Origin of the sequence: Mesorhizobium sp. ESP7-2, assembly GCF_020164715.1 — a bacterium.
Lineage (GTDB): Bacteria > Pseudomonadota > Alphaproteobacteria > Rhizobiales > Rhizobiaceae > Mesorhizobium.
Genome location: NZ_JAIUGQ010000003.1, coordinates 222,716 through 280,386 on the forward strand (window position 1 = coordinate 222,716; position 57,671 = coordinate 280,386).

Consider the following 57,671-nt stretch of genomic DNA (forward strand, 5'->3'; position numbering starts at 1 on the left):
TTGCCCCCGAAGCCTATTACCAAAGAAGAATTTGGCCGACGCTTATACAAGCTGATGTCGGCGAAAGGCTGGCGCCAGGCCGAGCTCGCCCGCCGCGCCGGCATCGGTCGCGACAGCGTTTCCAACTATGTGGCCGGCAAGTCGTTCCCGACGGCCCTCAATCTGGAGAAGCTGGCGAAAGCGCTCGGCGCCGACGCCGACGAGATCCTGCCGAACCACGCAGCGAGCGCTATCCTGTCCGAGCGGCCCGACTTTGAAATCAAGGTCAACCAGGGCGACCCGACCCGCGCGTGGGTCAGCCTCAACCGGGAAGTGCTGTTCACGACGGCAACCAAGATCGGCGATCTGCTGGCGCTCGACAATGCTGCTAACTCAAGATGAAGTCGCCGAACGGCTTCGGTGCTCGACGTCCAAGGTGAAGCGTCTTCGCATCTCCGGGTCGCTGGCCTATATCCCCGGCCGCCCCGTGATGATCGAAGAAACCGACCTGGACGCGTATAAGGAACGTGTGAAATGTCAGGCTCTGCCCCGTACCTCAAAAAAGATGGCAAAGGAACGTGGTATGTCCACTGGACGAAAGACCGAGTTGGAAGACGTGTCAGTGCTCGCACAACGGATATTTCTCGCGCGACAAAATTCCTCGCGGCGTGGATTGTAGCGGCGGACCAGGCGCTCGGGCAGACGAGCAACGATCTGACACTGGCCGACGTGTGGGACGCCTACTTGAAGAAGCACGTCCGCGTCAAACTCGCCAGTGACAAGACGGCCTGCGACGTCTGGAAGAACCTCGAGCCGTATTTCGGCGGCCTCGCTGCCGACAAGCTCACGCAGAACGAAGTCGACGACTATGTCGCTCGACGCACGTCCGGCAAGCTCGGGCGCAAGGTGTTGCCGCAGACCGCCCGCAAGGAAATCGCCTACATCGGCGCCGCGGTGAAGTTCTGCGCCGACCCGCGGCGAAAGATCATCCCGCCAGAATTCGCCCACAAGCTGACGCTGCCGGAGCCAGGCGAGGCCCGTGACCGCTGGCTTCGCACCGACGAGATCCAGAAGCTGCTCGACGCAGCCGCGCGCCTGCGCGAAGGCCCTCGCCTGTCGCGCGGCGAGCGCTTCCTGTGGCTGGCGCTGGAGACGGCCGCTCGCGAGCAGGCCATTCTCGATCTCACATGGGACCGGGTCGATTTCGAGACGAACACGATTCGCTACGACGTCCCCGGTCGGAAGAAGACGAAGAAGCGCCGGGCAACCGTGCCGATCTCGAAAGCGTTGCTGCCGGTCCTGCAGCGGATGCACGACGAGCGCACCGACGATGGCCGTGTGCTCGACAATGGAAGCACGATGTGGGTTATCATCCAGCGCATCGCGATCGAGGCCGGCCTGGTCGCCGTTCCGAAGAAATCCGGGCGTGGCCGACCGCGCGCCACTGGCATCTCGCCGCACGTCATGCGCCACACCGCCGCCACTCACATGGTTCGTCGAGGCGTGCCGATCTACATCGTGGCGGCCATCCTGGGCAACAGCGTCAAGATGATCGCGGAGGTCTATGGGCACCACGCAAAAGAGGATCTGCAGGCTGCCGTCGACACGATTTCCGGCTCGACTTTGGCGCCAGCCGAGTGACTACCATCGGGTAGCCGCTAGTCGATTTTGTCGGTTTTCAATCAACAAATGACCTACAAAACGCCGCAACGATCCGGTCCAAAGCCTTGCACAGTAAAGAAACCGTTCAAAATCAACAATCAACAGACTAATCGGCGATCGTATGACGGTTGCGATTGGTCCAGCGCTGGCGCTAGCCTGCCGGGCAAATCAAAGGAGAAATCGTCATGGATCTCGGTATCCGCGGAAAGAAGGCCATCGTCTGCGCTTCGAGCAAGGGGCTCGGTCGTGGCTGCGCCATGGCGCTGGCCGAAGCAGGCTGCGACATCGTCGTCAATGGGCGCAATGCCGAACTGGTCGCCAAAACCGCCGCGGAGCTGCGCCAGCGCCATGGCGTGACGGTGACGGAAGTCGTCGGCGACGTTTCGAAGCCGGAGGTACAGAAGGCGTTGCTCGCCGCCTGTCCGGAACCCGACATCCTCGTCAACAACAATGGCGGGCCGCCGCTTCGCGATTTCCGCGAGCTCGATCGTGGAAAAATCCTCGAAGGTGTTACCCAGAACATGGTGACGCCAATCGAATTGGTGCAGGCGGTCATCGACGGCATGGCGACGCGCGGCTTCGGGCGCATCGTCAACATCACCTCGCTGTCGGTCTATGTCCCGATTCCCGGCCTTGACCTCTCATCGGGCGCGCGCGCCGGTCTGACATCGTTCCTTGCCGGCGTGGCGCGCACGGTGATCGAGCGCAACGTGACCATCAACAGCCTGCTGCCGGGCAAGCTCGACACCGACCGGCTGCGCGGCCCGCATGAGGCCGGTACGCCAGAGGATCCGAAGGCGTCCACGGCGCGCAAGACCCGCATCAGTGCCGACGTACCGGCCAAGCGGCTCGGCACGCCCGAGGAATTCGGCCAGATCTGCGCCTTCCTGTGCTCTGTCCACGCCGGCTATCTGACCGGACAGAACATACCCGTCGATGGCGGTCTCTACGTCAGCGCCTTTTGACCGGCGTGCCTGCGAAGGCGCGCACCTGATTTCGCATGAAACAACCATAACGACCTGATAAATATTCGATTTTGGCGTGCCGGCATTTAAAGCTGCCGGCGCGTCAATTAGCGTCGCGAAAAACCTTGGCCTCATGCTAAAAGGACTCCCGAAGCAGGTTTCGAGGAGCGGCCGCATGGAAGGCGAGAACAAGAAAACGGCACGTTCGGACCTCGACGAAGCCGCCCTCTACTTCCACAAACACCCGACGCCGGGAAAGCTCGAGATCCAGGCGACCAAGCCGCTCGGCAACCAGCGCGACCTGGCGCTCGCCTATTCGCCCGGCGTCGCCGCCCCTTGCCTCGAGATCCGCGACAATCCGGCGACTGCCGCCGACTACACGGCGCGCGCCAACCTGGTCGGCGTCGTGTCGAACGGCTCGGCCGTGCTCGGCCTCGGCAATATCGGGCCGCTGGCCTCCAAACCGGTGATGGAGGGCAAGGCGGTCCTGTTCAAGAAGTTCGCCGGCATCGACGTCTTCGACATCGAGATCGACGCGCCGGAAATAGAGCGCATGGTCGAAACGGTTGCCGCACTGGAACCGACCTTCGGCGGCATCAACCTCGAGGACATCAAGGCGCCGGAGTGTTTTGAAGTCGAAGAACGCCTCAAGGCTCGCATGAGCATACCGGTGTTCCATGACGACCAGCACGGCACCGCCATCATCGTCGCCGCCGCCGTGCTCAACGGGCTGGAATTCGCCGGCAAGACCATTTCGGACATCAAGGTCGTCACCTCCGGCGCAGGTGCCGCCGCCCTTGCCTGCCTCAACCTGCTCGTTTCGCTCGGAGTGCGCGTCGAGAACATCTGGGTCACCGACCGTTTCGGCGTCGCCTACAAGGGCCGTGTCGACGAGATGGACCGCTGGAAAGACCCTTATGTAAAGGACACCGAGGCGCGCACGCTGGCTGATGTCCTCCCGGGCGCCGATGTCTTTCTCGGCCTCTCGGCCGCCGGCGTTCTGAAGCCGGAGCTGCTGCAACACATGGCGCCGAAGCCGTTGATCCTGGCGCTGGCCAATCCCAATCCGGAGATCATGCCGGAAGTGGCGCGCGCGGCTCGTCCTGATGCCATGATCTGCACCGGCCGCTCCGATTTTCCCAATCAGGTCAACAACGTCCTTTGCTTCCCTTACATCTTCCGTGGCGCGCTCGACTGCGGCGCCAGCGCCATCAATGAGGAGATGAAGATGGCGGCGGTGCGGGCGATTGCCGCCCTTGCCCGCGAAGAACCTTCCGATGTCGCTGCGCGCGCCTATTCGGGCGAGACACCGATCTTCGGACCCGAATTCCTGATCCCCTCGCCCTTCGACCCGCGCCTCATCCTGCGCATCGCGCCGGCCGTCGCCAGGGCAGCCTGCGAGACCGGTGTGGCGACGCGGCCGATCACCGACTTCGCCGCCTATATCGACAAGCTCAACCGCTTCGTCTTCCGCTCCGGCCTGGTGATGAAGCCGGTGTTCTCCTCCGCCAAGGCTTCCAGTGCCAAACGCGTCATCTACGCCGACGGCGAGGACGAGCGTGTCCTGCGTGCCGCCCAGGTTGTGCTTGAGGAAGGCATCGCCGAGCCGATCCTGATCGGCCGTCCGCATGTCATCGAGGTCAGGCTGAAGCGTTATGGCTTGCGCATCAAGCCTGGTGTCGACTTCGGCCTGATCAACCCGGAGGACGATCCGCGCTACCGCCACTATGTCGATCTTCTGATCGAACTCGCCGGCCGCCGCGGCGTGACGACGGAGGCCGCGCGTACCATGGTGCGCACCGACAACACGGTGATCGCGGCGCTGGCGCTGAAGCGCGGCGATGCCGACGCCATGGTCTGCGGCCTCGAAGGCCGTTTCGAGCGGCATCTGCGCAACGTGACGCTGATCATCGGGCCGCGCACCGGCATCAAGGATCGGGACCTGTCGACGCTTTCCATGCTGATCTCGCAACGCGGCATCATTTTCCTCACCGATACCCACGTCTCCGTCGACCCGACGGCCGACGAAATCGCCGAGATGACCGTGCTGGCGGCGGAAGAAATCCAGCGCTTCGGGATCGAGCCGAAGGCAGCACTGCTGTCACATTCGGATTTCGGCTCGCGCGATTCGCCGAGCGCTCTGAAGATGCGTCAGGCCGCGGCCATTCTGGCGCGAATCGCGCCGGAGCTGCAGTGCGACGGCGAAATGCATGCCGATTCCGCTTTGTCGGAGCATCTGCGCCAGCGCGTCTATCCGCATTCGCGTCTGAAGGGCGAAGCCAATCTCCTGGTGTTCCCGAACCTCGATTCGGCCAACATCACGCTGACGGCGCTGCGAGCCATGATGGATGCCCTGCATGTCGGCCCCATCCTTCTCGGCACCGACAAGCCGGCCCACATATTGACGCCCTCGGTAACCTCGCGCGGCGTCGTCAACATGACGGCGCTGGCAGTGGTCGAAGCCGCACACAAGGCGCAGGCCATCGCCAATCTGGAGTGAACCGGCTCTCGCGACCGGATTGGTCCAGCCCCAGTTGATCAAGGCTAGGTAGCGACGCGCCGCGGACCGCGTTGGCCGGATCGAGTGTTGCGAACCAACAACTCTTAACCGTGAAGTCCGGCATCGAACGAATGCGGATTTCACGGAAAGGAGCAATTTGATATGGTCACGCCGTCTGATTAGGCGGTGAGAGTGTCATGAGAGCCCTGTTGCTCGCTTCGGCAATGCTGACTGTGACTGGCGTAGAGGCGTTCGCCGCCGACGCCATCGGGTTGGAGCCGGCCGTGCATGACTGGTCCGGCGTCTATGTCGGCGGGCATCTTGGCTATGGTTTTGGCGGCACCGACGCGACCTACAACCTGCCAAACACGCCAACGATTCGGGGCACGCAGGATTACGACATCGACGGCTTTCTGGGCGGTGTCCAGATCGGCTACAATTACCAGGTCAACTCCGCGGTTCTGGGGATCGAGGCCGATATTTCGGGCGCCGATATCAAGGGACATTCCGACGAGGTCAATGTAGGCGGAGGCGATGTCTACGACACCAAGGTGGATTGGTTCGGAACGATCCGCGCCAGGGCGGGCTATGCGTTCGACAGCACCCTTGTTTACGGGACCGGCGGCCTTGCTTTCGGAGGTGTCGAGACCCAATATCTCGATGGGCCCGCCAACAGCTATTCCGAAAAGAACACCAAGGTTGGCTGGACGATTGGCGCGGGGCTGGAGCAGGCAATCACCGATCATTGGTCGGCAAATGCCGAATATCGATATGTCGATCTGCGGGACCAGACCATCAACTACGGACCCAACTCCAATACGACCTTCGACAACACGTTCAGTACCGTCAGGATCGGGATGAACTACAAGTTCTGACGGCCCGCCCGGCCATTGCCGGGACTGATGGGCGCCATCCAATGCGCGCCGCTTCTCAGCCGGCGACAAGGCGACTTCCGAAATGGACGATTAACCGCGAACGGGTTAGCCTTGGCGACCAGAACACAAGCGGGATCGAGACGGATGGCAAGCGGAGGTTTGAAGCAGGCGCATGCTGCCGTGCTGCTTGGCATCCTGCTGTCCGGCGCAGCGGTCAGCGAGCCGCAGGCCGCTTCACGGATCTGCCGGCAACTGGAGGCCGACCTCGCCGCGGCCTCACGCGGCGGTGGCGGTGGCCCGGCACTGGTCCGGAAATATGACGCCGCGATCGAAAGGCAGCGCAAACAGATCTCGAAGGCTCGCGGTCAGGCGAACAATTCCGGCTGCGGGTTCTCGTTGTTTTCGCGCAACATCGACCAGTGTGCCGGGCTGAACGCCACCATCGAGCGCATGAACGCCAATCTCGACAGTTTGCAAACCAAGCGTGCCCAACTCGCTGGCGGCGGTTCACGCCGCGACCGGGGCCGTATCCTGGCGGCGCTCGATGCCAATGACTGCCGTGACGACGCGGTGGCACCCCGCCGCGCGCCTCCGCAGGAAGCCAATCGTGAAGAAGGGGGTAATGCCAACCTCTTCGACCAGCTTTTCGGCGGCAACCGGCAGATCGATACGCTGGACCAGCCTGACGATTCCGCCGAGGAACGCGATGTCAGCCGCGTCCTCAACCAGCCCCGCATTCCGGACGTTGCGAGCAACGGCGGCGAATTCCACACCAGTTGCGTGCGCACTTGCGACGGCTATTTCTTCCCCATGTCGAACGCCGCCTCGGCCGGCGATTTCGAGCGCGACCAGAAGAATTGCGAATCGGCCTGCCCCGGCACGGAGATGCAGGTCTTCTATTCGCGCGGCATGGACGACGATTCGGCATCGATGACGTCATCGGTCACCGGCAGGCCCTATGGCGAACTGCCGACCGCCTATCTCTACAAACAGGCCAACACGTCGCGGCCACCCGCCTGCGGCTGCAATGCCGCGCAGAATTTCCAGATCATAGGCGGCAACCCGCCAAGCCAGCAACAATCACCGCCCGAACCGGATGCGGCGCCGATTGTTCCGGTGCCGGCCTCGAAGCCTGATCCGGGTGCCGACCCCGAGACCTTGGCCAATATGGATGGCGGGCTCGATCGTGAAGCCATCAAGCGCCTTTCGGCCAAGCCGGTGGCATCGCCCGTTTCGGCCGTGCCCCCGGAACAGCGCAAGGTCAGGGTCGTCGGGCCAACGTTCCTTCCCGATCCATCAGCGGCAATAGATCTGCAAGCTCTGGCCCCGAAGGCAGTCCGGTAAGGGCAAGCCTGAGCGGCATGAACAGCGATTTGCCCTTGCGGCCGGTCGCTTCCCTGATCTTGCCGGTCCAATCCTTCCAGACCGTCCCGTTCCATGGCTCCTCAGGCAGGAGATCGAGCGCATGGTGCAGAAAATCGCGGTCGTCATCGGAAAATTCGGGCTTCTCCTGCGGCCCTTCGCGCAGGACACGCCACCAGGCAACCGCATCGGCCAGCCGGTCGAGATTGCCGCGCACCGCCAGCCAGAACGGTTCGGCGCGTTCGCCGGAAATACCCAGCACCATCAGCCGGTCCCGCGCCTCGTCGAACGGCATACGGTGGAGCAGCACCCGGTTGAGCACGAACAATTCGGCCGGATCGAACTTGGACGACGATTTCGAGGTCGCGGCCGGGTCGAAATGGCCGGCGAGTTCGGCCAAGTCATTCGCGGCCGCGACATTCTCCGACGTGCCGACCAGCACGGCCAGCGAAGCGACGGCCATCGGCTCGATGCCGTCCTCGCGCAGGCTCTCGATGGAAAGCGCGCCGGTGCGCTTCGACAGCCCCTCGCCCGAGACGGTGGTCAGGAGATTGTGGTGGCCGAAGACCGGCGGCTCGGCACCCAGCGCCTTGAGCAGGGCGATCTGCACGCCGGTGTTCGTGACATGATCGTCGCCGCGGATGACGTGGCTGACGCCCATCTCGATGTCGTCGACGACGGAGGGTAGCGTGTAGAGATAGGTGCCGTCCTCACGCACCAGAACCGGATCGGACAGCGAAGCCAGATCCACCGTCTCCTCGCCACGCACCAGATCGTGCCAGTGGATCTCGGTACGCTCCGGCTGCAGCGGATCGCTGGAGAAATTGGGCAGCAGGAAACGCCAGTGGGGCCGGCGCCCGTCGGCCTGATATTCGGCCACCTGCTCTGTCGTCAGCGCCAATGCCTCGCGGCCATAGACCGGCGGCAGGCCTCGCGTGCGGCGCACCTTGCGCCTGAGATCGAGTTCTTCCGGCGTTTCGTAGCAGGCGTAGAGGACACCCGCCGCCTTCAGCCGCTCGACCGCCGCGTCATAGATTTCGAAGCGCCGCGACTGATACTCGGTGGCATCCGGGAAAATCCCCAGCCAGTGCAGGTCGTAAAGGATGGCGTCGGCGAATTCCTGCTTCGAGCGGGCGATGTCGGTGTCGTCGAAGCGCTGGATGAAGCGGCCCTTGTTGTTGAGGGCAAACAACCAGTTGAACAGAGCGGTGCGCGCATTGCCGATATGGATGCGGCCGGTCGGTGACGGGGCGAAACGAACGGTAACTGTCATGAGCGGGGCGTACCGGATGCCTTTGTGATTGACAAGATGCGCCCCCGCGCCGTGCCGCAGACATAGAACATGGCGGCTGGAATGAAAAGACCGGCCGGATGCGTCTCTGGCGGCGCATGGGCGGCGGTCGGCCGACTGAGCCGACGAAGAGATGGTTGAAGCGATCAGCGGCCGATGTCGTCGGAGCTGAGGCGGGTCAGCGGTCGCCCATCAAGCCGCCGATAGCGATGTCGCCAGAGCGAACCGCTTCGGTGACCTCGGGGATTCGCGAGCGGACCATCGTTCCCCCGGCATAACGGAAGAAGAGATTCCTGTAGCCGAAGAGGTGAGGCATGAATCGGCTCTGGGTCTGCCCGGTGATGCCCACGCAGCCCATATCCCGCGCAGCCGCGACAAGGCCATCCCGCGTCGCGCGCCAGTGAGGTCCGGAAGCCTGGATTTGCAACAGGCTCGCCATGTCGCCGGCTTGACCATAGAAGGCATAGCAACCGAGCATTTTGCCCGTCTCGTCGTAAGTTCCGCCGAAATGAAGTGGGCCGTCGGCCCGCTTCTCGGCCGCCAGTGCGAGCAGCCGCGGCAACTCGCCGTCCCTCCAGCTCGGCCGAAGAGCCTAATCGGACAGGAGGGTCGGCAGCCGCTCGGCAAATTGCGCGGCATTGATCGCCTCGGCATGGACCCGTTGCGATGATGAAGGCTGGATAGGCGGTTCGAACCTTCCCTTCGCGAGAGCGTCGAATGCCCTCGCGAAGGGATCGAGTGCCAGGCGAGGCAGGCGGGGCCATTTGCGATGCAATGCGGCGGCGGCCATCGCGGCCGGCCGGAAAATATAGGTCCATCCCAGACAATGGACCGGCAGGAGCTGGTATTTCATCGGACGCGCGAAGGCCAGAGATACGCGGTTGGCCGAATCGGTCAGCTGCAGATCGAATTCACCTCGATGCAAGGCACGCAGCAGTTGCGGTCCTGCCGAGCCGTGATCGGCGCCAGGGTCGGCCATGAACGGACCGATGATCGCCGCATTCAATGCCGCACCGTTGAACTCGTAACGGGCCTTCAGGACACCAAGGAACCCACCTAGATCGCCCTGCCGCTTGATCTGGACAAGAGCGTTGCTCTCACCGGACTGGCGGGCAGGGTCGAGATAGATCCTTCTCATATACTCGGCCGTCTCCACGATCGCGCGATCGAGGAGGTGGCGCCGCCGCCGGCGAAACTTCGTCAGGAAGAGTGCGGCGACGCGCTCGAGATCTTCGGCGGCGAGCGGCCGAACCGAGCCGTGCCGAGATTCCAGCACCGATGGCGCAGCCACCTTTTCCATGCCGGTAGTTTCGGAAACAAGATGCATTGTGAAAGCCGCTTAGGTTGCCATTTTTAGCATACGGCAACCAAAAGTAGAGACAACGAATCTCGGTCGGTAGCGTAAACAGACGTCTCGAACTCGATATCTGGAAAAGGACTCCACTGGCGGATTTGCCCAGCCGGCATACGCCAGGCGACTGGGGGGACGTCTCGCAGCGCGTGATGGAGATGGCCCCCGGCCGAAGCCGGAGGCCATGTCAGGTCAGCTGACCAGGCCTTTGGTCAGCTCCAGCGCCTGGCGCTCGAACAGGCGGCGGTAGATGCCGCCCTTCAGGCGGATCAAATCGTCATGCGAGCCTTCCTCGACGATCTTGCCGCGATCGAAGACCAGCAGCCTGTCGAGCGCCCTCACGGTCGAAAGCCGATGCGCTATGACCAGCGTCGTGCGGCCGACCATCAGCCGTTCCATCGCCTGCTGGATCAGCACCTCGGATTCCGAATCGAGGCTCGACGTCGCCTCGTCCAGGATCAGGATGCGCGCATCGGCCAGGAAAGCGCGGGCGATCGCCACACGCTGGCGCTCGCCGCCCGACAGTTTCACGCCACGCTCGCCGACCAGCGTGCCATAGCCCTTCGGCAGGTTGGCGATGAAGTCGTGCGCGCTCGCCAGTCTGGCGGCATGCTCGATCTCGTCCTGCGTTGCGCCTGGCCTGCCATAGGCGATGTTTTCCGCCAGGGAACGGTGGAGCAGGATCGGTTCCTGCTGGACGATCGCGATCTGGCCGCGCAGCGACGCCTGGGCGACCTGCGAGATATCCTGGCCGTCGATCACGATCTTGCCCGCGCCGACGTCATAGAGCCGCTGGATGAGCTTGACGAATGTCGTCTTGCCCGAACCCGAGTGACCGACCAGCCCGACACGCTCACCCGGCGCGATGTCGACCGAAAAGTCGCGGTAGAGCGGCGACCGGTGATTACCGTAGTGAAAGGTGACGTCGTCGAAGGCGATGTGGCCCTGCGTGATGGCAATCGGTCCGGCGCCGGCCTCATCCTCGATGCCCAGCGGTTCCGACTGGAAATCGACCAGTTCCTCCATGTCGTTGATCGAACGCTGCAAATTGCGGATATGCGTGCCGATATCCCTGAGATAGCCTTGCAGCACGAAGAACGAGGTCAATACGAAAGCGACATCGCCGGCGCTCGCCTGCCCCCATGACCACAGCATCAGCGCCAGGCCGATCACCGCGGCCCGCATGACCAGCAGCAGCGCCCCTTGCGTGGTGCCGTTGATGGTGCCGCGCACCCAGGTCCGCCGTGTGCGGGCACGCCATTTGGCGACCACCCTAGCGAGGCGGCGCTCCTCGCGTTCCTCGGCGCCAAAGCCCTTGACCACCGCGTTGCAGCTCACCGCGTCGGCCAGCGAGCCACCGAGGCGCGTGTCCCAGGTGTTGGCAAGCCTTGCCGCCGGCGCGACATAGCCGAGCGACAGCATCCCCGGGTAGTGTCTCAGTTTGAAATTTGAACGGGCGCAACTTCGGGCGGTGCATATTGCGGTGGCCGCTTAGCCACCCTCTCGCCATTCACGACTATGACCGCGCCTTCAAACTGGCAAGCCTCGATAGTCGCCCGCTCAATCGACCGGATATCGTGAACGTGAGGCAAAATCTCTTTGCTGTGAGATCGGCCCGGAGGGGCAACGCTAATGATCTGCTTATCGGGGAACCGTTCCCTAAACATCTTGGCCGTTGCGACTTGGTCTGAGTCTGCCGTGACCAGATAGGCGACATCGAAGCGATCCAAGTGCGCATCGCTTATGAGATGAATAGCCAGGTTCACGTCGCCAGCTTTTTCGGTGGGGTGTAGGTAGTCGTGTCCGTCATGACAACGGCGCGGCTCCTCAACGAAATGCCCCTCTGCGCAGACAACACCGACGCTTAATTGAGCTTTGCGAAATTCGCGCCAACGCAACATCTTCGCTACGTTTTTCGTATTGACGGCGGTACACCAAACGACGCGAACAAGTGTCTCGTCCCTGCGAATTATTCGCTTCGATAAAGCGTCATAGTTCACCCATTTAAGATGGGGAACGCCAAGATTGTCTACCGCGTGATAAAGGTTGAACCCATCTATGTAGACGGCAGATCTCAAAGAAACGGCGGCACCGAGGCCGCCGTGGGCTGCCGGTAAACCGACAGCGTTGATGTCGTCACACATAGAGCGTTCGCCTTAACAGATCAAGAAGATTTACACGAAGTTTGTGCATTTCATACGGTCTCCGCACGTTTTTGGTACGGCCCGCGCTTGCCCGGCTTAGGTGCAATGGCGTCCATCTTCTCGCAAAGATTGTCCATTGACCAGAGCGTATTCGACACGCCGGCGGCCATTGCCGGCGACATTTTCAGCGTCTTGTGAATGCGGATGAAGTTGTACCAGACCGTGTACAGAGCGACCATGTGCACGTGGTTTTCGAACTTCTTTGAGAACCCGTTGGTCAAGCGCGTGAAGCGGCGCATTTGCATACGCATGGTGAGGTTCTGCCGCTCGACATGCGACGTGCTGACATGCGCCAGATCGGGCTCCCCTTCGATGCGGGTCTTCTTTGCGCCAGTGCAGACGGCGGGGCTGTAGCGGCGTTCCTGTGGCGCCGCCTTGCCTTCCGGCTCGCCATACATCTTGACCAGCATGGCGTAATCGATGTCGGCTCCAAAGGCTTCCTCGACCGCGTTCAGATAGGCTTTATGGCCATCGGTCGTAAGCTGGACGCGATTGGCGAGACGTTCCTTCACATCGTCCATAAAGGCCAGCGCATATTCGCCATCGCGACCGCCGACCAGCCACGAAATGATAAGCTTGCTGTCGCTGTCCAGAGCGGTCCAGGTCCATGTGTCGCCAGCGCCATCGACGGGCTTTTTCATGCCCGCGACGTTCTTCTGCTTTGCGCCTGTAAAACTCCAAATTTCGTCGCACTGAACGCGCTTGGACTTCACGTTGCGGACTTCGCGGTCATGCAGGTCGGCGCAAAATTTACCGGCATCGACAAGCAACTTACTCACGGTGTTGATGCTCACGTCGGCAACGCGGGAGATCGACCGCATGGACGATCCCTCGCAAAACATGGTGAGGATTTGGACGCGGGTTTTCAGGGGCAGCTTGTTCATGCCCCTAATATATGAACTTTTATGCTTAGCGTCAAGCATCCTCGAACAGATCTCGGATAGCTTCGGGCCGGGGATCTCTGGCCTCGGGAAACGACTCATAGAATCGGGTCGCCAACTGGGCCTTATTCCTAGAGCCCTTGCCTATACCGACAACCTGCCAAATTTGTGCACGAACAGCCGGCAGGCCAATTTCTTCCGTGAGGAACTGCCATAACTTGAAACGCCTGCCTCCATTCGCATAGACGACAGGGTTCTTCTCATCCAGAAGTTCGAGGATGGCGCCGTTTGAATTGAGTAACGGCTGATAAATATATTTTCGAATGAGCTTCGCAAAGAACTTTGGATGCTTTGTCGAATCGGGGTTTATCCGTTTCAGACCGTAAGTCTTATAAAATATTTCGAAAAGCGCATCAGGAAATTCAGGCTCTTCCCACTTCTTCGCCTCTTCGCGAATGAACTGTTGCCAAATCTCGCGATATTCCTCGCGCCGCTTGTCCTCAATGAATCCAGTCGCCTCATCAATTAGGGCGACGATACCCACCTTAGCGGCCGCGCGGATAATGATCTCGGCCTGTTTCGCAAGGAACTTTTGATTTGGCAAAAGATCGGGCTCGGCATCAATGAGCGCGCCGCAGAGGTCGATCAGAACGCTTGCTTCGTAGCCGTGGGCTGGATCCCCACTTAACGGCTTGAAAACAATATGGTTTTCAATCTTTTTACGCAATTCAACGGGGATCTTGGATCCTAACGTTTTGCCGTTTAGCGTCTTCATGAAGGCGTTGCCGCCATCCGATTTCAGGCCGAGAGCGCGGGCCATGGCCCGTTTATGGATTAGTCGCCGACGATCTTTGAGGACATAGCAGTCAATCGTGACATCACCGATGGGCAAGACGCCCTGTGAAGACGCCTCTGGCAAGATGCCGCGTTCCTCGGGCAACGCCCACCGTGCCCTGGCAGCTGTTCTTGCTATCTCGCTCTTTACCTCGGCAGTCAGATTTTCCGCGCGGGCTACCCCGCCAAGGCTCTGCTTCGACTGAACTGGCATAGAATCGCTCCTTGCTTGCTTGCAAAGAGCGCTAACATGCTTGCTAGGCCTTCAGCAAGCATCCTTTGGAACAAAAGTGAACGTGCTTGCTATTTTCCCCAGCGTTTCGCCGCCGCCTTCTTGGCGATCTCGGCGCGCCGCTCTGGCGTCATGTTGGCGGCGCGCTTCTTGCCGCCCTTGGAACCAAGCTCTTTGGCAGCGGCATTCTTGCCGTCGTCCTGCGCGTCGTCGGCTTCCTCGCCCGTGGCAATGCGCATGACGCGGACGGCGTTGCCGATCACGTCGGCGGGGCGCTTCTGGCCTTTAGGTCCGGTGGGCATCGGCACCAACCTCCTTTAGCCCGGCCCCAGCGATAAGCGACGATAACGTGTGCTTGAACATTGTGCGGGCTCGCACATTGCCGGATTTGAGAAATTTGCCGGGTGTCAACTCATCATTCCTCCAATCGGCCTTTGAGGAACGCGTTACAAGCACACGCAATGCGCCGGTGTCACTGTCAAATCGTAGCGTCCAAACTACATGGTTCCCCCAAGCCAGGCCCCTCCGGTAGAACTCTTTTTCGTAGATTGGCATTGTCCTCGCTCCCATGCTTTCCGGTAAGCATATAGGCGTTTTCGCCTACGCCATCAAACTGGATATGCGGGAGGGAAAATTTCAAACTGAGACACTACCCATCCCCGTCACCATGATGAACAGCACCGAGCCGGCAGCAACGACCGCGCCCATCAGCGGCCAGAACCAGCCGAGCAGCAGCGTCGAACCGGCAAGCATCACCACCGACGGCAACAGCGCGATCAGGATGGTGTCGTTGAGCAGGTCGAGCGCCCACATGCCGCGCGTCACCTTGCGCACCGTCGAGCCGGCAAACGAGTTGGCGTGCCAGTCGGTCGAAAAGCGCTGAACGCGATGGAAGGCGTCCGCCGCGATTTCGGCCATCATCTTGAGTGTCAACTCAACGATGCCCATGAAGGCAAGATTGCGCAACACGACACCAGTCAGCGCCAGTGCCATCAAGATGAAAAATGCCGTCATCGCGGCGTTCCAGGCAATGGTATCCGCTCCGGCGCTGCTGGCGACGGCGTCGACCAGCCGGCCGGAATAGAGCGGTGTCAGCACGTCGGCCAGTGTCGACAGCAGGAACCCGCCCATGATCAGCGAAAGCCGCCACGGCTGGCGCCGCCAATGGGTTAGTGTGAAGCCAAGAACGCTGCGAAAGGCGCTCGCGCGCAAATCGATCTTGAAACGAGCCATGATGTCATCCGGGCGCAAACGAGCCCGATCCCAGTAAGGTCGAAAGTTGAAAACCGCGCGGGGCTAATTGCCCGTGAATGCGGAGGTTCGGCTATGGTAGGTTGCCTGCCCATGGGCGGCGACCGGCAGCGGCAAATGCCTTTTCTGCGTCCGGTATGGTTCCGACACTTCGGAACACCGGCGCAGACCTAGGCCTCGCGGCCTCGCATAACGATGTCAAATCCTGGCATTCGGTCCTCCCTGAAGGGAATCGCGGAAAAGCCGTTATAGGGATGCTTCGATCGCTCGCCAAGGCAAGCCACGGCCAAAAGCACTTCTGGCCCAGCCGATGAGGCGACTTTGCAACAGTCGAGGCTTGTGCCTATCGTCGTTGCAGGGTGTTCACCCCGCACGCCATCAGCAGGTCGGAGGTCGCTCGGAAATCGATCCGCGACAGTCGGCATGGTTGCACACTCGCCCGCAGCATCGCGCAATCCCGCTCAGCAAGCGAAAGGACGCCTATCCACGATCCCTGAAACGGTTGGTGATGGGATAGCGGCGGTCGCGGCCAAAATTCTTCCTGGTGATCTTCACACCCGGCGCCGCCTGCCGGCGCTTGTATTCGGCGATGTAGAGCAAGTGCTCGATGCGCGTCACCGTCGCCCGGTCATGGCCGCGTGCGACGATGTCGTCGACGCCCATCTCGTTCTCGACCAGACATTCCAGAATATCGTCCAGCACCGGATAGGGCGGCAGCGAATCCTGGTCGGTCTGGTTCTCGCGCAGTTCGGCCGACGGCGCCTTGTCGATGATGTTCTTCGGGATCACCTCGCCCGAAGGCCCGAGCGCGCCCGGCGGCACATGGCTGTTGCGCCAGCGCGACAGCGCATAGACCTGCATCTTGTAAAGGTCCTTGATCGGATTGAAGCCGCCATTCATGTCGCCGTAGAGCGTGGCGTAACCGACCGACATCTCGCTCTTGTTGCCCGTGGTGACCACCATCGAGCCGAACTTGTTGGAGATCGCCATCAGGATGGTGCCGCGCGCGCGGCTCTGCAAATTCTCCTCGGTGATGCCTTCCTTGGTGCCTTCGAACAACTGCGTCAGCGTATGCAGAAATCCTTCGACCGGCTCGAAGATCGGCACAATGTCATAGCGGCAGCCGAGCGCACGGGCGCAGTCCTCGGCATCCCTCAGCGAGTCCTTCGAGGTGTAGCGATAAGGCATCATGATGGCACGCAGCCGCTCCTCGCCGAGCGCGTCGACCGCAAGGGCGGCACAGATCGCCGAATCGATGCCGCCGGACAGGCCAAGCACCACATTCTTGAAGCCGTTCTTGTTGACGTAGTCGCGCAGGCCGAGCATGCAGGCGCGATAGTCGGCCTCTTCCTTGTCCGGGATTTTCGACATCGGTCCTTGCGAACAGACCCAGCCATTATCAGTACGTTTCCAGGTGGTGACGTCGACCGCGTCCTCGAACTGGCTCATCTGGAAGGCGAGCGTCTTGTCCGCCCCGATAGCGAAGGAGGCGCCGTCGAAGATCAGCTCGTCCTGGCCGCCGAGCTGGTTGGCATAGATCATCGGCAAGCCGCATTCGATGACTTGCTTGATGACGACTTGGTGACGAACGTCGATCTTGGCGCGGTAGTAGGGCGAACCGTTCGGCACCAGCAGGATTTCCGCGCCGCTTTCGGCCAGCGTTTCGCAAATGCCCGCCTCGCCCCAGATGTCCTCGCAGATCGGTATGCCGATGCGCACGCCACGGAAGTTGACCGGCCCCTGTATCTCCGGCCCAGCCTGGAAGACGCGCTTCTCATCGAACTCACCGTAGTTCGGCAGGTCGAGCTTGTAGCGTTCGGCGATGATCTTGCCGCCATCGGCGAAGACGATGGAATTATGCGTGCCGCTCTTGCGCTTCAGCGGCGTGCCGATGATGACGCCAGGACCGCCATCGGCGGTATCGGCGGCAAAGTCCTCGGCGGCGCGCTCGCATGCCCTGAGGAAGGCCGGCTTCAGCACCAGATCCTCCGGCGGATAGCCTGCAAGGAAAAGCTCGGTGTAGAGCACGAGATCGGCGCCCTGGCGGGCGGCATCCACCCTCGCCTCGCGCGCCTTGGCGAGGTTGCCGGCGACGTCACCGACGGTCGGGTTGAGCTGGGCAATGGCGATACGCAGTATGTCGAGCTTCTTGGTCATGCCTGCTGACTTAGCGCGGCAAAATCCGCCCCGCAATGGCCGTTCGCTTGGACCAATTCAGGCCGTCAATCGTCGCCCATATAGTCGCGCAACGATTCCGGAGAGTGGTTTTCGCCGATCGACATCGCCAGGATACGCGAGATGTGCCGGCGCGGCAGGCCCGTGTCTGCCACCCATCGGTTGATCTGGACCTGGATCTTGTCGAGGTCCTTCTTCGATGTCGGATTTTCGGCGATGTCGAGGTCCGCGTCGCGAAGGGCGGCCGCCATGTCGGCCGAAATGACGAAAGCATCCCAGCCCAGCCAACGCAGGAAATACTGGCCGGTGTTGCCGCCGAGCCGGCTGCCATGCTTGCCCAGATAGGCCATCAGCCCGACCTGATCATCGGCGGGCCATTCGGCGAGAAAATTGCCGAAGCCGCCATGTTCCCTGGACACGCGTTCGACGAAAGCGGCGTTGTCGCGAACGGATTTGATCTTTTGCGGATTGCGCACGATGCGTTGATCCGACGCCAGGTCGTGCCAGAAATCGTCAGGCTGGAACAACAGCCGCTTTGGCTCGAAGCGCAGGAACGCCTCTTCGAATCCCGGCCATTTCTGCTCGACGACCCGCCAGACGAAGCCGGCCGCGAAGACGCGCTCGGCCATCGTCGAGAGGATACGGTCATCGGTGATGTCGGCCACCGCCGCATTGTCGGGCATCGGCCCCAACAGGGAGGTCAGTTCCGCCTCACCGCCCTTGCGATTTGCCGCGCGAGCGCGAATTTTCTTGAAGTCGGCCATCGGTCCCCTCGGTTCGCCTCAATCTAGCACTTCCCGCCCGGGCCGGCAGCCTCTACCTCTAGCGCAGCAAAGCGCTTGGAGACGGCCATGAACAAGACGATCGACGATCTGGCGAACCGCTGGCTGAGGCGAAAGCCGGATGGGCTGAGCCAGCTCGAAAGCCGGGTGCTGCAAAGCACCATCGAGCGTACCACCATCACCAGGGACACCAACAAGGCCGTCGCCTTCCACCAGACCTTTGGTGACCGCCTTGCCGATACGATCGCCCGCATCGGCGGCTCCTGGTCCTTCATCCTGACCTTTGTCGCCTTCCTGATCGTGTGGACATCAGGCAATGTCTGGCTGTTGTCGCGCGATGCGTTCGACCCCTACCCCTTCATCTTCCTCAACCTGGTTCTCTCTATGGTCGCCGCCTTGCAGGCGCCGGTGATCATGATGGCGCAGAACCGGCAGACCGAGCGCGACCGCATCGATGCCGCCCACGACTACGAGGTCAATCTGAAGGCGGAGATCGAGATCATGGCGCTGCATGAGAAAATGGATGAGCTGCGCCACAGCCAGATCATCGGCATGCGCGACGAGATCGTGCGGCTGGCGGAAGTGGTCAAGCGGATCGATGAAAGACTGTCGCAACAGTCGGCGTCATGACCGAGACGATCCACCATTTCATCGAACAATACGGGTTGCTGGCAGTCTTTCTAGGTTGCGTGGCCGAAGGCGAAAGTGCCGCGATCCTGGGCGGCTTCTTCGCTCACCAGCATGTCTTCGTGCTGTGGCATGCCTTTGTCGCGGCGGCGCTGGGCGCCTTCGCCGGCGACACCTTCTTCTTCATCCTCGGCAGGAGTTTCGCCGACAATCGCCATGTCGTCAGGCTGCGCCGGCGGCCCGGCTTTCGTCGCGCCTACCGCCTGCTCAACACCCATCCCAACATCTTCGTGCTGTCGAACCGCTACATCTACGGCATGCGCCTGGTCGGCGGCGTCGCGGCCGGCCTTTCGACCATAGCGGCGCCGCGCTTCGTCATTCTCAACGCCATCTCATCGGTGATCTGGGCGGTGCTGTTCAGCTCGATCGGCTATGTCTTCGGATTGGGAGCCGAACAGTTGATTGGCCAGACGCTGCTGCGCCACGAGCGGCTGTTCGTCGGGCTTGGCATCGGCCTTGCCGTGGCCGTGCTTGCCTGGCTTGTCGCCCGCCACATCGCCAAGCGGGAGCGCGACCGGGAGCAGTGAACCGCTTCTCTCCTCGCGAGGAAAATCAGATGGAAGCGCCGGTGATCCGCTCGATGAGAGCGATACTCCAGACGCCGGCAACGATCACGACCGAAATCAGCACCGCCAGCGAGCCGCAGTCCTTGGCCAGCTGGATATCGACATTGAATTCGCGGCTGAACGCATCGCAGGCCGCCTCGATGCCGGTGTTCAGCACCTCCACCATGATCAGCATCAGCACCGCACCGATGAGCAAGGCGTAACCGCGCCAGGAGACCGAGACGAACCAGCCAGCAGGCAAGGCCAGCACCAGCAGCATCAGTTCCTGCTGGAAAGCCTTCTCGCTGACCGCAAGCTTGCGAAATGCCCGCACCGAATTGATAAAAGCATCGATCAGCCGCTGCATGCCAAGGCCCCTCTCGGAATCACCGGCCCGGGATAAAGCAATGCCCCGATCAATGGAATAAGGCTGATCGCCCAAATTTCATTTGCCCGACAGTACCTTGATCGACGGTGTCGACATTTCAAACTGGGGTAGCCCGTCGTCGATCGAATAGTAGTCGCCTTTGTCGCCGACGAAGATATGGCATTCGCCCTTGAGCTCCGTCGGCGTGTCGAACGATCCCGCCAGGACCGAGATATAAGCGTCGTCCCGCGGCTTCCAGAACAGCAGCGAGCCGCATGTCTTGCAAAAGCCGCGCTTGGCAAAGGAAGAAGCCTCGTACCAGGTGATGCTTTCCGTGCCGTCGATCATGATGTCGGGGTCGGCGACATTGGTCGCGGCATAGAAATGCCCGCTCTGTTTGCGACATTGCGAACAATGGCAGTAGACAACCCCACGCAGCGCGCCACTCGTGCGGAAGCGGACCGCTCCGCACAGACATGATCCCTGGTGGTTGTCGCTCATTTCGGCACTCCTCGAAGAAAACTCGTCCAGCATCATTGTCAGGATTCCAGCTTCGCGGTGGTTACGCGCAAGCAAATACGACATCGATTGGCGTGACAAATTCGAAATTCAGTTTCATTTGCGGCAGGCACACCGCGGAATTTCGAATTCAAGACCGCCAAACTGAGTGCTGTCGCGCGATGGCAATGCAAAACTTTACGCGCGTACAGCCACAGGTAGAGAAAACCTGTGGAAGTCGTGCGAATTAAGGAAACTTTAGCGATGACGCAACTATGATCTCACAAGCGAAGGGTGCGGATGGGGCCGCGCCTCTTCGCAAGTTGTTCTGGAGCATTGGGTAGCGCTCCCCAGGTCGGCGATCAATGGACCCGCGAATTCTGCGTCGGGATCCGAGGGGAAGAGTGAATCAGACATGCAGCCGGCAGCAGCCCCGACCGAACGAAGCACCGATATCGCAACCACCGTTGTCGCCACCATGCGCCAACTTGGCGTACTCGGTGTGCCACGCAACTACGAGATTTTCTATGAGGCCTTGAGCGGCACCAACCGCGAGCTCAGCCTCGCCGTCGTATCGCTGAGCAACCGGCCGACGCAGGACGAGATCGACCAGATCGGGCGCACCTTCTTCGCCCATAACCATGGCCCTGGCATCGTCGAGCATGCCAGAGACATCATCGCCCGAGAACTCGAGGAGGTCGCGTCGCTCCTGCGCAGCGAGCGCAGCCACATCGAAAAATACGGCAGAATCCTCGATGAGACATCGAGCGGCCTGAGCAACCGCAGCCTTCTCTCCCAGGATCTTCTGCAAAAGATCGCCAACGCAATGACGATCGCGACCAATTCGACGATCGATCACGGCCGGCAGATCGCCTCGACGCTCGGCGACAAGACGGCGGAGCTCGAGAGCGTCAAGTCGAAGCTCGAGGAATACAAGCGGCTGGCCGACACGGATCCTTTGACCCATATCTGGAACCGCCGCGCCTTCGACAAGGAAATCACCAGGATCTACAACAGCACCAAGGGTATCCTGTTCAATGCCCTGGTTCTTGTCGACATCGATCGGTTCAAGGACATCAACGACCGCTACGGCCATCCTGTCGGCGACAAGATCATCCAGATCATCGCCGAGATTTTCCAGACCAGCATTCGCAGCGACATGTTCGTCGCCCGCACCGGCGGCGAGGAGTTCGCGCTGATCATCGAGGGCGCCAGCGAGGACGCAACCTACGAGATCGCGGAACGCATTCGTGCCCTGATCGAGCAGACGCCGTTCACCAGCAGCCAGACCGGGATGAACTACGGCACGGTGACGGTGTCGATGGGCATCTGCATGGCGTCCGAGGCCGAAGGCCCCGAAGACCTCTACACCAAGGCGGATCGCGCGCTCTATCGCTCGAAAGTCGGTGGCCGCAACCGCATTACCAGGCATTCGGCCATGGCAGGGCGCACCGGCAAGAGCTGGCTGCTCTACAAGCAAGACTGAAGCCTTTGCTTTTTTCCGGTCGCGCTAGCGCGGTCGAAGGAACAAACAAAAAAGCTGAAAATGGAAAAGGCGCCGGGTTTCTCAGACGCCTTTCCTTTATCGATCCAATTGGCCAGGCTCAGCCGTTCGCGACTTGCCTGTGCTGCACCGGGTGGCTCTTCTTCAACAAGTCTGAGACCAGGAAGGCCAGTTCGATCGCCTGGTCGGCGTTGAGGCGCGGATCGCAATGGGTGTGGTAGCGGTCCTGCAACTCCTCGGCGGTGATGGCACGCGCGCCACCGGTGCATTCGGTGACGTTCTTGCCGGTCATCTCGACATGGATGCCGCCCGGATGGGTGCCTTCGGCGCGGTGCACCTCGAAAAAGGTCTGCACCTCCTTCAGGATGCGGTCGAAGGGCCGTGTCTTGTAGCCGGCCGCTTCGATCGTGTTGCCATGCATCGGATCCGACGACCAGACCACGCTGCGGCCTTCCTTCTGCACCGCGCGCACCAGCTTCGGCAGATGGTCGGCAACCTTGTCCGAACCGAAGCGGGCGATCAGTGTCAGCCGCCCCGGCTCGTTCTCGGGGTTCAACAGGTCGATCAGTTCCAGCAGGCCGTCCGGCGTCAGCGACGGACCGCATTTCAGGCCGAGCGGGTTCTTGATGCCGCGGCAATATTCGACATGCGCGTGGTCGGGCTGGCGCGTGCGGTCGCCGATCCAGATCATATGGCCCGACGTGGCGTACCAGTCGCCGGAGGTCGAATCGACACGGGTCAGCGCCTCCTCGTAGCCGAGCAGTAGCGCCTCGTGGCTGGTGTAGAAGTCGGTTTCGCGCAGCGCGAAATTGGTTTCGGACGTAATGCCGACCGCGCGCATGAAATCCATCGTCTCGGTGATGCGGTTGGCGAGCGACTCGTATTTTTCGCCCTGCGGGCTATCGGAGACGAAACCGAGCATCCAGCTATGCACATTCTCCAGGTTGGCATAGCCGCCTTGCGCGAAGGCGCGCAAAAGGTTGAGCGTCGCCGCCGACTGGCGGTAGGCCATTTCCTGGCGCGCCGGATCGGGAATACGCGACTTGGCGTCGAACTCGATGCCGTTGATGATGTCGCCGCGGTAGCTCGGCAGCGTCACGCCGCCCTTGGTCTCGTTGTCGGACGAGCGCGGCTTGGCGAATTGGCCGGCGACGCGGCCAACCTTCACCACCGGCTGGGCACCGGCAAAGGTCAGCACGACCGACATCTGCAGGAAGACGCGGAAGAAGTCGCGGATGTTGTCCGCGCCATGTTCGGCAAAACTCTCGGCGCAGTCGCCGCCCTGGAGCAGGAAGGCGTCACCGGCAGCGACAGCCGCGAGTTGCTTCTTCAGCTTGCGCGCCTCGCCGGCGAAGACCAGCGGCGGAAAGGTGGCGAGTTGGGCTTCCGTATTCTTCAGCGCGGCAAGGTCCGGATAAGCGGGAACCTGCTTGATCGGCTTTGCTCTCCACGAATTCGGCGACCATTTCGTCATCGCTGCACCCAACGCTCTTTCCGGCGAACACCCTTGCCCGCCATTTCAGCCCCTAAATGGGGTGGCGGCTCCATACACGAAGCCGATTTCCTATTCTAGACTGGAATTTCGGTGGTGGCGAATGGCTTGACGCCCCCAGCACGGCCCGAAAGGCGAGATCAGGCCGCCTTCTCCGCCAACTTCGCCAGTTGCGTCATGACGACAGCCGAGCCCGCCAGGCGCTTCTCCGCCGTCGGCCAGTCGCGGATGAAGACCACGCTATGGTCGGCCCGGATCTTGGCCAGCGAACCCTGTTCGCCAATATACTTGACCAGTCCGACCGGGTTCGAAAACTCGCGCATGCGGAAATGGATGACGACGCCCTTCGGCCCGGCGTCGAGCTTCTCGACATTGGCCTTGCGGCAGAGCGCTTTGATGAAGACGATCTTGAGGAGATGCTTCACCTCGTCCGGCAGCGGCCCGAAACGGTCGATTAGCTCGGCGCCGAAGGCGTCGATCTCCTCGGTGGTTTCGAGATCGCCGAGACGGCGATAAAGTGCCAGCCTGAGCTGCAGGTCCGGCACGTAGCCTTCCGGGATCATCACGGCGGTGCCGACAGCAATCTGCGGCGACCAGCCGCCATCCTGGACCTCGCCGGTGTCCTTCACCTCGGCGACCGCTTCCTCCAGCATCTGCTGGTAGAGCTCGAAGCCGACCTCCTTGATGTGCCCGGACTGTTCTTCGCCGAGAAGATTGCCGGCGCCCCTGATGTCGAGGTCATGGCTGGCGAGTTGGAAGCCGGCGCCGAGCGTATCGAGCGATTGCAGCACCTTCAGCCGGCGCTCGGCCGTGTCGGTCAGCTTGCGGTTGGCCGGCAGGGTGAACAGCGCATAGGCGCGCACCTTCGAGCGCCCGACGCGGCCGCGCAGCTGGTAGAGCTGCGACAGGCCGAACATGTCGGCGCGGTGGATGATCAGCGTGTTGGCGGTCGGGATGTCGAGACCGGATTCGACGATGGTGGTCGACAGAAGCACATCGTACTGGCCGTCGTAGAAGGCGTTCATGATGTCGTCGAGTTCGCCCGGCGGCATCTGGCCGTGGGCCACCGCGACTTTCAGTTCAGGCACGGATTCCTTCAGGAAATCATGGATTTCCGAGAGATCGCTGATACGCGGAACCACATAGAAGGAATGGCCGCCGCGGTAGCGCTCGCGCAGCAGCGTCTCGCGAATGACCAACGGATCGAACGGTGAGATGAAGGTCCGCACCGCCATGCGGTCAACCGGTGGCGTGGCGATCAGCGACAGTTCGCGCACGCCGGTCAGGGCCAGTTGCAGCGTGCGCGGAATTGGCGTCGCCGACAGCGTCAGCACGTGGACGTCGGTCTTCAGGTCCTTCAGCCGCTCCTTGTGCTTGACGCCAAAATGCTGCTCCTCGTCGATGATCAGCAGGCCGAGATTCTTGAACGAGATCGCCGAGCCGAGCAGCGCATGGGTACCGACGACGATGTCGACCTGGCCTTCGGCAATGCCCTTCTTGGTCTCGGCCAGGTCCTTGGCACCGACCAGCCGCGAGGCCTGGGCGACACGGATGGGAAGCCCTGAGAAACGCTGCGAGAATGTCTTGAAATGCTGGCGCGACAACAGTGTCGTGGGCACCACCACCGCGACCTGAAACCCTTCCATCGCCGCGATGAAGGCGGCGCGCAGCGCCACTTCGGTCTTGCCGAAGCCGACGTCCCCACAGATCAGCCGGTCCATCGGCTTGCCCGCGCCAAGGTCGTCGCGCACCGAGTCGATCGCCGTCTGCTGGTCGTCGGTTTCCTCGTAAGGGAAGCGGGCAGCAAACTCGTCATAGAGGCCTTCGGCTGGCACCAGCGGCGGTGCGGCGCGCATCTGCCGCTCGGCGGCGATGCGGATCAGCTGTCCGGCCATGTCGAGAAGGCGCCGTTTCAGCTTGGCTTTGCGCGACTGCCAGGCGCCGCCGCCGAGCTTGTCCAGCGTTGCCTCGGCTGTGTCGGAGCCATAGCGCGACAGCAGCTCGATGTTTTCCACCGGCAGGAACAGCCGGTCGTCGCCGGCATAGTGGATTTCCAGGCAGTCATGGGGCGCGCCGACCGCTTCGATGGTGCGCAGGCCGATAAAACGGCCAATGCCATGGTCGGTATGGACGACAATGTCACCAGCCGACAGCGCCGAGGCCTCCGCAATGAAATCGGAAGCACGCTTCTTGCGCTTCGAGCGGCGGATCAGCCGGTCGCCCAGAATGTCCTGTTCGGCGACAATGACCAGCTTTTCGGTCTCAAAGCCGGATTCCAGTGGCAAAACCGCCAATGCCGCCTGTCCCGGCTCGAGCTGTTCCGCCTGCGCCAGCGTCTCGACCTGTTTGAGATTGCCGAGATGGTGCTCGGCCAGGATCTGGCCAAGCCGGTCGAGCGAGCCTTCGGTCCAGCCGGCAATGACGACCCGGCGGCGCGCCGCGCGCTCGTCGGCTATGTGCCGGACGACGACATCGAAGACATTGACGTTCGGATCGGCTCGCTCCTCGACGAAGCTGCGACCATGGCGCGAGCCGGCGTGGAAGACTTTCTTACCCCCAACGTCGGGCGCATCGAACACGGTAAAGTCGATGTCCTCGCGCTCGCCAAGCGAAGCCTTGAGATTCTCCGGCGAGAGATAGAGCAGGTCCGGCGCAACAGGCTTGTAGGGCACCGCATCCCTAAGCGCCCCTTCAGCCTGCTTTTTGCGCGCCTCGTAGTGGTCGAGGATCAGCGTATGGCGTTCGGCAAGCGCCTCATGCGCCAGATGGTCGAAAACCACAGGTGCGTCGGGCAGGTAGTCGAAAACCGTCTCCAGCCGCTCGTAGAAGAACGGCAGCCAATGCTCCATGCCGGCGAAGCGCCGCCCTTCGCTGACCGCCGCGTAGAGCCCGTCGTCACGCGATGGCGCACCAAAGGCTTCGATATAGGCGCGGCGGAAGCGGCTGATGGTTTCGGGCGTCAGCGCCACTTCGCTCATCGCCTGCAGCGCCATCGACTTGCGCTGGCCGGTGGTACGCTGCGTGGCGGCGTCGAAGACGCGGATCGATTCCAGCGTGTCGCCGAAGAAATCGAGCCTCAGCGCCTCGGTCCAGCCGGGTGCGAAGAGGTCGAGAATGCCGCCGCGCACCGCGAATTCGCCGATGCCGCGCACGGTCGGCACCCGCTCGAATCCCGACGTCTCCAGCCGCGCGATCAGCGCATTCATGTCAATCAGGTTGCCGGGTCTGGCGTGGAAGGTCTGCGCCTCGACAAGCTCAGCGGGCGGGATGCGCTGCAGCAGCGCATTGGCGGTGGTGAGAATGACGGCACGGTGCGGTTTCTTCGCCAGCGCGATCATGGCGGTCAGCGCATCGAGGCGCTTGGCGGCGGCATCGGAACCGGGCGACACACGGTCGTATGGCAGGCAGTCCCAGGCAGGCAGCTCCAGCACAGGCAGGCCGGGCGCGACGAAGGACAGCGCCTCGACGATGGAAGGCAGGCGCTGTCCGTCGCGGGCCACGAACAGCACCGGCTTGTCGGGTGCGATCTCGAGCGCCGTCTGTACCAGCGCGAAGGCCTCGTAGCCGTCGGCGACACCGTCGACGATGAACTGGCCGGCGCGGCCCTTCGGCAAGCCAATGGTGGGAATGAGAGCCATCAAATCACGGTCTTGTTTATCGCAATTCCGGACGGAAAACCGCTTCGCACTTTTCCTGGAATTGCTTTTGTTCAGAATGTCATGGTCCGGCGGGACGCCAGGATTTTTTGCAGAACGGCACAGTCGATCTCCGCCGGCACCGGGCGTTCGCCCGTGACCAGCGGCAGGAAATCTGTGTCGACAATATCGAGGAGCCTCTCATATTGGTCGATTTCCTCAGCGGTCAAGGTGCCGATCTCGGCATCGGCGAAGGTGCCGAGGATGAGGTCCATCTCGCGCATGCCGCGATGCCAGGAACGGAACAACAGCTTGCGGCGGTGGGCGTCCAGCCCCTCGCTTGATCGTTTCGTTCCGGTCATTGTGCAGCATCCTCGCTTCAAGCGGCGCATATAGCGTGGATAGTGGGCGGTGTCAGCCTTGCGCTGCGGCCGTCGCGACATAAGCTGACATCATGCGTCCTTCCATCCTCGATCCCCTGTTTGTCCCGATCACCTCGCTTACCGGCGTCGGGCCGAAAGTTGGCGTGCTTATCGAGAAGGTCGTCGCGGCCGATCTCGGCGATCGCGCCGGGCGCGCCGGCGATCTCTTGTTCGTGCTGCCTCATACCGTCATCGACCGCCGCAGCCGGCCTGGCATCGCGCTTGCCGCGGAAGGCGCCATCGTGACGCTCGAACTGCGCATAGACCGCCATCAGCCGCCGCCGCGCGGCAACAGGTCGGTGCCCTACCGGGTATACGCCCATGACGAGACCGGCGAAATCGGCCTGACCTTCTTCCATGCCCATGCCGCCTATCTCGAAAAGGCAATGCCGGTGGGCGAGCATGTCGTGGTGTCGGGCCGCATGGAATGGTTCAACGGACGCCCGACCATGGTCCATCCCGACCATATCGCACTCGCCAGCGAAGCCGAGAACCTGCCGCTGGTCGAGCCGGTCTATCCGCTGACGGCGGGGCTCTCCGGCAAGGTTTTGCGGCGTGCGATCGGCCAGGCGCTCGGCCGCCTGCCGGAACTGCCGGAATGGCAGGATGGTGCCTTCATGCGCGGTCAGAGCTTTCCGTCCTTCGGCGACGCGCTGAACCGCATCCATTATCCCGCCGATCCGATCGATGTCGCGGTCGAAGGGCCTGCATGGCGTCGCCTCGCCTATGATGAATTGCTTGCCGGCCAGGTCTCGCTGGCGCTGGTGCGGGCGAAGGTGCGACGCCTGTCAGGCCGCCCTCTCGTCGGCGATGGCCGCATCGTCGAGAAACTGCGCACGGCCCTGCCCTATTCGCTCACTCCCTCGCAGGAATTCGCGCTCGCCGAAATCAACGCCGATCTCGCTGACCCCGAGCGCATGCTGCGGCTGCTGCAAGGCGACGTCGGCTCCGGCAAGACGGTGGTGGCGCTGCTTGCAATGGCACGCGCCGTAGAGGCCGGCGGCCAGACGGCGCTGATGGCGCCGACCGAAATCCTGGCGCGCCAGCATCTGGCGACGATCACTCCGCTTGCAGCCAAGGTCGGCTTGCGCGTCTCTATCCTGACCGGCCGCGAAAAGGGCCGCGAGCGAGCCGAAACGCTGGCTGGTCTTGCCAGCGGCGAGATCGATATTGTCGTCGGCACCCACGCGCTGTTTCAGGAAACGGTCAGCTTCCACGACCTGGTCCTGGCCGTCATCGATGAGCAGCATCGCTTCGGCGTCCATCAGCGGCTCGCCATCACCGCCAAGGGCGATGCGCCCGACATGCTGGTGATGACCGCGACCCCCATCCCGCGCACGCTGGTGCTGACCGCCTTCGGCGACATGGACGTGTCGAAGCTGACGGAAAAGCCGGCCGGCCGCCAGCCGATCCGCACCGTCACGCTACCGCTCGAACGGCTCGACGAACTGGTCGGCCGCATGCTCGATGCCGTCGCGGATGGCCAAAAGATCTACTGGATCTGTCCGTTGGTCGAGGAATCCGAAGAGATAAAACTGATGTCGGCCGAGGATCGTTTCACCTCGCTGAAACCACTGTTCGGCGATCGCATCGGCCTTGTCCATGGCCGCATGAAGGGTGCCGAGAAGGACGAGGCGATGCGCGCCTTCAAGCAGGGCGAGACGCGCATCCTGATCGCCACCACCGTCATCGAAGTCGGCGTCGACGTTCCCGACGCCACCATCATGGTCATCGAGCATGCCGAACGCTTCGGCCTCGCCCAGTTGCACCAGCTGCGCGGCCGGGTTGGGCGCGGCGACATCAAGTCATCCTGCGTGCTGCTCTACAAGGACCCGCTCGGCGAAACCGCCAAACGCCGGCTGTCGGTGATGCGCGAGACCGAGGACGGCTTCCTGATCGCCGAAGAGGACCTGAAATTGCGCGGCGAAGGCGAGTTGTTGGGTACCCGTCAGTCCGGCACGCCGGGGTTCCAGGTGGCGCGGATCGAGGCGCACGCCGACCTGCTGGAAGCCGCCCGAGACGACGCCAGGCTGATCCTGTCGCGCGACCCCGAACTGCAATCGGATCGCGGCGAGGCGCTGCGCCTCCTGCTCTACTTGTTCGGCCGCGACGAGGCCGTACGGCTCCTGCGCGCCGGATGAGGCCCTAGCGGCGGATTTGCCAGGGTTCCGTTGATCGGCTCACCGTTCAGCGTCACCAATTTCGTCTTCACCTCGGGCGCCACCAACCCGGCCGACACGATCAGCTTGGCGCCGTCCTCGATCGTCATGTCGAGCAGCACGATGTCCGACCTCAGGACATACATCAGGAAGCCAGTCGTCGGGTTCGGCGTGCACGGCATGAACACCGCGATCAGCGGATCGCCTTCCCGGTCGAGCTTCAGGTTGATCTCGGTTTCCTTCTCACTGGCGACAAACACCAGCGACCATACGCCCTTGCGTGGATATTCGACCAACCCAACCTGGCGGAACATGTCGCCCTTGTTCGACAGCACGGTCTCGAAAATCTGCTTCAGCGAGCCATAGATGCCGCGCACCAAGGGCATGCGGCCAAGCAGGCGCTCGCCAAAGCCGACGATGGCGCGGCCGACGATGTTGGCGGTCAGGAACCCGATCAGCGTGATCAGGATCAAGGCGACGATCAGCCCGAACCCCGGCACCGGGAACGGCAGGTAGGTGTCGGGGCTGTAGCGCAACGGAATATAGGGTTTGACCCAGGAATCGACCCAGCCGATGAAGGACCAGGCGATGTAAGCGGTGATCGCCAGCGGCGCGCAGACGACGAAGCCCGTGAGGAAATAGTTCCTCAGCCGGGTCATGCCGGAAGTCTTCGGAGCGTCTGACATGGTTCACCGGGCGCGGGTTGCAGCGCGACACTAGTGAACCGGAAGGCGCTTTGGAACTGCGAAGTTTTTAAAAGTTTTTAAAGGTTCTGTTATGCGGCTGCTTCCAGCGGCGCGATCTTCTCAAGTTCCGGCGCCAACTTCTTCGCCTCGGTCTCAAGCTCGTAAGCCTGCTGAAAATTCATCCAGAATTCAGGCGTGGTATTGAAAAACCTCGCGAGGCGAAGGGCCGTGTCGGGAGTCAGGCCGATCTCCTCCTTGACGATGCGTTCAATACGGGTGCGCGGAAGATTGAGCTTTTTCGCCAGCGCGCCTGCACTCATGCCGAGCGGGACGAGATATTCTTCACGCAGGAATTCTCCAGGATGAACTGGACGTGCGAATTTCGATGTCACTCGGCTCGACCTCTCAATTTGGGAGGCAAAACTTACTCCACCGTCACCGATTTCGCCAGATTGCGCGGCTGGTCGACGTCGGTGCCCATGAACACGGCGGCGAAATAGGCGAGCATCTGGATCGGCAGCGCGTAGATGATCGGCGAGATGATTTCCGGCACATCCGGAAGCACGATCGTCTCCATCGTCTTCACGCTCACCTGTGCCGCGCCCTTGGCGTCGGTGATCAGGATGATCTTGCCGCCGCGAGCCGCTACTTCCTGCATGTTGGACACGGTTTTCTCGAAGATGCGGTCGTGCGGCGCAATGACGATGACGGGCATGTTCTCGTCGATCAGCGCGATCGGCCCATGCTTCAACTCGCCCGCGGCATAGCCCTCGGCATGGATGTAGGAGATTTCCTTGAGTTTTAGCGCGCCTTCCATGGCCAGCGGGAAATTGGTGTCGCGGCCGAGGTAGAGCACATCGGAGTAGCGCGATATCTCACGCGCGACCCGCTCGATCTGCTCTTCGAGCTTCAGCACCTGGTTGGCATAGCGCGGCGCTTCGGAGAGCTCCCGCACCAGGGTTTTCTCCTGCTCTTTCGAGATCGTGCCGCGTGCCACGCCCGCCCGCACCGCGAGCGAGGCCAGTACTGAGAGCTGGCAAGTAAAAGCCTTGGTCGAGGCGACGCCGATCTCGGGGCCGGCCAGCGTCGGCAGCACGACGTCGGATTCGCGCGCCATGGTCGATTCGCGCACGTTGACGACGGCGCCGATCTTCATGCCGGCCTTGCGGCAATAGCGCAGCGAAGCCAGCGTATCGGCGGTCTCGCCCGACTGCGAGATGAAGAAGGCGGCATCGCTGGCCGACAGCGGCATCTCGCGGTAGCGGAATTCCGACGCGACATCGATATCGACCGGGAGCCGCGCATAGCGCTCGAACCAGTATTTGCCGATCAGGCCGGCGAGATAGGCAGTGCCGCAGGCCGAGATCGCCAGCCGGCCAATCCTTGCGAAATCGAACGGCAGATCGAGCGGTTTGGAGACGCCGGAGACGAAATCCACATAATGAGCCAGCGTGTGCGAAATCACCTCGGGCTGCTCATGGATCTCCTTCTCCATGAAATGGCGGCGATTGCCCTTGTCGACCATGAAGCTGGTCGACAGCGACTGCTGGCGCTTGCGGTCGACCGTTTTGCCGTCGATGTCGAAGATGGCGACGGCGTCGCGGCGAACCACCGCCCAGTCGCCGTCCTCGAGATAGGTGATCGAATTGGTGAACGGAGCGAGCGCGATCGCGTCCGAGCCCAGGAACATCTCGCCATCGCCATGGCCGACGGCCAGAGGCGGACCGTTGCGGGCGCCAACGATCAGGTCCTCGTCGCCCTTGAACATGATCGCCAGCGCAAAAGCGCCTTCCAGCCTCTTCAGCGCCTTGTGCGCCGCCTCGACCGGATTCAGCCCCTTGGCGAGTTCGCGCGCCACCAGATGCGCCACGACTTCTGTGTCGGTCTGCGACGAGAAAGAATAACCGTCGCGGATCAGTTCGTCGCGCAGTTCGGCGAAATTCTCGATGATGCCGTTATGGACGATGGCGACGCCGTCGGAAAAATGCGGGTGCGCATTGGCCTCATTGGGCACGCCGTGGGTCGCCCAGCGTGTATGGCCGATACCGATCGTGCCGTCGAGCGGCTCATCCTTGAGCCGGCGTTCGAGGTTGACCAGCTTACCCTCGGCACGGCGGCGGCCGAGCTCGCCCTTCTCGATGGTGGCGACGCCTGCCGAGTCATAACCGCGATATTCGAGCCGTTTCAGCGCATCGACGATGAGCGGCGCAACCTGCGAGCGGCCGACGATTCCAACAATACCGCACATGCAGACAGTCCCCGATTGCCCATGGAAAACCAGCGTTATTTTAGGGGTAGCCGGCCCGCCGCGAAAGTCACATTGCATTTCGTCCGGTGTAACGGACGCTTGCGCACGCATGCACTATGACAGACCGCTCTTGCAATCCGGTTACTGCAATCGTTCGGTTTTTCGATTGCTCCAACAAGAAAGCAGACCTGTCGACTATCGCTAATGGTCGGCGCCGGCAGCCTTCTTCTTTGCCGCCGCCGCGGAAGCAAGCCGTTCGCGCAGCTCCTTCCCCTTGCCGGGGATCGTTTTCTGGCGAGCCCGGCCGAAGGCCAGCGCTTCGTCGGGTACACTTTCGGTGATGACACTGCCCGAGGCGATATAGCCGCCATTGCCGATGGTGATTGGCGCCACGAGCGAGGAATTGGAGCCGATGAATGCGCCCTCGCCGATGTCGGTGAAGAATTTCGAATAGCCGTCGTAGTTGCAGGTGATGGTGCCGGCGCCGATATTGGCCCTGGCGCCAACGCGCGCGTCGCCAATATAGGTCAGGTGGTTGACCTTGGCGCCCTCCTCGATAACGGCCTGCTTGACCTCGCAGAAATTGCCGACCTTGGCCTTGGTCCTGAGGTCGGCACCTGGCCGCAGCCGCGCGAACGGCCCGACATCGCAATTGGACCCGATAGTGGCCCCTTCGATATGGCTGAAGGCGTGAATCTTGGCGCCATTGGCGATCTTCACACCTGGGCCGAACCAGACATTCGGCTCGACGATCGTGTCGGCGCCGATTTCGGTGTCGTACGAGAAATAAACCGTCTCGGGGGCAATCAGGGTCACGCCCGACAGCATCGCCGCATGGCGTCGGCGCTGTTGCCAGATGGCTTCGGCTTGCGCAAGTTCGGCGCGATTGTTGATGCCGAGCGCACTTTCGAAGCTGGCTTCGGTGGCAACGACATCGAGACCCTGTGCACTGGCGATCTCGACAATGTCGGTTAGATAATACTCGCCCTTGGCATTCTTGTTGCCGACGGCGTCGAGCAGTTTCAGCGCGTGCGCGCCGGCCACCGCCATCGTGCCGGCATTGCAGAAACCGATTTTCTTCTCCTCTTCGGAGCAGTCTTTTTCCTCACGGATGGCAATCAGCTTGCCGCCCTTTTCGATCAGCCGACCATAGCCGGTCGGATTGGGTGGGCGGAATCCGATCACCACGACGGCGGCACCTTCCGCCAATCTCAGCCGCGCCACCATCAGGGCATCCGCATCGATCAGTGGCGTGTCGCCAAACATCACGAGGACGTCGTCATAACCCTTTGATATCGCTGCGCGGGCAGCGATAACGGCATGCGCCGTACCCAAGCGCTTTTCCTGCACGAAGGTCTCCGCCTTCGGCGCAAACTTCGCCGCCGCCTTGCGCATCTCATCGGCGCCGTGCCCGATGACCAGCGCCTGGCCGCTCGCACCAGCGGCCTCGGCCGCCTTCACCACATGGGCGACCATCGGCAGCCCCGCGATCTGGTGCAGCACCTTCGGCAGCGCGCTCTTCATGCGCGTGCCTTCGCCGGCGGCGAGGATGACGGACAGGCAGGATCTCTGGCTCATGGAAAGGCAACCATATGAAATGCGTTGGGAATCACGACAGGATAGCAGTGGCCCCATGCTGCACCAATGCGGTTAAATTCCGGTGAGATCGGCGGGAGGAAGAGCAACTGGCTTTTAATCAGTAGGCCTACCCCAGCCGCCCCAGCACCGGGAAATTCTCCAGCAGCCAGTAGGACACCGTCTGCACGCCGCCGGTGAGGAAAAACACGCCGGCGACCACCAGCAGCGCGCCGATCGCCTTTTCGACACGGCCGAGATGCACGCGGAATTTGCCGAGGAAGCGCATGAAGGCGCCGGAGAACAGCGCGGCGATCAGGAACGGGATGCCCAGCCCTAGCGAATAGGCGGCGAGCAGCAGCGCGCCCTCGCCCACGGTTTCGCGCCCGCCGGCCAGCGTCAGGATTGGCCCCAGTACCGGGCCGATGCAGGGCGTCCAGCCGAAGGCGAAGGCAAGGCCCATGACATAGGCGGCGACGGCGCTGGCCGGCTTGCCCTGCGACTGGAAGCGCGCCTCGCGTGACAACAGCGGAATGCGCAGAATGCCGAGGAAATTCAGGCCCATCAAGATGATCAGCACGCCGGCGCCCATCGCCAGCGGCTCCTGCCAGACGCGCAGCAGCCGGCCGATGGTCGAGGCGCCGGCGCCGAGCGCGACGAACACGGTCGAAAAGCCGAGCACGAATGCGATCGAGGAATAGAGCAGCGCACCGCGTGCGCCCTGACTTGCGGTCGCGCCCGCATTGCCGCGGAAATCGTCGACCGATATGCCGGCCATGTAGCAGAGATAGGGCGGCACCAGCGGCAGCACGCATGGCGACAGGAACGAGATGGCCCCCGCCCCGACCGCGCTGACATAGCCGATGTCCAATGCCATTTCCGAAGCTCCGACTGTTTGGCGTTCGATATAGCGGCACGCGGGTTTGTCCGCCAATCACCATCGTGTGGCAAGTCATCGCGGGCGGGGAAGAAAGCATCCGCGCAGGACGTTGATACAACGAGGCGCGATTTCCCGCGCGCCTTTGAATATCAGCCACGGAGATTTCCATGAAAACGATAACCGCAGCGCTGGCCGCGCTTCTGCTCAGCACCGCCGCCTCCTTTGCCGCAGAGGCGTGGAAGGAAGCCGAGGTCGGCGGCACCAAGATTTATACCGATGCCAAAGGCATGACGCTTTACACCTATGACAAGGACGAGAAGGGCAAGAGCAATTGCTACGACAAATGCGCCGCCAACTGGCCGGCGCTGAAGGCCAAGGCCGGCGCCAAGTCCGACAGCGAATGGAGCGTTGTCGATCGCACCGACGGCACCAAGATGTGGGCCTATGACGGCAAGCCCGTCTACACCTTCATCAAGGACAAGAAGGCCGGCGACATGAGCGGTGATGGCGTCGCCGGTGTCTGGCACGTCGTCAAGGCCAACTAGGCCTGCCCTGCTCTCCGCCTGCCGTCGGCAAGCTGGTCGCCGCATTCCTCCACGCAGCCGGCGGCCAGCATCGATCGGCGGCATTGCCCAGCGAGGCATTGAACGGCTTTCCACGACTCGGCCGGAGTTTGAAGCAGTCGTTTTCCGCCGACTCCCGACCTCCGTCGTCCCTGACCGAAATTCTGTGATCTTCTCCATACACTCTTAGAGTGTATTGCTGCCGGCGCCCCCGCAATTTGGCTTCTTCCCCTTGACCGGATGCAAAAGCGCGGCCATGTGAGCGACAAACAGAAACGAGATTTCGTCGCGCGCAGCGGAATTCTTCTGGCGCATTACCGCAGATAAGAGACCTCATGGACGTCGTCGTCGTCGAATCGCCGGCCAAGGCAAAGACAATCAACAAATATCTGGGCAGGAACTACAAGGTTCTGGCCTCGTTCGGCCATATCAGGGATTTGCCGGCCAAGGATGGCTCGGTGCGTCCGGACGAAGACTTCGCCATGTCCTGGGCGGTCGACACCGCGTCCGGCAAGCGTCTCGCCGACATCGCCAAGGCGGTCAAGGATGCCGACGGCCTGATCCTCGCCACCGATCCGGATCGCGAAGGTGAAGCGATCTCCTGGCATGTGCTGGAGGTGCTGAAGCAGAAGCGTGCGCTGAAGGACAAGCCGGTCAGCCGCGTCGTCTTCAATGCCATCACCAAATCGTCGGTGCTGGAGGCGATGGCCAATCCGCGCCAGATCGATGCGCCGCTGGTCGACGCCTATCTGGCCCGCCGCGCGCTCGACTACCTCGTCGGCTTCACGCTGTCGCCGGTGCTGTGGCGCAAATTGCCGGGCGCCCGTTCGGCCGGCCGCGTCCAGTCGGTGGCGCTGCGCCTGGTCTGCGACCGCGAATCCGAGATCGAGCGCTTCATCCGCGAGGAATACTGGCAGATCGCTGCCATCCTCGGCACACCGCGCAACGAGACTTTCGAAGCCCGCCTGACCGCATTCGAGCGCAAGAAGCTGCAAAAGCTCGACATTTCCAACAAGGCGCAGGCCGACGACATCAAGGCGATGCTCGAAGGCGCTACCTTCAAGGCGCTGTCCGTCGAAGCCAAGCCGACCAAGCGCAACCCCGGTCCGCCCTTCACCACCTCGACGTTGCAGCAGGCCGCCTCGTCGGGCCTCGGTTTCTCCGCCACGCGCACCATGCAGGTGGCGCAACGGCTCTATGAGGGCATGGAGATCGGCGGCGAAACCACCGGCCTGATCACCTATATGCGAACCGACGGCGTGCAGATGGCCCCCGAGGCGATCGATGCCGCTCGCGATGCCATCGCAAAGGAATTCGGCCCGAAATACCTGCCGGAAAAGCCGCGCCAATACACCACCAAGGCCAAGAACGCCCAGGAAGCGCATGAAGCCATCCGCCCGACGGATTTCATGCGCACCCCGGCGTCGGTCAGGCAATATCTCGATGCCGACCAGATGCGGCTCTATGAGCTGATCTGGAAGCGCGCAATCGCCAGCCAGATGCAGTCGGCCGAGATCGAGCGCACCACCGTCGAAATCGAGGCGCTGAACGGCGCCCGCACCGCCGAACTTCGCGCCGTCGGCTCGGTCGTCCGTTTTGACGGCTTCATCGCCGCCTACACCGACCAGAAGGACGACGACGCCGAAGACGAGGAAAACCGCCGCCTGCCCGAAATCCGCGCCGGCGAGCAGCTTGCCCGCCGCGCGATCAATGCCACCCAGCACACCACCGAGCCGCCGCCCCGTTATTCGGAGGCGTCGCTGATCAAGAAGCTGGAGGAGCTCGGCATTGGCCGTCCGTCGACCTATACGGCGATCCTGAAGACACTCGAGGACCGCGACTATGTCACGATCGACAAGCGCCGGCTGGTGCCGCAGGCCAAGGGCCGCCTGCTGTCGGCCTTCCTCGAAAGCTTCTTCGAGCGCTATGTCGAGTACGACTTCACCGCATCGCTGGAGGAAAAGCTCGACGAGATCTCCGACGGCAAGCTCGCCTGGAAGGACGTGCTGCGCGATTTCTGGAAGGATTTTTCGGGCGCCGTCGCCGACATCAAGGAGCTGCGCGTCACCGATGTGCTCGATGCGCTCAACGAGGAACTGGCGCCGCTGGTTTTCCCCGCCCGCGAGGACGGCTCCAATCCGCGCATCTGCCCGAAATGCGGCACCGGCAATCTGTCGCTGAAGCTCGGCAAGTTCGGCGCCTTCGTCGGCTGCTCGAACTATCCGGAATGCTCCTTCACCCGCCAGCTCGGCGACGCCGCCAATCCCAATGGCGAGAATGGCGGTGGCGAGGACGGCACCAGGGTGCTCGGCAAGGATCCTTACACGGCCGAGGAAATCACGCTGCGCTCGGGCCGCTTCGGCCCCTATATCCAGCGCGGCGACGGCAAGGAAGCCAAGCGCTCGAGCCTGCCCAAGGGCTGGACGCCTGAATCCATCGATCATGAGAAGGCGCTCGCCTTGCTGGGGCTGCCGCGCGACGTGGGCAAGCATCCCGAAAGCGGAAAGATGATCTCGGCCGGGCTCGGCCGCTACGGTCCGTTCGTGCTGCACGATGGCACCTATGCCAATCTCGACAGCATCGAGGACGTGTTCTCGATCGGCCTCAACCGTGCCGTCACCGTGATTGCCGAGAAGCAGTCGAAGGGCAAGGGCGGCCGCAACGGCGGCACACCGGCAGCCCTGAAGGAGCTCGGCGACCATCCGGACGGCGGCGGCAAGATCGTCGTGCGCGACGGCAAATACGGCCCTTACGTCAATTTCGGCAAGGTCAACGCCACGCTGCCCAAGGGCAAGGATCCGCAATCGGTGACGATCGAGGATGCGCTGGCGCTGATTGCCGAGAAGGAAGCCAAGGGCGGCGGCGGCAAGAAACCGTTCCGCAAGGCTGCGGCGGCCAAGGCGCCCGCAGCCAAGAAAACGGCGGCCAAAAAGCCGGCTGCGAAGAAGCCGGCCGCAAAGAAGAAAGGATAGGACGGCGTGGCGCGCAGGATCACCGGACGAAGCCACGGCGATCCGCGCACCGCCGACACCCGGGCCAAGGTCAAGGACGACTACCGGCCCTCGCGTGACGAAATCCTGCGCTACATCGCCGAAAACCCCGATCGCGCCGGAAAGCGCGACATCGCCAAGGCGTTCGCGCTGCGCGGCGACGACCGCATCTGGCTGAAGGATCTCCTGCGCGACTTGCAGGACGAAGGCGTTCTGACCAAGGAGCGCAAGCGGCTGGCCCGGGTCGGCGCCCTGCCCCATGTCGCCGTGCTCGACATTTTTGGCCGCGACGCCGATGGTATCTTGCTGGCGCATCCGGCCGAGCCCGTTGGTCCGGGCGAACCTCCCGTGGTCTCGATCCGCGTTTCGCGTGGGGGCAACGGACCGGCGCCAGGCATTGGCGACCGCGTGCTGGCCAAGACGTTTCCGACCGATGATCCATCAGGCCCCGCCTATACCGGCCGGGTGATGAAGATCTTCGAGAAGCGCGCGGACGCCGTCCTCGGTGTCTTCCGCGTGCTTCAGGACGGCACTTTCCGCATCGAGCCGGTGGAACGGCGCCAGCCGGAATTGATCGTCGACAAGGAATTCCAGAACGGCGCCAAAAATGGCGACCTGGTCGAGGTCGAGCCCGCGCGCGCCTCGCGCTATGGGCTGCCGCGCGCCAAGGTGCTCAACGTGCTGGGTTCGCTGACCAGCGAAAAGGCGGTCTCGATGATCGCCATCCACGCGCATGACATTCCGCACATTTTTCCGGCCGACGTCATCGCCGAATCCGAGGCGGTGAAGCCGGCGACGCTTGCCCATCGCGAGGATTGGCGCGACCTGCCGCTGGTCACCATCGATCCGGCCGACGCCAAGGATCATGACGACGCCGTCTTCGCCACGCCTGACCTCGACGAGAAAAATCTCGGCGGCTTTATCGCCACCGTCGCGATCGCCGATGTCGCCACCTATGTCCGCTATGGCACCGCGCTCGACCGCGAGGCACTGAAGCGCGGCAATTCGGTCTATTTCCCGGATCGCGTCGTGCCGATGCTGCCCGAGCGCATCTCCAATGATCTCTGCTCGTTGCGTGAGGGCCAGGATCGGCCGGCTCTGGCGGTACGCATGACCTTCTCCGCCGACGGCCGCAAGATCAGGCATTCCTTTCACCGCGTCATGATGAAGTCGGCGGCCAAGCTCGCCTACAGCCAGGCCCAGGCAGCGATCGACGGCGTGCCGGACGACAAGACCGGCCCGATCCTCGACACCGTGCTCAGGCCGCTGTGGGATGCCTATGCGATCCTCAAGCGCGGCCGCGACAGCCGCCAGCCGCTCGAGCTCGACCTGCCGGAGCGCAAGATCCTGCTCAAACCGGATGGCACGGTCGACCGCGTCATCGTGCCGGAGCGGCTCGACGCCCACAAGCTGATCGAAGAATTCATGATCCAGGCCAATGTCGCGGCCGCCGAAACGCTGGAGGGCAAGAAGCAGGCGCTGGTCTATCGCATCCACGACGCGCCGTCGCTGGCCAAGCAGGAATCGCTGCGCGAATTCCTGCAGACGCTCAGCCTGTCATTGGCGCGCGGCGCCCAGATGCGGCCCAGCCAGTTCAACGGCATCCTGGAGCGCGTGCGCGGCGCCGACAACGAGGCGCTGGTCAACGAAGTGGTGCTGCGCTCGCAGAGCCAGGCCGAATATTCACCCAAGAACATCGGCCATTTCGGCCTCAACCTCAGGCGTTACGCGCATTTCACCTCGCCGATCCGCCGCTACGCCGACCTGATCGTGCATCGCGGGCTTATTGCCGCGCTCGGCCTCGGTCCAGGCGGACTGACGCAAGATGAGGAGTCTCGCCTCGATGACGTCGCCGTGCTGATCTCCGGCACCGAACGGCGCGCAATGGCCGCCGAGCGCGACACGGTCGACCGGCTGATCTCCGCCTATCTCGCCGAGCGCATCGACGACCGCTTCGACGCCCGCATCTCCGGTGTCACCAAATCAGGACTTTTTGTCCAATTGCCGCAGTATGGCGCCGATGGTTTCATCCCTGTGTCAACTCTGGGCGGCGATTACTATATATACGACGAAACGGCCCGCGCCCTGTTCGGAGAACGCTCGGGCAAAGGCTACCAGCTCGCTGATCGTGTCGAGGTCCGGCTCGTCGAGGTGGCGCCGATGGCCGGGGCGATGCGCTTCGAGATGTTGACCGACCCAAAGCCCCTGCCAGGCTCCAGCAGGTCGTTTCACAAGGCCAAGGGCCGCGCCCGTGCGTCGCAATCGCGACCGGGGTCGCGCGGCAGGAGACGATGATGGAACAACAGGTTTTTGGTGGCGAACATCACTCGGGCCGGATTGCCCGCCCATTGTGGACGGCGATGAAGCGCGGTCTGCTAGGCCGCTGCCCGAATTGCGGCGAAGGCAAGCTCTTCCGCGGCTTCACCAAGACCGTCGAAACCTGCAGCGTCTGCGGCGAGGAGGTTCATCACCATCGCGCCGACGATCTGCCCGCCTATCTCGTCATCGTCATCGTCGGCCACATCGTTCTCGGTGCCTTCATGGGCGTGGAAGCGACCTCGACGCTCTCCACCTGGCAGCACATTGCCATATGGGTGCCCTTGACCATCCTTCTGTCGGTTGCACTGCTGCAGCCTGTCAAAGGCGCCGTCATCGGACTGCAATGGGCGTTCTATATGCACGGATTTGGTGGCGAAAAGGATGTGATCGAGCCGCATCCTGGGGCCTGAGGTATTGGCTGGCGCAACATGCCAATCGTTAAGGCCACTTTCGCATGCAAGAAGTTTCCGCTAGGTCCTGCGCATGGAAGCTATGACCAAGGCGGATGCCGACAAGCTCGACAAGGGTCTTGCCACGCATGGCGGCCGGCCCTTGCGTCCGCGTGACGCCGCGACCCTGATCCTGCTCGACCGCAAGGGCGACGACGTCCTGGTGCTGATGGGACGCCGCCATGCCGGTCACGCCTTCATGCCCGGGAAATTCGTCTTCCCCGGCGGCCGCACCGACCCTGCCGACAGCCGCATCCCGACGGCGACGGCACTTAACCAGCACGAAGAAGCCAAGCTGACGGCCGGCCCCGGCCGCACCAGTCACGCCCGCGCCCGCGCCATTGCTTTGTCGGCGGTCCGCGAGACCTACGAGGAAGCCGGCCTGCTGATCGGCCGCAAAGGCGCCTTTGCCACGACCAGGCGCGACTGGCAGGGTTTCGTCGAACATGGCGTGGCACCGTCGCTGGAGGCATTGCGCTTCGTCGCGCGCGCCATCACCCCGCCGAACCGGGTGCGCCGCTTCGATACCCGCTTCTTCAGTGCCTGGCGTGGCGACGTCGCCATCGAATTGCCCGATGGCGGCCCGACCAACGAACTGGAGGAACTGGTCTGGCTGCCGCTCGCCAAGGCCAAGCAGGCTGACATACCCGACATCACCCGAATGATCCTGGACGAGCTTGAAAAGCGGCTCGCCAATGATCCACTGCTGCGTCCGGGCGGCCCTGTCCCCTTCTACAGGCTTGTCCGCAACCGCTTCACCCGCGAACTTCTCTAGAGCAATTCCAGGAAAAGTGTGACGCGGTTTTCCGTCCGGAATTGCGTAAGATCAAACAGACAGAGTATTCAGCATCTCATGACGGTCGATACCCAACCAAAGGGCGACGAACGCGTACACTGGCTGCCGATGGTGGCGGCGATCTCGTCGATCAGCGTCGTCGGCATTGCCATCGGCCTCGGCATGCCGCTGCTCAGCGTCATCCTGGAAACACGCGGCCATTCGGCCTCGATGATCGGTCTCAACACGGCCGTCGCCGGTCTCGCCTCGATCGCCGGAGCGCCGCTCGCCACGCCGCTCGCCATGCGCTTCGGCGTCGCCTGGACCATGATCGCCATGATCGCCGCCGGCGCGCTGGCCTTCGTCGGTTTCCATTTCGCGCCCGATTTCTGGATGTGGTTCCCGCTGCGCATCGTGCTGCACATCGCGCTGACCGTGCTGTTCATCCTGTCCGAATTCTGGATCAGCACGTCGGCGCCGCCACACCGGCGCGGCCTCGTGCTTGGCATCTACGCCACCGTCCTGTCGCTCGGTTTTGCCGCGGGGCCGTGGCTGTTCGCCCACCTCGGCAGTTCCGGCTTCAGGCCGTTCGGCGTCATCATCGCCCTGGTGACGTTGGCCGCCATACCGGTGCTGGCCGCGCGCAACGAAAGCCCCACGATCGTGGCGAACAGCGAAACCAGCCACTTCCTGCGCTACATCTGGCTGGTGCCGACCGCGACTTTCGCCGTGCTTGTGTTCGGCGCGGTCGAGACCGGCGGCTTCGCGCTGTTCCCGGTCTACGGCAATCGCATCGGCTACTCCGAGGCCGATGCGGCGCTGCTGCTGACCATGATCGGCCTTGGCAATGTGCTGCTGCAGATCCCGATCGGCATGATCAGCGACCGCGTCACGGACCGGCGCTATCTGCTGCTCGCCTGCGCCGCGGTCGGTCTCGCCGGCACGATGTTCATGCCGTTCTTTGCCGCGAACTGGCACTTGATGGCTGCCCTGCTTTTCGTTTGGGGCGGTTTCGTCGCGGCCATGTACACGATCGGGCTTGCCCATCTCGGTTCGCAGCTTTCAGGCCATGAACTGGCGTCGGCCAATGCCGCGTTCGTACTATGTTACGGCGTCGGCATGGTGCTTGGCCCGCAGGCGATCGGCATCGGCATGGACAGTTTCGGGCCTTCCGGCTTTGGCTGGTCGCTCGGCCTGTTCTTCGCCGCCTACATCGCCCTGGTCTGCTTCAGGCTCGTCCGCAAGATCCTCCTGTAGAGCCCAACCAATCGTTTATCGGCACTGTGCAGCGGCAGGCTGCTGACAGAACCGTGTCAGCAGCCACCGGTTAAAAGGGTGTCCTAAAACACCCTGAACCGAGGACACTCCGATGATCGACAGCGGCTTTGAAACCACTTCGCTGCGAATGACGCTCCTGCTGCTCGTCAGCTTCCAGGCTCCGGCTGCCGACGTCGACCGCATCATGGATGCGGTGGTGGCGATCGCACCGCTCGCCATGGGCAAGTATGACCGCAATGCGTATCAGTCGGCGCATGGCATCGAGCGCTACAGGCCGCTGGAAGGGGCCGCGGCCGGCGCCGAGACCGAATTGCACCGCCGCCCGGGCACGGTCGAGGTTTCATTCGAATTGCCTGATGACCAAGCGCTGGCAGCCCGCGTCGCCGAGGCGATTTTCCAGGCGCATTCCTATCAGGAGCCGGTGATCCGCATCCAGCCGATCCTTGCCAGCCGCTCCAAGGGGCTGGACGACCGCGCCAATCCGAATCGCTGGTGGAACACCACCGGAGACTGGAAGAGGGTTGCGGTATCAGAGCTGGAAACCGCCTGATTTATGTTCCCAGCCTCCTTTGGCTGGCGATAAAAACCGGACAACTCATGTGCTATCTAATCCGGACAACTCATGTGCTTACGACACACAGGGGACGCCGGGCTTGACTTTCCAGGCACGTTCTTTATGTGTCGCGCCAAGTTTCCCGCGTCCGGGTGTTTTCCCCGTGCTCCAGCGGCCAAAACTCCACGAACATAACGGACTGAGATCATGGCCAAAGCCGCAAACATCAAGATCAAGCTTCTGTCGACCGCCGACACTGGTTTCTTCTACGTCACCAGCAAGAACAGCCGTACCAAGACCGACAAGCTGTCGTTCCGCAAGTACGACCCGGTCGCCAAGAAGCACGTCGAATTCAAGGAAACCAAGATCAAGTAATCTGGGTTTTTCCTCTGGAATGCCGAAACGCCGCCCATCGGGCGGCGTTTTCGTTTCGTTTGCAAGGCGGAAGGCTGCGGGCTGAGTTCCCTCGGCCCTGGATGAATTCATTCAGCCGATTCGATCGCCGCTTTTCGGATCGAACAGATGCAGCGACGCCGGATCCGCCGCCAGCCGCACCAAGTCGCCGGGCTTCACGGCCGCGCGGCCCATGGCAAAGACGCAAAGCTGCTGGCCGGCCAGTTTGACGTAGAACTGCGTCGACAGGCCGAGCGGCTCCACCACTCCCACCTCGCCCTGCAGGGCGCCGTCATCGGCGAGCCCGATATGCTCGGGGCGCAGCCCGACGGTGATGACGTCGCCATCCCTGAGCGGCAGGCCGTCCGGCAGCCGAAGCTTCTGGCCATCGGACAACACGGCATCCGCCTGGCCGCCCTTCTCCACCGTCGCCGGCAGGAAATTCATCCCCGGAGAGCCGATGAAGCCGGCGACGAACATGTTGGCCGGCCGGTCATAGAGATCGAGCGGCGCGCCGACCTGCTGGATCAGCCCGTCATGCATGACGACGATGCGGTCGGCCATGGTCATAGCCTCGATCTGGTCGTGGGTGACGTAGACAGAGGTGGTCTTCAACTGCTGGTGCAGCGCCTTGATCTCGGCGCGCATGTGAACACGCAGCTTGGCGTCGAGGTTCGACAGCGGCTCGTCAAACAGGAAGACTTTCGGATCGCGCACGATGGCACGGCCCATGGCGACACGCTGGCGTTGGCCGCCGGACAGTTGTCGCGGCAGGCGTTGCAGGAACGTATCGAGCCCCAGCCGCTTGGCCGCGCCATCGACGCGAGCATCGATCGCTGGCTTCTCGGCCTTCTTCAGCATTAGGCTGAAGCCCATGTTCTTCGACACGTCCATATGCGGATAGAGAGCATAGGACTGGAACACCATGGCGATGTCGCGGTCCTTGGGCGCGACATCGTTGACCACCCGCTCGCCGATGCGTATCTCGCCGCCCGAGGCTTCCTCGAGCCCGGCGATCATGCGCAAAAGCGTGGACTTGCCGCAGCCGGACGGTCCGACCAGGACGACGAACTCGCCATCGGCGATCTCGAGATCGACCGCGTGCAGGACGCGCACGGCGCCATAATCCTTACGGACCTTTTCGAGCGTGACAGAGGCCATCGATCTATCCTTTGACGGCGCCGGCGGTCAGGCCGGTGACGAGATAACGTTGCAGGAAGGCGAAGAAGATGCAGACCGGGATCAGCGCCAGGATGGACGCCGCCATCATCTGCCCCCAGTCGACGGCGAACTTGCCGATGAAGGTGAGCAGGCCGACCGCGAAGGTCTTCTGGTCGTCGCTGGAAATCAGCATCAGCGCGAACAAGAGCTCGCTCCAGGCGGCGGTGAAGACGAAGCCCAGTGTCGCGCCCATGCCGGGCAGCGTCAGCGGCACGATCACCCGGCGCATCGCTTGCGCGCGGGTACAGCCGTCGATCATCGCGGCCTCTTCGAGGTCCTTCGGGATGCCGTCGAAGAAAGACTGCATTAGGAAGGTGGCGAAGGCGGTGTTGAAGGCGGTGTAGATGATGATCAGCCCGGTCAGGCTGTTGATCAGGCCGATCTGACCCATCACGCGATAGATCGGCGGAATGACCATCACCAGGGGAAAGGTCTGGGTCAAAAGCAGCATCAACGCCAGTGCTGCCTTGCCGCGAAAGGTAAAGCGCGACATCGCGTAGCCGGCGAGCGTGGCGATGACTGTCACCAGGGCAGCCGTCGACACAGAGACGATGACGCTGTTGAGGAAATAGCGTGGGAAATCGGTGGCCTCCAGCACGGTCACGAAGTTCTGCAACGTCATGTGTGACGGCCAGAAGGTGATGCCCTCGGAATAGAGCAGCCGCTCCGGCGTGACCGAGATCTTCAGCGTCCAGTAGATCGGGAACAAGGCGAAGACCACATAGGCCGCGATCGCGGCGTAAAGGCCAATGCCGCCGAAGAAGCGCTGTGGGGCTGAGCGTCCCGCGATCATCAGACGTGCCTCACAAGGGAGCGGCGGATCGCGATCAGCCCGATCGCATAGGCGATGAGCAGGACGAGCAGCAGCACGGCCACGGCCGAGGCATAGCCCTTGTCCAGTGACTTGAAGGCGCTGACATAGATGTAGACCGGCACCGTGTTGGTCGAGCCGGCCGGTCCGCCCTCGGTCATGACGAAGATCAGGTCGGCGAAGGTGGCGATCCAGATCGTGCGCAACATCACCGTGATGGCGATGGTCGGCGCCAGGAACGGCAGCGTCACCTTGGTGAAACGTTGCAACGGCGAAGCGCCGTCGATCGCCGCCGCCTCATGCAGTTCCGAGGGGATAGATTTCAGCGCCGCCAGCAGCGTGATGGCGAAGAACGGGATGCCGAACCAGACATTGGCGATGATCGGCCCCCACATCGCGGTGGCCGGATCGGACAGCACATTGGTCGGTTCGGCTTTCAGCCCCAAGGCGAACAGCCAGTGCGGCAGCGGCCCGACGATCGGGTTGAACAACCAGGCCCAGGTCAGCCCCGACAGGAAGGAGGGCACCGCCCAGGGCAGGAAGACCAGCGCCTGCACGGCCTTGCGGCCCCGAAACGGCTTGTCGAGCAGCAGCGCCAGGCCAAGGCCGAGGAAGAATTGGAAGAACAGGCTGGCCACCGTCCACCACAACGTGTTGATCAGCGCCTGGCCCAGCACCTGATCCGACAGCATCGCCTGATACTGCCCGAGCCCGACATATTCCGACTTGAAGGCAGAGAATTTGCGGAAGGAGTAGCTGATGCCGATGACCAGCGGCACGAGCAGCACCACGACCAGCAGGATGATCGCCGGGCTGAGATAAAGCCAGGGCTCGATGGCAGCGTGTGTGAGCCACTTACGTCGCGGCTTGCCGACAGATCGTATTTCGGACACGGCATAGGTCATTGGCTGTGGAACGTCCTCTGGGAGCGCGGCGTTGGCGACAAGCGTCCTTCTCCCCGTTCAACGGGGAGAAGATGCCGGTCCACCCTCCGCAGCTGCTGCGGAGGACGGGCAGGCAGATGAGGGGCGGCGCTAGGCTGGCAGAACTTGGCGCTGCCCCTCATCCGGCCCTATCGGGCCACCTTCTCCCCGTGAACGGGGAGAAGGGACGAAAAGTTACTTCTTGTTCTTCGCCAGCCAGTCCTGCTGCTCCTTTGTCAGGAAGGCAGCCCACTGGTCGGCGACGTCCTTGGCCGTCTTCTGGCCAAGCAGCACTTCCTGAAAATTCTTGATGGCTACTTGGTCGACGAAATTGCCGAGGTTTTCCAGATGCGTCGGAGGCGTCACCATTTCGTATTTGGAACTGTCGCTGAGCTCGGTGAACCAGCCCTTGAACTGCTCGGTTTTGAAGTGGGGATCCTGGTCGGCGCCGTTGTGAATCGGCACGACGCCGACTTCCTTGGCCCATTCCAGATTGTCCTTCGGCGACAGAAGGGTCGCCATCAGCTTCCAGGCATCGTCCTTGTGCTGGGAATTGGCGAACATCGCCCAACCAGCATAACCCAGTGTCGGATAGGATTTGCCGCTTGGTCCGACCGGCAGCGGAGCCACGGCGAAGTCGTCGGCGCTCATCTTGTCGGCGATGCCGAGCAGCGCGTCCGGATCCTGGTTGAGCATGGCGCAAGTGCCGGAATAGAAGCCGGTGACGGTCTCGTTGAAGCCCCAGCTCACGGAATCCTTCGGCGCAAGACCGTTCTTGTACATGTCGGCCAGCATCTGCAGGCCCTTGACCGAGCCCTCTTCATTGATGGTCGAGGTGCCGTCCTCGTTGAAATAGCCGCCCTTGCCGGCGGCGATGTTCATGAACATGTGCATGCCATTGAAGGCACCCGGCCCGCCGCGCAGGCAGTAGCCGTATTTGCCGGGAATGGCCGAGATCTTCTTGGAATCGGCGACGAATTCGTCGAGCGTTGCCGGCGGGCCGTCGAGACCGGCCTCCTTGAACAGCTTCTTGTTCCAGAACAGCGCGTTCACATAGTAGCCATAGGGGATCATGAACTGGGTGTTGTTCACGGTCGAGCCGAACTGTTTGGCACGCTCGCCCAGCGTCTTGGCGTCGTCCCACTTGGCCATATAGGGGCCGAGATCCTCGAGCTGGGCATTGTTGGCGTAAAGCCCCATCCAGCGTTCCGGCATCTCGACCACGTCAGGCGTGTCGCCGGCCTGCACCATGGTCAGGAATTTTTCGAAGGCCTGCCCCCAGGGCAGCGAGACGAGCTCGACCTTGACGCCCGGATTGGCCGCCTCGAACTCGGCGATCTGCTTCTTGAGGAATTCGGTGCGTGGCGGGCTGGTGATCACCTCGACCATTTTCAGGGTCGAATCGGCCAGCGCGCTTCCGGCGGAAATCGCCAGCCCCGCAACGGTGGCAAGCATGACGGTCAGTTTTTTCATGTTCAAGACTCCCATTTTGAACCCGCTTGTTATTTTCTGGCTTTTTCGAAGGCCTGAGCGACATCCGCCCAGAGATCCTCGACATTTTCCAATCCGACATTGAAGCGGATGGTTCGGGGGCTGACGCCGAAGCGCGCCATCGAATTCAGTCCCGGCGTCTGCTCTAGCGACGCCTTGGCCGGTACGACCAGGCTCTCATGCCCGCCCCAGCTGACGCCGATGCGGAAATATCTCAGCGCGTCGACGAAGACGGGAATGTCGATGTCGTCCGTCACCTCGAAGGAGAACAACCCGCCATAGCCGGCAAGCGTCGCCTTGCCCGGATGGTTGGAATAGGCGGGGTGGTTGACCCGCTCGACATTGCCATGCGCCTTCAGCCGCTCGGCGATGGCGAGCCCGCTCTTCATGTGGTGCGGCAGGCGCAGCGGCAGCGTGCGCAGGCCGCGCAGCAAAAGCCAGGCCTCGAAAGGCGATAGCTTGCCACCGAGATAGGAATAGGTCTGCTCGTTGATGTGCTTGATATGCGCGGCCGAGCCTGCGACCACGCCGGCGACCGTGTCGCTGTGGCCACCGAGATATTTCGAGGCCGAGTGCAGCACCAGGTCGACGCCGTGCGTGATCGGCTTCTGGAAAACCGGCGTCGCCCAGGAATTGTCGATGGTGGTGACGATGCCCTGCTCTTTTGCCAGCCGGGTCAGATGCGGCAGGTCCTGGAGCTCGAACACCATCGAGGTCGGGCTTTCCAGGTAGAGCAGCTTGGCGCCGGGCAATGCCGCCGCGACCGCGTCCGGGTCGGAGCCCTCGACGTAGTCGACCTTGATGTCGAGCCGCGGCAGGAGGCGTTCGAACAGCCGGTAGGCATCGCCATAACAATTGCGCACCGCAACGATGCGCTCGCCTGCCCCGACAAAGGCAAGCACGGTGGCGCTGATCGCCGCCATGCCGCTGGAGAACCCACGTGCGGCCTCGGCGCCTTCGAGAGCCGCGACACGCGACTCGAACTCCATGACCGTCGGATTGTCGCCGCGCGAATAGATCGGCTGCTTTCGTTTGCCGGCAAACGTCTCGGCCATTTCGGCATAATTGGCGAAGGTGAACAGCGACGTCTGGTAGATCGGTGGCACGACGGCGCCACCGGGGAACGGTTCGTCATGCGCCAAGAGCGTCGCCGCCTCGGCGAGATAGTCGTGATCGAAACCAGCTGGCTGCTCGTTCATCTCAGGTCCGAAAGTTTGAGTTTGGCCGCACCGCGCTTCAGGTCGTCCTCGACGGTTGCGATGAGCTTCAGCGCCTCTGCGCGGGCGCCTTGCGGATCGCGTGCGGCGATGCGTTCGTAGATGGTGCGGTGATAGGGAAAGCTGGCATGGCCGAAATCGCGCACGCCGAGCGGATGCTCCCAGAAGCGATGGAACAGTTCGTGCATGGCGGCGATAATCTGTTCGAACAGCGGATTGCCGGAGACCCGGTAGATCGCCTGGTGGAATTCCCAGTCCTCTTCCGACGACATGCCGTCAAGGGTGCGAAACGCCTGCTCCATGATATCAAGCTTGCGTTCGATCTCGGCAATGTCGGCCGGGCTTGCCCGCTCGGCGCACAGCGCCGCCGCTTCCGCTTCCAGTGCGCGGCGGATTTCCAGCGTCTGCATCAGGCTGGTGAAGTCGTTGCCGCCGGCCAGCGTCAGCGGCAAATGCAGCATGTCGGGCGAGACGGCCGCCTTAAGATAGGTGCCGCTGCCTTGCCGGCGTTCGACCAGGCCCAATCCCTCCCACCGGGTCAGCGCCTCGCGCACCGTGTTGCGGCTGACCTTGAGCCGTTCGGCCAGGATGCGCTCGGTCGGCAATCGCTCGCCAGGCTGCAAGGCCTCGGCGCGGACGAAGCCCACCAATGCCTTCAGCACGGCGTCGTCGCGCGCCGTCGTCTGAATGGGTGGCAGGCTGTTCTGGTCCACATTTCCTCCAAGTGGTCCAATGGTCCAACCAATTTCTGCACAGATGAAGCCCTCCTGTCAATCGCGTGTCAGGAGACTTTCAGTCTTCGGCCCAAGGAGGTTGTGAAGCGCCATGTTCGGCAGGATGCGCGGCAGCCGGCCCGAACCATCTGGTCAACGCATCGGCCAATCCCTGTTGCGTCCCAACTCCTACCCAGGCCACGTATCCATCGGGCCGGATCAAAACCGCGTCGGGTGCAGCGACCGGTCCGAGCACGGGAAGCTCCCAGGCGCCGGCATACCCGGCGTCGATCTGCCGAATCCCGTCGGTCCAAGGCGCAATGTCCAGTCTGCCTGGTTCACCGAAATTGAGGAGCACCGGCCGCGCGTCGTGCAGCAAGGTAAACAGCCGCAACGGCCCGTTGGCGATGGAGAGATCGAGGTCGGGCATTCGCCGCCCAAGCAGCGCGTGGCCTTCGCCGAGGTCGTAATGGACACCCAGGCCGGACATCTCCGCGGCGATCCGTTTGCGTGGCCCATCCATTGCGAGCAGTTCGGCAAAGGTGTCGCCCAGAGCCTTGGTGCGTGCATCCATGCGACGGAGCGCGACCTGCGCCAGCGCGTTACGCAGCACGCGGGCGGCGACCGGATGGCGTTCGGCATGGTAGCTGTCGAGCAGGCTGTCCGGTGATATCAGCTTGACCACCTGTGCCAGTTTCCATCCAAGGTTGACTGCGTCCTGCACACCGATGTTGAGGCCCTGTCCGCCCATTGGGGGATGGATGTGCGCGGCGTCGCCGGCCAGCAGAATACGTCTGTCGCGGTAAGCGGCAGCCTGGCGCGTCATATCGGTGAACCGCGAAATCCAGGTCGGACTGTGGACCCCGTAATCGGTGCCATACACCGCGACGAGCGCCTCGCTGAGATCGCGCAGTGTCGGTTCGCCACCAATGGTCAGTTGTCTCTCGGTCAGCACGACACCCAGCCGGCCACCTTCCTCGACCTTGCCAATCGCATGAATACCATGGGCGTCGCTGCGAAAGCCCACTGCTGGTTCCTCCGCCATCTCGACCTCGGCGATCATCCAGCTCATCGTCGGATCCCATCCGTCGAACGCGATGCCCGCCGCCTTGCGGATCATGCTGCGTCCGCCGTCGCAGCCGACGAGATACTGCGTCCGCAACCGCTGGCCACCGGACAGCTCGACATCGACGCCACCATCATCCTGTGCAAAACCCGTGACGTCCTGTCCGCGACAGATCGGCACTCCCAACTCGCTGATCCAGTCGGCCAATATCCGCTCGATATGGCTTTGCCGCAGCGCCAGCAGATAATTGTGCCGCGTGGGAAAATCGCTGACGTCCAGCCGGATCATGTGGAAGCCGACGGACGGCGATCGCTGTCCCTGCGATAAGAACCGGTCGGCAATTCCGCGCTGGTCGAGAACCTCGATGGTGCGTGCGTGCAGGCCACCCGCGCGCGAGCCGATGAGTTCCTGGTTCGGGCGCCGCTCGACAATGGCCACATCGACGCTTGCCAATGCGAGTTCGCCAGCCAGCATCAACCCGGTCGGACCGCCTCCGGCGATCACCACCCCGTGGTCCCGACGCACTTGGCCTCCTGACAACCATTCCGGCATTTCGCCACTCCCGTTTCCGTTAATTTGGGTCGTGGTTTTACGGGAACAGCCAGGTCTTGCCGCAAGCCCCTTGTGCGCCATATCTACGAAATTGAGGGGATAGCTTTTCTCCTTCCCTTTTTTGTACGGCAGTGAAAAGTCGCGGCGCTGCGAAGTGACGGCTCACGCGGGGCGCAACGGAAGCCGTTACAAGCCAGGAAAGCGTTCCTTCAGACCCTGCCGCGCACAAAATAGCCCCGGCACTTCCGGGGCTTGACGCAGATTCCTAATGTCGTGTCGGACAAAGGGGGCCGGTCGGCGTTTGGCAGCGGTACGAGGAGGCCACTATGTGCCAGCGCCGGCCGGCCGACCCCACGGACCCAGGAGATGCGGCGGACCTGAGCATCATGGGGTATTCCTGAGGGACCGAGCCGGCGATCTACCCTCGTGCCGGCTTCGTCTTGCCTGCACATTTGCGCAAGAGCTTATGAAAATCAACAGTTTCTTAACCAAGGCTCGCGAATCGCTTGGATTAAGGTAAATGGGTAACCCTCTTGGGTCGACGGGCCGGCCCGGCCGTCAGGCCGCCTTGGCAACGACGCGGTTGCGGCCGCCGCTCTTGGCTTCGTAGAGCGCGAGATCGGCGCGCTTCATCAGCGCCGCCACCGTATCCACGCCCTTCAGCACCGATGACACTCCAACGCTGACGGTGACCTCGATCGTCTTGCCGTCGGCACCGATGGCGAACGGCATCTGGGCGATTTCGGCGCGGATGCGCTCGGCCACCTTCTCGGCCACGGTGCCGTCTGTGTCCGGCATCACGACCACGAACTCCTCGCCGCCGAACCGGCAGGCAAGATCGATACCCCTGACGTTCTTGCGCAGCCGCCGCGCGAATTCGCGCAACACCTCGTCGCCGCCATCGTGACCATGCGTGTCATTGATAGACTTGAAGCGGTCGAGATCGGTGATCATCACCGACAGCGGCCGGCGCCGCGCCACGGCGCGGTCGAACAGCGTCTGCAGATGGCTGTCGAGATAGCGGCGGTTGTGCAGACCGGTCAGGCCATCGGTCACGGCCATTTCGATGGTCTGGGTGACGCTGGCGCGCAATTGGTCATTGTAGCGCTTGCGGCGCACCTGGGTGCGCAGCCGCGCCGTCAGTTCCTGCTGGTCGATCGGCCGCATCAGATAGTCGTTGATGCCGAGTTCAAGCCCACGGATGATGCGCTCATCCTCGCCCTCCTCCGCCAAAAGGATGATCGGCACGAAACGGGTGCGGTCGAGCGAGCGCAGTTGCGAGCAGAGCCTGAGCGGATCGAAGTCGGCGAAGGCCGTCGAGATCATCACGCATTCATAGGGGGTTTCGGCGGCCTGGAAGAACCCGGCATGCGGATCGCCGGTGACGTCGACGTCGGCACGTTCGCGCAACATCTTCTGGATGCGCTCGACCGACGATTTGCGCTCGTCGATCAGAAGCACTTTCGGCGTGGTATCCTGGGACGCGAAATTGCGGCTCAAAAGTTCTTCGATGCCGATGTTGCGTGTGGTCGAGGCGCGCAGCCGAAGCTCGTCGGTCAGCGACTTCAGGCGGACAAGGCTCTTGACGCGCGTCATCAGTTGCAGGTCGTTGACCGGCTTGGTCAGGAAGTCGTCGGCGCCGGCCTCCAGCCCGCGCACGCGGTCGGAAACCTGGTCGAGAGCCGTGATCATCACCACCGGAATGTGCGACGTCGCCGGATCGCTCTTCAGCCGCCGGCAGACCTCGAACCCGTCCATATCGGGCATCATCACGTCGAGCAGCACGACATCGATTTTGCCGTTCTCGCAGGTCTCGATCGCGTCGGGCCCGTTGGTGGCGGTCAGCACCTCGAAATATTCGGCAAGCAGCCGGACTTCCAGCAGCCTCACATTGGCAGGGATGTCGTCGACGACGAGGATCCGCGCGGTCATTTCACAAGGCTCCGGCTCGGCTGGAAGGGAACATCAGGCATCGCCCAGATAGGATTTGATGGTTTCGATGAAGCGCGGCACCGAGATCGGCTTCGAAATATAGGCCTCGCAGCCACCTTGGCGGATGCGCTCCTCGTCGCCTTTCATCGCGAAAGCAGTCACGGCAATGACCGGGATGACATGCAAATCATCGTCCTCCTTCAGCCATTTGGTCACTTCCAGCCCCGACACTTCTGGCAGTTGGATATCCATCAGGATGAGGTCCGGCCGGTGCTGGCGCGCCAGGTCGAGCGCTTCCAGGCCGTTGCGGGTGCGCACCGTCTCGTAACCGCTTGCTTCGATGAGGTCCCGAAAGAGCTTCATATTGAGCTCGTTGTCCTCGACGATCATGACCTTCTTAGGCATCGAAATCCCGTCCCGGCCGTCCTCCGCCCGGAGGTGGCCGTCATGCGCTCTTTCCTTGGACGCACCAAACCCTGCTCCACGATACGGCAATATGATTGACGAAACGGAAACCCGCGGCCTGCAAAGCACCACGAATTCCGCCCTCGCCTCCCACGCGTCCAAAAGGCGCGCCACACTCTAATGGCTTGCCGCAAGCAACTCTTGCCATTACTGCGGGAGAGACTCATTCCACACACCGAAGGTAGTGATGGCAAACGCAGCGTCAATGCGCGAAGAGGCCGAAACCATTGCCGTGAAGGCATTGGGCTTCGTTGCCGCGGATCCGGAGCTTTTGCCGCGCTTTCTGGCGATCACGGGAATAGAGGCGCATTCGATCCGCAGGGCGGCCGGCGAGCCGGGTTTCCTCGCCGGCGTCCTGCAGTTCATCCTCGCCCACGAGCCGACTTTGATGCGCTTCGCCGAGGAAACCGGCATCCCGCCGGCGGCTGTCGGCAAGGCGTTGCGCGCCTTGCCGCTTGGCGACGACAATCACGAGCGTTCCACATGAGCGATGATCCCGAAACCGCGCGGCAGATCGAGGAACTGGCGGCCGACGACCGGCCGCTGCTGGTGCTCGACGTCGACGACGTGGTGCTCGAATTCATCCGCCCGTTTCCGCATTTCCTCGAGGAGCGCGGCTATGGCCTGACCCTGGCTTCCTTCCGGCTGACCGGCAACATTGCAGAAACGGCCAGCGGTCGCCTGATCGAACAACCCGAGGTCACGGCACTCCTGGGCGATTTCTTCGACGCGCAAGCCGATTGGCAGGGCATCGCCGATGGCGCCGCGGAAGCTTTGACGGAGCTCGGAGACCGGGCGGAAATCATATTGCTGACGGCCATGCCGCACAGGCATCGTGGCGTGCGCCGCGCCCACCTCGACGCCCTCGGACTAAGCTACCCGCTGCTGACCACCGAAATGGCCAAGGGTCCGGCGGTGGCCAAGCTGCGCGGCAAGACCGGCAGGCCCGTGGTCTTCGTCGACGACCAGCCAGCCAATCTGGCGTCGGTGCGGGACTCGGTCGCCGACGCAAATCTTTTCCATCTAATGGCCGACAATTCGCTGCGCGCGTTCCTGCCATCTGTCCCGGACGATGTCATCGTCGTCCAGGATTGGCACGAAGCCGCGCCTAAGATCGCTGGCGCGCTGGGGTTCTAATCTAAGCGTTTTGGTGCGATCCCGGACGGAAAACCGGGGCGCAATTTTCCTGGAATTGCTCGAAGGCAGAACCCTCAAGGCTTGAGCTTCGCCCCTGCCCCGCCGTTAGCGCTGCCGCCATTATCGCTGCCGCCATTGTCGCTGCCGCTCTCGTCCGAGCCGTCACCGTCGTCGACGCTGTCGTCCACCGCCGGGTCGGCGGGCTTCAGCATGACGCCATTGACGGCGACCGATCCGTCGGCCTTGGTGTTGATGACCCATTCCAGCTTGCCCTCCGGCAGCGTCTTGGCAAAACCCTTCGCCATGAGGGCAACAGGCACGTACTGCCCGACCTCCGGCTCCGCTTTCGCCGCTTCCTGTAGGTGCTCCATGATCTTGTCGAAGCCGGCGACGTCGACAGTGAGATTGGCGTCGGGTTTCTGGCCGAAGCTTGTCATCTCACCTTCCAGCGCGATCTCCATGTCCTTGTTCTTCACGGTGCTGTGGCCGATGATAACCTTCGGCGTCTTGGCCAGGAAGTCGGCTTTGAGCTGGTCGCCGAATTCGGCCGGCAGCGGCGGATCCTGATTGAGATCAAAGGCTTCGATCGCCTTCTTCGCCATGCTGTCGAGATCGATGTTGGCGCCGCCGAAATTCAGGTCGATATCGGTGGGCAGCAGGGCCACGCTCCAACTCGGCAAGAGCTGCTGCGGCACGGTCAGCCCCGAAGCCTTGATGCCATAGCTGACCTTGCCGTTCTGGGCGACCCCATCGGAACCGAACGCTATGCCGAACTGGGTTGCCCCGAACGTACCGATCGGGCTGTCGACCGCGAAATCCTTGAAGCCATAGGTTCCGTCGATACGCTCCCACACCGGAAGTGCCGCAAGCAGAAGCGACTTGAGCTGCGCCTGGTTTGCCTTCAGCATCTTCTCGTCTTCATTGGCCACGCCAAACGCCAGGAGGTCGAGCAGAGGCTTGGTCTGGACGCCCTTGCCGCTGGCCTCCACAGAAAATTCCGGCGACTTCACGGTAACGGGAAAATTCAGTCCGCTCTCGGGATCATTGAATTTTATCGCTTCGACGAAGTTCGAAATCTTTTGCGATGTCGTGAAATCGACGCCGCCATTGGCCGCCTTGGTCGCGGAAAGCGTCACGGTGCCGGCACCGGCGCTCGCCTCCATCTGCTGCTTGCTATCCTGCGACGACATCGTCATCCCGGCCATCGAGCTTGTGGCGCTGGTGAAGGCCGCCAGCTTGGGGTCATAAACGCCGCTGCCCTTGCCGTCCTTGATCGAGAATTGCGTGCTTTGCTTTCCCTGGGGGCCGTTGAATTCGAAGGACGCGCTCTGCGAAAAATCAATCGAGACATCCCAGGACCCATCACTGCGCGGCTTGACCAGGAGGGCGTAGGGCGCAAAGTCGAATTTCATCAGCTTCTGGTCGGGAAAGCTGCTGGCAAGCGCCTTGAAATCGAACACGATCTTGTAGGCGTCGCCTTCGGCCGAAACCTTCAGAATACCCTTGTCGAGCGCCTGTTTGCCGACATAGCGGGACAGGTCATCGGACAATTGCTTGGCGCCCTGGCTGTCGACGGTCTGGCCGAAAGCAGGCGCACTGAGCAGAAGCGCGGTAAAGGCAACTGGCAACATACGGTTCACGGGAATTCTCCGTTCGATCGAAGGCAAAATTCGTCTCGTATCTCTGGTAGGGAAATACCATCACGACTGCAAGACGATGACAGTCAGGCATTCGGCTTCAACACCAGCCGCATCGGCGGCGGATGGTTCGTCGACCAGCCG

Annotated in this window: 50 protein-coding genes and 2 pseudogenes (1 of these 52 cut by a window edge); 21 read left to right on the forward strand and 31 right to left on the reverse strand. The window is 62.4% G+C overall.

What is annotated here, in order from left to right; all coding sequences use genetic code 11:
* From LB543_RS05215 to LB543_RS05245, 7 genes are all read left to right on the forward strand, one after another.
* Positions 1-381, forward strand: the 3' portion of a protein-coding gene (locus LB543_RS05215) for a helix-turn-helix domain-containing protein (RefSeq protein ID WP_224613297.1). Its footprint begins 81 nt before the window's first position; 381 of the gene's 462 nt are visible here — the last part of the coding sequence; its start codon lies off the left edge, out of view; it ends in the stop codon at positions 379-381.
* On the forward strand, positions 362-658 hold the full coding sequence (locus LB543_RS05220; protein ID WP_224613298.1) for a helix-turn-helix domain-containing protein: 297 nt from the start codon (positions 362-364) through the stop codon (positions 656-658). Before LB543_RS05215 ends, LB543_RS05220 begins: the two co-directional genes overlap by 20 nt.
* A gap of 65 nt (positions 659-723) precedes the next feature.
* Positions 724-1,620, forward strand: coding sequence for a tyrosine-type recombinase/integrase (locus LB543_RS05225; RefSeq protein WP_224613299.1), 897 nt, complete (start codon positions 724-726; stop codon positions 1,618-1,620).
* A gap of 206 nt (positions 1,621-1,826) precedes the next feature.
* Positions 1,827-2,606, forward strand: a complete 780-nt coding sequence (locus LB543_RS05230; protein ID WP_224613300.1) for an SDR family oxidoreductase — start codon at positions 1,827-1,829, stop codon at positions 2,604-2,606.
* Positions 2,607-2,781: 175 nt separating this feature from the next.
* The gene (locus tag LB543_RS05235) at positions 2,782-5,106 is read left to right on the forward strand and encodes an NADP-dependent malic enzyme (RefSeq protein WP_224613301.1); all 2,325 of its coding nucleotides are present in this window, start codon (positions 2,782-2,784) and stop codon (positions 5,104-5,106) included.
* Positions 5,107-5,303: 197 nt separating this feature from the next.
* Positions 5,304-5,981 carry an outer membrane protein gene (locus tag LB543_RS05240; RefSeq protein ID WP_224613302.1) on the forward strand — a complete coding sequence of 226 codons (678 nt, stop codon included), beginning with the start codon at positions 5,304-5,306 and terminating at the stop codon, positions 5,979-5,981.
* Positions 5,982-6,125: 144 nt separating this feature from the next.
* Positions 6,126-7,325, forward strand: a complete 1,200-nt coding sequence (locus LB543_RS05245; protein WP_224613303.1) for a DUF2865 domain-containing protein — start codon at positions 6,126-6,128, stop codon at positions 7,323-7,325.
* Here LB543_RS05245 and LB543_RS05250 read toward each other — a convergent pair.
* The 11 genes and pseudogenes from LB543_RS05250 to LB543_RS05300 all read right to left on the reverse strand — a co-directional run bounded on the left by LB543_RS05250 (position 7,243) and on the right by LB543_RS05300 (position 18,326).
* On the reverse strand, positions 7,243-8,616 hold the full coding sequence (locus tag LB543_RS05250; protein WP_224613304.1) for a glutamate--tRNA ligase: 1,374 nt from the start codon (positions 8,614-8,616) through the stop codon (positions 7,243-7,245). The two genes, LB543_RS05245 and LB543_RS05250, sit on opposite strands and share 83 nt — an antisense overlap.
* A gap of 196 nt (positions 8,617-8,812) precedes the next feature.
* Complete coding sequence (locus tag LB543_RS05255; protein WP_224613305.1) at positions 8,813-9,196, reverse strand: hypothetical protein; 384 nt, start codon at positions 9,194-9,196, stop codon at positions 8,813-8,815.
* Between the two features lie 30 nt (positions 9,197-9,226).
* Positions 9,227-9,961 carry a hypothetical protein gene (locus LB543_RS05260; protein WP_224613306.1) on the reverse strand — a complete coding sequence of 245 codons (735 nt, stop codon included), beginning with the start codon at positions 9,959-9,961 and terminating at the stop codon, positions 9,227-9,229.
* Positions 9,962-10,177: 216 nt separating this feature from the next.
* Positions 10,178-11,404, reverse strand: a pseudogene (locus tag LB543_RS05265) (ABC transporter ATP-binding protein); the annotation flags it as partial.
* Positions 11,405-11,421: 17 nt separating this feature from the next.
* On the reverse strand, positions 11,422-12,129 hold the full coding sequence (locus LB543_RS05270; protein WP_224613307.1) for an NYN domain-containing protein: 708 nt from the start codon (positions 12,127-12,129) through the stop codon (positions 11,422-11,424).
* Positions 12,130-12,179: 50 nt separating this feature from the next.
* Positions 12,180-13,073: an IS1 family transposase gene (locus tag LB543_RS05275; protein WP_224613308.1), complete on the reverse strand. Its 894-nt coding sequence runs from the start codon at positions 13,071-13,073 to the stop codon at positions 12,180-12,182.
* A 31-nt stretch (positions 13,074-13,104) separates the two neighbouring features.
* Positions 13,105-14,118 carry a P63C domain-containing protein gene (locus LB543_RS05280; RefSeq protein WP_224613309.1) on the reverse strand — a complete coding sequence of 338 codons (1,014 nt, stop codon included), beginning with the start codon at positions 14,116-14,118 and terminating at the stop codon, positions 13,105-13,107.
* An 89-nt stretch (positions 14,119-14,207) separates the two neighbouring features.
* Positions 14,208-14,438 carry an RNA-binding protein gene (locus LB543_RS05285; protein ID WP_224613310.1) on the reverse strand — a complete coding sequence of 77 codons (231 nt, stop codon included), beginning with the start codon at positions 14,436-14,438 and terminating at the stop codon, positions 14,208-14,210.
* Positions 14,439-14,781: 343 nt separating this feature from the next.
* Positions 14,782-15,369, reverse strand: a pseudogene (locus tag LB543_RS05290) (ABC transporter transmembrane domain-containing protein); the annotation flags it as partial.
* A 498-nt stretch (positions 15,370-15,867) separates the two neighbouring features.
* Positions 15,868-17,544 (reverse strand): NAD+ synthase, encoded by a 1,677-nt coding sequence (locus tag LB543_RS05295; protein WP_224613311.1) that lies wholly within the window; start codon positions 17,542-17,544, stop codon positions 15,868-15,870.
* Positions 17,545-17,609: 65 nt separating this feature from the next.
* Positions 17,610-18,326: a DNA-3-methyladenine glycosylase I gene (locus tag LB543_RS05300; protein WP_224613312.1), complete on the reverse strand. Its 717-nt coding sequence runs from the start codon at positions 18,324-18,326 to the stop codon at positions 17,610-17,612.
* Positions 18,327-18,413: 87 nt separating this feature from the next.
* Between LB543_RS05300 and LB543_RS05305 the strand changes: the two genes are divergently transcribed.
* Together LB543_RS05305 and LB543_RS05310 are read left to right on the forward strand one after the other, a co-directional pair.
* On the forward strand, positions 18,414-18,974 hold the full coding sequence (locus tag LB543_RS05305; protein WP_140808644.1) for a DUF1003 domain-containing protein: 561 nt from the start codon (positions 18,414-18,416) through the stop codon (positions 18,972-18,974).
* Positions 18,971-19,558: a DedA family protein gene (locus tag LB543_RS05310; RefSeq protein ID WP_224613313.1), complete on the forward strand. Its 588-nt coding sequence runs from the start codon at positions 18,971-18,973 to the stop codon at positions 19,556-19,558. The genes LB543_RS05305 and LB543_RS05310 overlap by 4 nt, the downstream gene beginning before the upstream one ends.
* 25 nt (positions 19,559-19,583) lie before the next feature.
* Here LB543_RS05310 and LB543_RS05315 read toward each other — a convergent pair whose 3' ends face one another.
* Entirely contained in the window at positions 19,584-19,943 is a 360-nt protein-coding gene (locus LB543_RS05315; protein ID WP_140808648.1) for a diacylglycerol kinase, read from the reverse strand.
* A 78-nt stretch (positions 19,944-20,021) separates the two neighbouring features.
* Entirely contained in the window at positions 20,022-20,444 is a 423-nt protein-coding gene (locus LB543_RS05320) for a GFA family protein (protein WP_140808650.1), read from the reverse strand.
* Positions 20,445-20,856: 412 nt separating this feature from the next.
* On the opposite strand from LB543_RS05320, the gene LB543_RS05325 reads away from it, so the two are divergent.
* On the forward strand, positions 20,857-21,927 hold the full coding sequence (locus LB543_RS05325; RefSeq protein ID WP_224613314.1) for a sensor domain-containing diguanylate cyclase: 1,071 nt from the start codon (positions 20,857-20,859) through the stop codon (positions 21,925-21,927).
* Positions 21,928-22,045: 118 nt separating this feature from the next.
* Here the strand turns inward: LB543_RS05325 and LB543_RS05330 are convergent, their stop codons facing one another.
* The 3 genes from LB543_RS05330 to LB543_RS05340 form a co-directional block, all read right to left on the reverse strand.
* On the reverse strand, positions 22,046-23,419 hold the full coding sequence (locus LB543_RS05330) for a class II 3-deoxy-7-phosphoheptulonate synthase (protein WP_140757582.1): 1,374 nt from the start codon (positions 23,417-23,419) through the stop codon (positions 22,046-22,048).
* Between the two features lie 158 nt (positions 23,420-23,577).
* On the reverse strand, positions 23,578-27,075 hold the full coding sequence (mfd, locus tag LB543_RS05335) for a transcription-repair coupling factor (RefSeq protein ID WP_224613315.1): 3,498 nt from the start codon (positions 27,073-27,075) through the stop codon (positions 23,578-23,580).
* A gap of 71 nt (positions 27,076-27,146) precedes the next feature.
* Positions 27,147-27,434 carry a succinate dehydrogenase assembly factor 2 gene (locus tag LB543_RS05340; RefSeq protein WP_140757584.1) on the reverse strand — a complete coding sequence of 96 codons (288 nt, stop codon included), beginning with the start codon at positions 27,432-27,434 and terminating at the stop codon, positions 27,147-27,149.
* A gap of 92 nt (positions 27,435-27,526) precedes the next feature.
* On the opposite strand from LB543_RS05340, the gene recG reads away from it, so the two are divergent.
* Complete coding sequence (recG, locus tag LB543_RS05345) at positions 27,527-29,635, forward strand: ATP-dependent DNA helicase RecG (protein WP_224613316.1); 2,109 nt, start codon at positions 27,527-27,529, stop codon at positions 29,633-29,635.
* On the opposite strand, the gene LB543_RS05350 is transcribed toward recG, so the two are convergent.
* The 5 genes from LB543_RS05350 to LB543_RS05370 form a co-directional block, all read right to left on the reverse strand.
* Positions 29,587-30,339 carry a DUF502 domain-containing protein gene (locus LB543_RS05350; RefSeq protein WP_140757586.1) on the reverse strand — a complete coding sequence of 251 codons (753 nt, stop codon included), beginning with the start codon at positions 30,337-30,339 and terminating at the stop codon, positions 29,587-29,589. The genes recG and LB543_RS05350 overlap by 49 nt on opposite strands.
* A gap of 89 nt (positions 30,340-30,428) precedes the next feature.
* Positions 30,429-30,731: a HigA family addiction module antitoxin gene (locus tag LB543_RS05355; protein WP_140757587.1), complete on the reverse strand. Its 303-nt coding sequence runs from the start codon at positions 30,729-30,731 to the stop codon at positions 30,429-30,431.
* 32 nt (positions 30,732-30,763) lie between these two features.
* Entirely contained in the window at positions 30,764-32,587 is a 1,824-nt protein-coding gene (glmS, locus tag LB543_RS05360) for a glutamine--fructose-6-phosphate transaminase (isomerizing) (RefSeq protein ID WP_140757588.1), read from the reverse strand.
* A 201-nt stretch (positions 32,588-32,788) separates the two neighbouring features.
* A complete protein-coding gene (gene glmU / locus LB543_RS05365) occupies positions 32,789-34,165 on the reverse strand; it encodes a bifunctional UDP-N-acetylglucosamine diphosphorylase/glucosamine-1-phosphate N-acetyltransferase GlmU (protein WP_140808663.1) in 1,377 nt (458 codons plus the stop codon).
* A 127-nt stretch (positions 34,166-34,292) separates the two neighbouring features.
* Positions 34,293-35,039: a cytochrome c biogenesis CcdA family protein gene (locus LB543_RS05370; protein WP_140808665.1), complete on the reverse strand. Its 747-nt coding sequence runs from the start codon at positions 35,037-35,039 to the stop codon at positions 34,293-34,295.
* A 170-nt stretch (positions 35,040-35,209) separates the two neighbouring features.
* Between LB543_RS05370 and LB543_RS05375 the strand changes: the two genes are divergently transcribed.
* From LB543_RS05375 to rpmG, 8 genes are all read left to right on the forward strand, one after another.
* Positions 35,210-35,587, forward strand: a complete 378-nt coding sequence (locus LB543_RS05375; protein WP_140808667.1) for a hypothetical protein — start codon at positions 35,210-35,212, stop codon at positions 35,585-35,587.
* Between the two features lie 353 nt (positions 35,588-35,940).
* Entirely contained in the window at positions 35,941-38,577 is a 2,637-nt protein-coding gene (topA, locus tag LB543_RS05380) for a type I DNA topoisomerase (protein ID WP_224613317.1), read from the forward strand.
* A gap of 6 nt (positions 38,578-38,583) precedes the next feature.
* Positions 38,584-40,890 (forward strand): ribonuclease R, encoded by a 2,307-nt coding sequence (rnr, locus tag LB543_RS05385; protein ID WP_224613318.1) that lies wholly within the window; start codon positions 38,584-38,586, stop codon positions 40,888-40,890.
* Entirely contained in the window at positions 40,890-41,324 is a 435-nt protein-coding gene (locus tag LB543_RS05390; protein ID WP_181178409.1) for a DUF983 domain-containing protein, read from the forward strand. Before rnr ends, LB543_RS05390 begins: the two co-directional genes overlap by 1 nt.
* A gap of 73 nt (positions 41,325-41,397) precedes the next feature.
* Positions 41,398-42,138, forward strand: a complete 741-nt coding sequence (locus tag LB543_RS05395) for an NUDIX hydrolase (protein WP_140757595.1) — start codon at positions 41,398-41,400, stop codon at positions 42,136-42,138.
* Between the two features lie 78 nt (positions 42,139-42,216).
* Positions 42,217-43,395, forward strand: coding sequence for an MFS transporter (locus tag LB543_RS05400; protein ID WP_140757596.1), 1,179 nt, complete (start codon positions 42,217-42,219; stop codon positions 43,393-43,395).
* Between the two features lie 112 nt (positions 43,396-43,507).
* Entirely contained in the window at positions 43,508-43,966 is a 459-nt protein-coding gene (locus LB543_RS05405) for a hypothetical protein (protein ID WP_224613319.1), read from the forward strand.
* Positions 43,967-44,176: 210 nt separating this feature from the next.
* Positions 44,177-44,344, forward strand: coding sequence for a 50S ribosomal protein L33 (gene rpmG / locus LB543_RS05410; RefSeq protein ID WP_006201775.1), 168 nt, complete (start codon positions 44,177-44,179; stop codon positions 44,342-44,344).
* A 111-nt stretch (positions 44,345-44,455) separates the two neighbouring features.
* Here rpmG and LB543_RS05415 read toward each other — a convergent pair whose 3' ends face one another.
* The 9 genes from LB543_RS05415 to LB543_RS05455 all read right to left on the reverse strand — a co-directional run bounded on the left by LB543_RS05415 (position 44,456) and on the right by LB543_RS05455 (position 54,693).
* Complete coding sequence (locus tag LB543_RS05415; protein ID WP_140808673.1) at positions 44,456-45,523, reverse strand: ABC transporter ATP-binding protein; 1,068 nt, start codon at positions 45,521-45,523, stop codon at positions 44,456-44,458.
* 4 nt (positions 45,524-45,527) lie between these two features.
* Positions 45,528-46,376: a carbohydrate ABC transporter permease gene (locus tag LB543_RS05420; RefSeq protein WP_140503592.1), complete on the reverse strand. Its 849-nt coding sequence runs from the start codon at positions 46,374-46,376 to the stop codon at positions 45,528-45,530.
* Complete coding sequence (locus tag LB543_RS05425; RefSeq protein WP_140757600.1) at positions 46,376-47,299, reverse strand: carbohydrate ABC transporter permease; 924 nt, start codon at positions 47,297-47,299, stop codon at positions 46,376-46,378. The genes LB543_RS05420 and LB543_RS05425 overlap by 1 nt, the downstream gene beginning before the upstream one ends.
* A 213-nt stretch (positions 47,300-47,512) precedes the next feature.
* Entirely contained in the window at positions 47,513-48,790 is a 1,278-nt protein-coding gene (locus LB543_RS05430; RefSeq protein ID WP_140808675.1) for an ABC transporter substrate-binding protein, read from the reverse strand.
* A gap of 29 nt (positions 48,791-48,819) precedes the next feature.
* Positions 48,820-50,007 carry a PLP-dependent transferase gene (locus LB543_RS05435; protein ID WP_224590161.1) on the reverse strand — a complete coding sequence of 396 codons (1,188 nt, stop codon included), beginning with the start codon at positions 50,005-50,007 and terminating at the stop codon, positions 48,820-48,822.
* Positions 50,004-50,738: a FadR/GntR family transcriptional regulator gene (locus LB543_RS05440; RefSeq protein WP_140757603.1), complete on the reverse strand. Its 735-nt coding sequence runs from the start codon at positions 50,736-50,738 to the stop codon at positions 50,004-50,006. Before LB543_RS05440 ends, LB543_RS05435 begins: the two co-directional genes overlap by 4 nt.
* A gap of 79 nt (positions 50,739-50,817) precedes the next feature.
* Entirely contained in the window at positions 50,818-52,356 is a 1,539-nt protein-coding gene (locus tag LB543_RS05445; protein ID WP_224613320.1) for an FAD-dependent monooxygenase, read from the reverse strand.
* A gap of 558 nt (positions 52,357-52,914) precedes the next feature.
* Positions 52,915-54,288 carry a PleD family two-component system response regulator gene (locus LB543_RS05450; RefSeq protein ID WP_140757605.1) on the reverse strand — a complete coding sequence of 458 codons (1,374 nt, stop codon included), beginning with the start codon at positions 54,286-54,288 and terminating at the stop codon, positions 52,915-52,917.
* Between the two features lie 33 nt (positions 54,289-54,321).
* Positions 54,322-54,693 carry a response regulator gene (locus LB543_RS05455; RefSeq protein WP_006334976.1) on the reverse strand — a complete coding sequence of 124 codons (372 nt, stop codon included), beginning with the start codon at positions 54,691-54,693 and terminating at the stop codon, positions 54,322-54,324.
* A 247-nt stretch (positions 54,694-54,940) separates the two neighbouring features.
* Between LB543_RS05455 and LB543_RS05460 the strand changes: the two genes are divergently transcribed.
* Both LB543_RS05460 and LB543_RS05465 read left to right on the forward strand, forming a co-directional pair.
* Positions 54,941-55,240: a DUF3572 domain-containing protein gene (locus LB543_RS05460; RefSeq protein ID WP_224590158.1), complete on the forward strand. Its 300-nt coding sequence runs from the start codon at positions 54,941-54,943 to the stop codon at positions 55,238-55,240.
* Complete coding sequence (locus tag LB543_RS05465) at positions 55,237-55,890, forward strand: DUF2608 domain-containing protein (protein ID WP_224613321.1); 654 nt, start codon at positions 55,237-55,239, stop codon at positions 55,888-55,890. Before LB543_RS05460 ends, LB543_RS05465 begins: the two co-directional genes overlap by 4 nt.
* 74 nt (positions 55,891-55,964) lie before the next feature.
* Here the strand turns inward: LB543_RS05465 and LB543_RS05470 are convergent, their stop codons facing one another.
* Entirely contained in the window at positions 55,965-57,521 is a 1,557-nt protein-coding gene (locus LB543_RS05470) for a hypothetical protein (protein ID WP_224613340.1), read from the reverse strand.
* Between the last annotated feature and the right edge of the window lie 150 nt (positions 57,522-57,671).

What these genes read in the sequence shown, in the direction of transcription:
- LB543_RS05220 (WP_224613298.1), top strand. Translation starts at nt 362, where the DNA reads ATGCTGCTAACTCAAGATGAAGTCGCCGAACGGCTTCGGTGCTCGACG.
- LB543_RS05230 (WP_224613300.1), top strand. Translation starts at nt 1,827, where the DNA reads ATGGATCTCGGTATCCGCGGAAAGAAGGCCATCGTCTGCGCTTCGAGC.
- LB543_RS05235 (WP_224613301.1), top strand. Translation starts at nt 2,782, where the DNA reads ATGGAAGGCGAGAACAAGAAAACGGCACGTTCGGACCTCGACGAAGCC.
- LB543_RS05240 (WP_224613302.1), top strand. Translation starts at nt 5,304, where the DNA reads ATGAGAGCCCTGTTGCTCGCTTCGGCAATGCTGACTGTGACTGGCGTA.
- LB543_RS05245 (WP_224613303.1), top strand. Translation starts at nt 6,126, where the DNA reads ATGGCAAGCGGAGGTTTGAAGCAGGCGCATGCTGCCGTGCTGCTTGGC.
- LB543_RS05250 (WP_224613304.1), bottom strand. Translation starts at nt 8,616, where the DNA reads ATGACAGTTACCGTTCGTTTCGCCCCGTCACCGACCGGCCGCATCCAT.
- LB543_RS05260 (WP_224613306.1), bottom strand. Translation starts at nt 9,961, where the DNA reads ATGCATCTTGTTTCCGAAACTACCGGCATGGAAAAGGTGGCTGCGCCA.
- LB543_RS05270 (WP_224613307.1), bottom strand. Translation starts at nt 12,129, where the DNA reads ATGTGTGACGACATCAACGCTGTCGGTTTACCGGCAGCCCACGGCGGC.
- LB543_RS05275 (WP_224613308.1), bottom strand. Translation starts at nt 13,073, where the DNA reads ATGAACAAGCTGCCCCTGAAAACCCGCGTCCAAATCCTCACCATGTTT.
- LB543_RS05280 (WP_224613309.1), bottom strand. Translation starts at nt 14,118, where the DNA reads ATGCCAGTTCAGTCGAAGCAGAGCCTTGGCGGGGTAGCCCGCGCGGAA.
- LB543_RS05285 (WP_224613310.1), bottom strand. Translation starts at nt 14,438, where the DNA reads ATGCCCACCGGACCTAAAGGCCAGAAGCGCCCCGCCGACGTGATCGGC.
- LB543_RS05295 (WP_224613311.1), bottom strand. Translation starts at nt 17,544, where the DNA reads ATGACCAAGAAGCTCGACATACTGCGTATCGCCATTGCCCAGCTCAAC.
- LB543_RS05300 (WP_224613312.1), bottom strand. Translation starts at nt 18,326, where the DNA reads ATGGCCGACTTCAAGAAAATTCGCGCTCGCGCGGCAAATCGCAAGGGC.
- LB543_RS05305 (WP_140808644.1), top strand. Translation starts at nt 18,414, where the DNA reads ATGAACAAGACGATCGACGATCTGGCGAACCGCTGGCTGAGGCGAAAG.
- LB543_RS05310 (WP_224613313.1), top strand. Translation starts at nt 18,971, where the DNA reads ATGACCGAGACGATCCACCATTTCATCGAACAATACGGGTTGCTGGCA.
- LB543_RS05315 (WP_140808648.1), bottom strand. Translation starts at nt 19,943, where the DNA reads ATGCAGCGGCTGATCGATGCTTTTATCAATTCGGTGCGGGCATTTCGC.
- LB543_RS05320 (WP_140808650.1), bottom strand. Translation starts at nt 20,444, where the DNA reads ATGAGCGACAACCACCAGGGATCATGTCTGTGCGGAGCGGTCCGCTTC.
- LB543_RS05325 (WP_224613314.1), top strand. Translation starts at nt 20,857, where the DNA reads ATGCAGCCGGCAGCAGCCCCGACCGAACGAAGCACCGATATCGCAACC.
- LB543_RS05330 (WP_140757582.1), bottom strand. Translation starts at nt 23,419, where the DNA reads ATGACGAAATGGTCGCCGAATTCGTGGAGAGCAAAGCCGATCAAGCAG.
- mfd (WP_224613315.1), bottom strand. Translation starts at nt 27,075, where the DNA reads ATGGCTCTCATTCCCACCATTGGCTTGCCGAAGGGCCGCGCCGGCCAG.
- LB543_RS05340 (WP_140757584.1), bottom strand. Translation starts at nt 27,434, where the DNA reads ATGACCGGAACGAAACGATCAAGCGAGGGGCTGGACGCCCACCGCCGC.
- recG (WP_224613316.1), top strand. Translation starts at nt 27,527, where the DNA reads ATGCGTCCTTCCATCCTCGATCCCCTGTTTGTCCCGATCACCTCGCTT.
- LB543_RS05350 (WP_140757586.1), bottom strand. Translation starts at nt 30,339, where the DNA reads ATGTCAGACGCTCCGAAGACTTCCGGCATGACCCGGCTGAGGAACTAT.
- glmS (WP_140757588.1), bottom strand. Translation starts at nt 32,587, where the DNA reads ATGTGCGGTATTGTTGGAATCGTCGGCCGCTCGCAGGTTGCGCCGCTC.
- glmU (WP_140808663.1), bottom strand. Translation starts at nt 34,165, where the DNA reads ATGAGCCAGAGATCCTGCCTGTCCGTCATCCTCGCCGCCGGCGAAGGC.
- LB543_RS05370 (WP_140808665.1), bottom strand. Translation starts at nt 35,039, where the DNA reads ATGGCATTGGACATCGGCTATGTCAGCGCGGTCGGGGCGGGGGCCATC.
- LB543_RS05375 (WP_140808667.1), top strand. Translation starts at nt 35,210, where the DNA reads ATGAAAACGATAACCGCAGCGCTGGCCGCGCTTCTGCTCAGCACCGCC.
- topA (WP_224613317.1), top strand. Translation starts at nt 35,941, where the DNA reads ATGGACGTCGTCGTCGTCGAATCGCCGGCCAAGGCAAAGACAATCAAC.
- LB543_RS05390 (WP_181178409.1), top strand. Translation starts at nt 40,890, where the DNA reads ATGGAACAACAGGTTTTTGGTGGCGAACATCACTCGGGCCGGATTGCC.
- LB543_RS05395 (WP_140757595.1), top strand. Translation starts at nt 41,398, where the DNA reads ATGGAAGCTATGACCAAGGCGGATGCCGACAAGCTCGACAAGGGTCTT.
- LB543_RS05400 (WP_140757596.1), top strand. Translation starts at nt 42,217, where the DNA reads ATGACGGTCGATACCCAACCAAAGGGCGACGAACGCGTACACTGGCTG.
- LB543_RS05405 (WP_224613319.1), top strand. Translation starts at nt 43,508, where the DNA reads ATGATCGACAGCGGCTTTGAAACCACTTCGCTGCGAATGACGCTCCTG.
- rpmG (WP_006201775.1), top strand. Translation starts at nt 44,177, where the DNA reads ATGGCCAAAGCCGCAAACATCAAGATCAAGCTTCTGTCGACCGCCGAC.
- LB543_RS05415 (WP_140808673.1), bottom strand. Translation starts at nt 45,523, where the DNA reads ATGGCCTCTGTCACGCTCGAAAAGGTCCGTAAGGATTATGGCGCCGTG.
- LB543_RS05420 (WP_140503592.1), bottom strand. Translation starts at nt 46,376, where the DNA reads ATGATCGCGGGACGCTCAGCCCCACAGCGCTTCTTCGGCGGCATTGGC.
- LB543_RS05425 (WP_140757600.1), bottom strand. Translation starts at nt 47,299, where the DNA reads ATGACCTATGCCGTGTCCGAAATACGATCTGTCGGCAAGCCGCGACGT.
- LB543_RS05430 (WP_140808675.1), bottom strand. Translation starts at nt 48,790, where the DNA reads ATGAAAAAACTGACCGTCATGCTTGCCACCGTTGCGGGGCTGGCGATT.
- LB543_RS05435 (WP_224590161.1), bottom strand. Translation starts at nt 50,007, where the DNA reads ATGAACGAGCAGCCAGCTGGTTTCGATCACGACTATCTCGCCGAGGCG.
- LB543_RS05445 (WP_224613320.1), bottom strand. Translation starts at nt 52,356, where the DNA reads ATGCCGGAATGGTTGTCAGGAGGCCAAGTGCGTCGGGACCACGGGGTG.
- LB543_RS05450 (WP_140757605.1), bottom strand. Translation starts at nt 54,288, where the DNA reads ATGACCGCGCGGATCCTCGTCGTCGACGACATCCCTGCCAATGTGAGG.
- LB543_RS05455 (WP_006334976.1), bottom strand. Translation starts at nt 54,693, where the DNA reads ATGCCTAAGAAGGTCATGATCGTCGAGGACAACGAGCTCAATATGAAG.
- LB543_RS05460 (WP_224590158.1), top strand. Translation starts at nt 54,941, where the DNA reads ATGGCAAACGCAGCGTCAATGCGCGAAGAGGCCGAAACCATTGCCGTG.
- LB543_RS05465 (WP_224613321.1), top strand. Translation starts at nt 55,237, where the DNA reads ATGAGCGATGATCCCGAAACCGCGCGGCAGATCGAGGAACTGGCGGCC.
- LB543_RS05470 (WP_224613340.1), bottom strand. Translation starts at nt 57,521, where the DNA reads ATGTTGCCAGTTGCCTTTACCGCGCTTCTGCTCAGTGCGCCTGCTTTC.